This is a genomic window from Aeromonas sp. S12(2024) (assembly GCF_041402305.1).
Classification (GTDB): Bacteria; Pseudomonadota; Gammaproteobacteria; order Enterobacterales; family Aeromonadaceae; genus Aeromonas; species Aeromonas veronii.
In genome coordinates, this window is sequence record NZ_JBGLRB010000015.1 from 56539 (window position 1) to 111624 (window position 55086).

Annotated in this window: 56 protein-coding genes, 1 tRNA gene, 1 pseudogene and 1 riboswitch (1 of these 59 only partly in view); of the genes and pseudogenes, 20 read left to right on the plus strand and 38 right to left on the minus strand. The window is 58.4% G+C overall.

The window, feature by feature from the left end:
- Window positions 1–79 precede the first annotated feature (79 nt).
- The 4 genes from ACB035_RS14765 (at window position 80) to ACB035_RS14780 (ending at window position 3014) form a co-directional block, all read left to right on the plus strand.
- The gene (locus ACB035_RS14765; protein WP_005343908.1) at window positions 80–982 is read left to right on the plus strand and encodes an ROK family protein; all 903 of its coding nucleotides are present in this window, start codon (window positions 80–82) and stop codon (window positions 980–982) included.
- Between the two features lie 41 nt (window positions 983–1023).
- Window positions 1024–1749, plus strand: a complete 726-nt coding sequence (locus ACB035_RS14770; RefSeq protein WP_371167560.1) for a copper homeostasis protein CutC — start codon at window positions 1024–1026, stop codon at window positions 1747–1749.
- A gap of 150 nt (window positions 1750–1899) precedes the next feature.
- On the plus strand, window positions 1900–2511 hold the full coding sequence (locus tag ACB035_RS14775; RefSeq protein WP_005338405.1) for an FKBP-type peptidyl-prolyl cis-trans isomerase: 612 nt from the start codon (window positions 1900–1902) through the stop codon (window positions 2509–2511).
- Window positions 2512–2699: 188 nt separating this feature from the next.
- On the plus strand, window positions 2700–3014 hold the full coding sequence (locus ACB035_RS14780; protein ID WP_005338404.1) for a DUF2845 domain-containing protein: 315 nt from the start codon (window positions 2700–2702) through the stop codon (window positions 3012–3014).
- A 52-nt stretch (window positions 3015–3066) separates the two neighbouring features.
- Here the strand turns inward: ACB035_RS14780 and ACB035_RS14785 are convergent, their stop codons facing one another.
- Complete coding sequence (locus ACB035_RS14785; protein ID WP_005338403.1) at window positions 3067–3285, minus strand: DUF1107 family protein; 219 nt, start codon at window positions 3283–3285, stop codon at window positions 3067–3069.
- Between the two features lie 205 nt (window positions 3286–3490).
- Between ACB035_RS14785 and yfcD the strand changes: the two genes are divergently transcribed.
- Complete coding sequence (gene yfcD, locus ACB035_RS14790; RefSeq protein WP_149153370.1) at window positions 3491–3973, plus strand: NUDIX hydrolase YfcD; 483 nt, start codon at window positions 3491–3493, stop codon at window positions 3971–3973.
- A gap of 91 nt (window positions 3974–4064) precedes the next feature.
- Here the strand turns inward: yfcD and ACB035_RS14795 are convergent, their stop codons facing one another.
- On the minus strand, window positions 4065–4991 hold the full coding sequence (locus tag ACB035_RS14795; protein WP_040066706.1) for a phenylacetate--CoA ligase family protein: 927 nt from the start codon (window positions 4989–4991) through the stop codon (window positions 4065–4067).
- Between the two features lie 155 nt (window positions 4992–5146).
- On the opposite strand from ACB035_RS14795, the gene ACB035_RS14800 reads away from it, so the two are divergent.
- Together ACB035_RS14800 and ACB035_RS14805 are read left to right on the plus strand one after the other, a co-directional pair.
- Window positions 5147–5620, plus strand: coding sequence for a peroxiredoxin (locus tag ACB035_RS14800; RefSeq protein WP_236325368.1), 474 nt, complete (start codon window positions 5147–5149; stop codon window positions 5618–5620).
- A gap of 126 nt (window positions 5621–5746) precedes the next feature.
- Window positions 5747–6715 carry a calcium/sodium antiporter gene (locus ACB035_RS14805; protein ID WP_005343920.1) on the plus strand — a complete coding sequence of 323 codons (969 nt, stop codon included), beginning with the start codon at window positions 5747–5749 and terminating at the stop codon, window positions 6713–6715.
- Between the two features lie 84 nt (window positions 6716–6799).
- Here the strand turns inward: ACB035_RS14805 and ACB035_RS14810 are convergent, their stop codons facing one another.
- Window positions 6800–7966 (minus strand): type III PLP-dependent enzyme, encoded by a 1167-nt coding sequence (locus ACB035_RS14810; protein ID WP_043818871.1) that lies wholly within the window; start codon window positions 7964–7966, stop codon window positions 6800–6802.
- A 507-nt stretch (window positions 7967–8473) separates the two neighbouring features.
- Window positions 8474–8589: riboswitch (glycine riboswitch) on the plus strand.
- 106 nt (window positions 8590–8695) lie between these two features.
- Here ACB035_RS14810 and ACB035_RS14815 point away from each other — a divergent pair.
- Window positions 8696–10072, plus strand: a complete 1377-nt coding sequence (locus tag ACB035_RS14815) for a sodium:alanine symporter family protein (protein WP_005338391.1) — start codon at window positions 8696–8698, stop codon at window positions 10070–10072.
- Between the two features lie 114 nt (window positions 10073–10186).
- On the opposite strand, the gene ACB035_RS14820 is transcribed toward ACB035_RS14815, so the two are convergent.
- Window positions 10187–10903, minus strand: coding sequence for a protein ligase (locus tag ACB035_RS14820; protein ID WP_371167561.1), 717 nt, complete (start codon window positions 10901–10903; stop codon window positions 10187–10189).
- A 103-nt stretch (window positions 10904–11006) separates the two neighbouring features.
- A complete protein-coding gene (locus ACB035_RS14825; RefSeq protein ID WP_040066712.1) occupies window positions 11007–12404 on the minus strand; it encodes a nucleobase:cation symporter-2 family protein in 1398 nt (465 codons plus the stop codon).
- Between the two features lie 246 nt (window positions 12405–12650).
- Between ACB035_RS14825 and ACB035_RS14830 the strand changes: the two genes are divergently transcribed.
- Window positions 12651–13772, plus strand: a complete 1122-nt coding sequence (locus ACB035_RS14830; RefSeq protein WP_005338383.1) for a GGDEF domain-containing protein — start codon at window positions 12651–12653, stop codon at window positions 13770–13772.
- A gap of 33 nt (window positions 13773–13805) precedes the next feature.
- Here ACB035_RS14830 and ACB035_RS14835 read toward each other — a convergent pair whose 3' ends face one another.
- The gene (locus ACB035_RS14835; protein WP_005338382.1) at window positions 13806–14054 is read right to left on the minus strand and encodes a YciN family protein; all 249 of its coding nucleotides are present in this window, start codon (window positions 14052–14054) and stop codon (window positions 13806–13808) included.
- Between the two features lie 123 nt (window positions 14055–14177).
- On the minus strand, window positions 14178–15557 hold the full coding sequence (locus tag ACB035_RS14840) for an MATE family efflux transporter (protein ID WP_005343930.1): 1380 nt from the start codon (window positions 15555–15557) through the stop codon (window positions 14178–14180).
- 120 nt (window positions 15558–15677) lie between these two features.
- On the opposite strand from ACB035_RS14840, the gene ACB035_RS14845 reads away from it, so the two are divergent.
- Both ACB035_RS14845 and ACB035_RS14850 read left to right on the plus strand, forming a co-directional pair.
- Window positions 15678–16535 carry a helix-turn-helix transcriptional regulator gene (locus ACB035_RS14845; RefSeq protein ID WP_371167562.1) on the plus strand — a complete coding sequence of 286 codons (858 nt, stop codon included), beginning with the start codon at window positions 15678–15680 and terminating at the stop codon, window positions 16533–16535.
- 69 nt (window positions 16536–16604) lie between these two features.
- Window positions 16605–18299: an NAD-dependent malic enzyme gene (locus tag ACB035_RS14850; protein ID WP_005338379.1), complete on the plus strand. Its 1695-nt coding sequence runs from the start codon at window positions 16605–16607 to the stop codon at window positions 18297–18299.
- Between the two features lie 85 nt (window positions 18300–18384).
- Here the strand turns inward: ACB035_RS14850 and ACB035_RS14855 are convergent, their stop codons facing one another.
- From ACB035_RS14855 to ACB035_RS14870, 4 genes are all read right to left on the minus strand, one after another.
- Entirely contained in the window at window positions 18385–19422 is a 1038-nt protein-coding gene (locus ACB035_RS14855; protein ID WP_371167563.1) for an OmpA family protein, read from the minus strand.
- A gap of 232 nt (window positions 19423–19654) precedes the next feature.
- Entirely contained in the window at window positions 19655–20653 is a 999-nt protein-coding gene (ompA, locus tag ACB035_RS14860) for a porin OmpA (RefSeq protein ID WP_236369604.1), read from the minus strand.
- Window positions 20654–20961: 308 nt separating this feature from the next.
- Window positions 20962–21984, minus strand: a complete 1023-nt coding sequence (gene ompA, locus ACB035_RS14865; protein ID WP_371167564.1) for a porin OmpA — start codon at window positions 21982–21984, stop codon at window positions 20962–20964.
- A 308-nt stretch (window positions 21985–22292) separates the two neighbouring features.
- A complete protein-coding gene (locus ACB035_RS14870; RefSeq protein ID WP_371167565.1) occupies window positions 22293–22889 on the minus strand; it encodes a hypothetical protein in 597 nt (198 codons plus the stop codon).
- Window positions 22890–23147: 258 nt separating this feature from the next.
- Here ACB035_RS14870 and ACB035_RS14875 point away from each other — a divergent pair, with 258 nt between their 5' ends.
- Both ACB035_RS14875 and ACB035_RS14880 read left to right on the plus strand, forming a co-directional pair.
- Window positions 23148–23414: a DNA-binding transcriptional regulator gene (locus ACB035_RS14875; RefSeq protein ID WP_005338367.1), complete on the plus strand. Its 267-nt coding sequence runs from the start codon at window positions 23148–23150 to the stop codon at window positions 23412–23414.
- 201 nt (window positions 23415–23615) lie between these two features.
- A complete protein-coding gene (locus tag ACB035_RS14880; protein WP_005338365.1) occupies window positions 23616–24956 on the plus strand; it encodes an APC family permease in 1341 nt (446 codons plus the stop codon).
- A 71-nt stretch (window positions 24957–25027) separates the two neighbouring features.
- Here the strand turns inward: ACB035_RS14880 and ACB035_RS14885 are convergent, their stop codons facing one another.
- Both ACB035_RS14885 and ACB035_RS14890 read right to left on the minus strand, forming a co-directional pair.
- A complete protein-coding gene (locus ACB035_RS14885) occupies window positions 25028–25903 on the minus strand; it encodes a patatin-like phospholipase family protein (protein WP_100654262.1) in 876 nt (291 codons plus the stop codon).
- 46 nt (window positions 25904–25949) lie between these two features.
- Window positions 25950–27488 carry a diguanylate cyclase gene (locus ACB035_RS14890; protein ID WP_371167566.1) on the minus strand — a complete coding sequence of 513 codons (1539 nt, stop codon included), beginning with the start codon at window positions 27486–27488 and terminating at the stop codon, window positions 25950–25952.
- A gap of 197 nt (window positions 27489–27685) precedes the next feature.
- Between ACB035_RS14890 and ACB035_RS14895 the strand changes: the two genes are divergently transcribed.
- The 3 genes from ACB035_RS14895 to ACB035_RS14905 all read left to right on the plus strand — a co-directional run bounded on the left by ACB035_RS14895 (window position 27686) and on the right by ACB035_RS14905 (window position 34413).
- Complete coding sequence (locus ACB035_RS14895) at window positions 27686–28735, plus strand: efflux RND transporter periplasmic adaptor subunit (protein WP_075115732.1); 1050 nt, start codon at window positions 27686–27688, stop codon at window positions 28733–28735.
- Window positions 28735–31851 (plus strand): efflux RND transporter permease subunit, encoded by a 3117-nt coding sequence (locus tag ACB035_RS14900; RefSeq protein ID WP_371167567.1) that lies wholly within the window; start codon window positions 28735–28737, stop codon window positions 31849–31851. The genes ACB035_RS14895 and ACB035_RS14900 overlap by 1 nt, the downstream gene beginning before the upstream one ends.
- Window positions 31852–32049: 198 nt before the next feature.
- A complete protein-coding gene (locus ACB035_RS14905) occupies window positions 32050–34413 on the plus strand; it encodes a YgiQ family radical SAM protein (protein ID WP_371167568.1) in 2364 nt (787 codons plus the stop codon).
- A gap of 115 nt (window positions 34414–34528) precedes the next feature.
- On the opposite strand, the gene ACB035_RS14910 is transcribed toward ACB035_RS14905, so the two are convergent.
- From ACB035_RS14910 to ACB035_RS14935, 6 genes are all read right to left on the minus strand, one after another.
- Window positions 34529–35428, minus strand: a complete 900-nt coding sequence (locus tag ACB035_RS14910; protein ID WP_368173845.1) for an HNH endonuclease — start codon at window positions 35426–35428, stop codon at window positions 34529–34531.
- Window positions 35425–36111 (minus strand): AAA family ATPase, encoded by a 687-nt coding sequence (locus ACB035_RS14915; RefSeq protein WP_371167569.1) that lies wholly within the window; start codon window positions 36109–36111, stop codon window positions 35425–35427. The genes ACB035_RS14910 and ACB035_RS14915 overlap by 4 nt, the downstream gene beginning before the upstream one ends.
- A gap of 205 nt (window positions 36112–36316) precedes the next feature.
- The gene (locus ACB035_RS14920) at window positions 36317–37012 is read right to left on the minus strand and encodes a hypothetical protein (RefSeq protein WP_371167570.1); all 696 of its coding nucleotides are present in this window, start codon (window positions 37010–37012) and stop codon (window positions 36317–36319) included.
- 347 nt (window positions 37013–37359) lie between these two features.
- Window positions 37360–38859 (minus strand): histidine-type phosphatase, encoded by a 1500-nt coding sequence (locus ACB035_RS14925; RefSeq protein WP_368173843.1) that lies wholly within the window; start codon window positions 38857–38859, stop codon window positions 37360–37362.
- 290 nt (window positions 38860–39149) lie between these two features.
- Window positions 39150–39794 (minus strand): hypothetical protein, encoded by a 645-nt coding sequence (locus ACB035_RS14930; RefSeq protein WP_371167571.1) that lies wholly within the window; start codon window positions 39792–39794, stop codon window positions 39150–39152.
- A 355-nt stretch (window positions 39795–40149) separates the two neighbouring features.
- Complete coding sequence (locus tag ACB035_RS14935) at window positions 40150–40758, minus strand: short chain dehydrogenase (RefSeq protein WP_371167572.1); 609 nt, start codon at window positions 40756–40758, stop codon at window positions 40150–40152.
- Between the two features lie 105 nt (window positions 40759–40863).
- Here ACB035_RS14935 and ACB035_RS14940 point away from each other — a divergent pair, with 105 nt between their 5' ends.
- Together ACB035_RS14940 and ACB035_RS14945 are read left to right on the plus strand one after the other, a co-directional pair.
- Window positions 40864–41745, plus strand: a complete 882-nt coding sequence (locus ACB035_RS14940) for a LysR family transcriptional regulator (protein WP_371167573.1) — start codon at window positions 40864–40866, stop codon at window positions 41743–41745.
- Window positions 41746–41873: 128 nt separating this feature from the next.
- Entirely contained in the window at window positions 41874–42788 is a 915-nt protein-coding gene (locus ACB035_RS14945; RefSeq protein WP_371167574.1) for a Gfo/Idh/MocA family protein, read from the plus strand.
- A 98-nt stretch (window positions 42789–42886) separates the two neighbouring features.
- On the opposite strand, the gene ACB035_RS14950 is transcribed toward ACB035_RS14945, so the two are convergent.
- The 3 genes from ACB035_RS14950 to ACB035_RS14960 form a co-directional block, all read right to left on the minus strand.
- Window positions 42887–43237, minus strand: a complete 351-nt coding sequence (locus ACB035_RS14950) for a TusE/DsrC/DsvC family sulfur relay protein (RefSeq protein ID WP_019446869.1) — start codon at window positions 43235–43237, stop codon at window positions 42887–42889.
- A gap of 24 nt (window positions 43238–43261) precedes the next feature.
- Window positions 43262–45415 (minus strand): YccS family putative transporter, encoded by a 2154-nt coding sequence (gene yccS / locus ACB035_RS14955; protein WP_371167575.1) that lies wholly within the window; start codon window positions 45413–45415, stop codon window positions 43262–43264.
- A gap of 249 nt (window positions 45416–45664) precedes the next feature.
- Window positions 45665–46321, minus strand: a complete 657-nt coding sequence (locus ACB035_RS14960; RefSeq protein WP_005338308.1) for a Bax inhibitor-1/YccA family protein — start codon at window positions 46319–46321, stop codon at window positions 45665–45667.
- 208 nt (window positions 46322–46529) lie between these two features.
- On the opposite strand from ACB035_RS14960, the gene ACB035_RS14965 reads away from it, so the two are divergent.
- Window positions 46530–46617 (plus strand) — tRNA-Ser (locus ACB035_RS14965).
- 220 nt (window positions 46618–46837) lie between these two features.
- On the opposite strand, the gene ACB035_RS14970 is transcribed toward ACB035_RS14965, so the two are convergent.
- The 3 genes from ACB035_RS14970 to ACB035_RS14980 all read right to left on the minus strand — a co-directional run bounded on the left by ACB035_RS14970 (window position 46838) and on the right by ACB035_RS14980 (window position 48584).
- Window positions 46838–47746: a hypothetical protein gene (locus ACB035_RS14970; RefSeq protein WP_371167576.1), complete on the minus strand. Its 909-nt coding sequence runs from the start codon at window positions 47744–47746 to the stop codon at window positions 46838–46840.
- 116 nt (window positions 47747–47862) lie between these two features.
- Window positions 47863–48267, minus strand: coding sequence for a type IV toxin-antitoxin system YeeU family antitoxin (locus tag ACB035_RS14975; protein ID WP_371167577.1), 405 nt, complete (start codon window positions 48265–48267; stop codon window positions 47863–47865).
- Window positions 48268–48269: 2 nt separating this feature from the next.
- Window positions 48270–48584, minus strand: coding sequence for a hypothetical protein (locus ACB035_RS14980; RefSeq protein WP_371167578.1), 315 nt, complete (start codon window positions 48582–48584; stop codon window positions 48270–48272).
- Window positions 48585–48794: 210 nt separating this feature from the next.
- On the opposite strand from ACB035_RS14980, the pseudogene ACB035_RS14985 reads away from it, so the two are divergent.
- Window positions 48795–49743, plus strand: a pseudogene (locus ACB035_RS14985) (IS481 family transposase).
- Here ACB035_RS14985 and ACB035_RS14990 read toward each other — a convergent pair.
- The 13 genes from ACB035_RS14990 to ACB035_RS15050 form a co-directional block, all read right to left on the minus strand.
- The gene (locus ACB035_RS14990) at window positions 49740–50036 is read right to left on the minus strand and encodes a hypothetical protein (RefSeq protein ID WP_371167579.1); all 297 of its coding nucleotides are present in this window, start codon (window positions 50034–50036) and stop codon (window positions 49740–49742) included. The pseudogene ACB035_RS14985 and the gene ACB035_RS14990 overlap by 4 nt on opposite strands.
- A gap of 30 nt (window positions 50037–50066) precedes the next feature.
- Window positions 50067–50408 carry a hypothetical protein gene (locus ACB035_RS14995; protein WP_371167580.1) on the minus strand — a complete coding sequence of 114 codons (342 nt, stop codon included), beginning with the start codon at window positions 50406–50408 and terminating at the stop codon, window positions 50067–50069.
- Between the two features lies 1 nt (window position 50409).
- Window positions 50410–50952 (minus strand): hypothetical protein, encoded by a 543-nt coding sequence (locus ACB035_RS15000; protein ID WP_371167581.1) that lies wholly within the window; start codon window positions 50950–50952, stop codon window positions 50410–50412.
- A 28-nt stretch (window positions 50953–50980) separates the two neighbouring features.
- Window positions 50981–51307 carry a type IV toxin-antitoxin system YeeU family antitoxin gene (locus tag ACB035_RS15005; RefSeq protein ID WP_371167582.1) on the minus strand — a complete coding sequence of 109 codons (327 nt, stop codon included), beginning with the start codon at window positions 51305–51307 and terminating at the stop codon, window positions 50981–50983.
- The gene (locus ACB035_RS15010) at window positions 51304–51666 is read right to left on the minus strand and encodes a hypothetical protein (RefSeq protein ID WP_371167583.1); all 363 of its coding nucleotides are present in this window, start codon (window positions 51664–51666) and stop codon (window positions 51304–51306) included. Before ACB035_RS15010 ends, ACB035_RS15005 begins: the two co-directional genes overlap by 4 nt.
- Before the next feature lie 211 nt (window positions 51667–51877).
- Window positions 51878–52384, minus strand: coding sequence for a hypothetical protein (locus ACB035_RS15015; protein WP_371167584.1), 507 nt, complete (start codon window positions 52382–52384; stop codon window positions 51878–51880).
- Between the two features lie 118 nt (window positions 52385–52502).
- Window positions 52503–52841 carry a hypothetical protein gene (locus tag ACB035_RS15020; protein WP_371167585.1) on the minus strand — a complete coding sequence of 113 codons (339 nt, stop codon included), beginning with the start codon at window positions 52839–52841 and terminating at the stop codon, window positions 52503–52505.
- 24 nt (window positions 52842–52865) lie between these two features.
- Window positions 52866–53057 carry a hypothetical protein gene (locus tag ACB035_RS15025; RefSeq protein ID WP_371167586.1) on the minus strand — a complete coding sequence of 64 codons (192 nt, stop codon included), beginning with the start codon at window positions 53055–53057 and terminating at the stop codon, window positions 52866–52868.
- Window positions 53054–53551, minus strand: coding sequence for a DNA repair protein RadC (gene radC, locus ACB035_RS15030; RefSeq protein WP_265061627.1), 498 nt, complete (start codon window positions 53549–53551; stop codon window positions 53054–53056). The genes ACB035_RS15025 and radC overlap by 4 nt, the downstream gene beginning before the upstream one ends.
- Window positions 53552–53639: 88 nt before the next feature.
- Window positions 53640–53924, minus strand: a complete 285-nt coding sequence (locus ACB035_RS15035) for a hypothetical protein (protein WP_371167587.1) — start codon at window positions 53922–53924, stop codon at window positions 53640–53642.
- Window positions 53899–54327 carry a hypothetical protein gene (locus ACB035_RS15040; protein ID WP_371167588.1) on the minus strand — a complete coding sequence of 143 codons (429 nt, stop codon included), beginning with the start codon at window positions 54325–54327 and terminating at the stop codon, window positions 53899–53901. The genes ACB035_RS15035 and ACB035_RS15040 overlap by 26 nt, the downstream gene beginning before the upstream one ends.
- A 10-nt stretch (window positions 54328–54337) precedes the next feature.
- A complete protein-coding gene (locus tag ACB035_RS15045) occupies window positions 54338–54763 on the minus strand; it encodes a DUF2787 domain-containing protein (protein ID WP_076362365.1) in 426 nt (141 codons plus the stop codon).
- Between the two features lie 19 nt (window positions 54764–54782).
- A protein-coding gene (locus ACB035_RS15050; RefSeq protein WP_371167589.1) for a YkvA family protein crosses the window boundary here: on the minus strand, window positions 54783–55086 show its 3' portion. Its footprint extends 44 nt past the window's final position; only the last 304 of its 348 coding nucleotides appear in the window; the start codon falls outside the window, past its right edge; it ends in the stop codon at window positions 54783–54785.

The following is a 55086-nucleotide window of genomic DNA, read 5'->3' on the forward strand; positions in this document are numbered from 1 at the left end:
TTTATTTTTTTTGCGAATTAATACAATGTCCCCCTTGAAACAGAGTTGGATAAACACGGGCTGACAAGGGAGTGCTGGCATGTATTACGGCTTTGATATCGGTGGCACCAAGATCGCCTTTGCGGTCTATGACGGTGCATTGAACCTCTGCCACGAGGAGCGCATGAGCACCCCGGGCAACGATTACGAGGGGTTGCAGCAGCTGATCCGCTCCCGGGTCGAGCAGGCGGATGCCCGCTTCGGCGCACGGGGCTCGGTCGGTATCGGTTTTCCCGGTGTCATCAACAGCCAAGATCACAGCATAGTGGCGGCCAATCTGCCCTCCATCAATGGTCGCCATCTGGGCGCAGATCTGGCCGAACTGCTGGAGCGGCCGGTCAAAGTGGATAACGACGCCAACTGCTTCCTCTGGTCCGAAGTGCATCAAGGGGCAGCCGACGGCGCCGGCAGTGCGCTCGGCGTCACCATCGGCACCGGCATCGGCGGCGCTGTTTATCTGGCGGGCAAGCTTATTCAAGGGCGCAACTGGCTGGCGGGCGAGATTGGTCACTACCCCTTGCCCGCGACCATGCTGATGAAGTACCCCGAGTTGCCCCGTCCCCGTTGCGGTTGTGGCCGTCTGGTCTGTTTTGAAACCTATGCCTCCGGCACCGGTCTGGAGCGTCTCTATCACCATTTCCATGGCCAGCGCGCCACGGGTCACCAGATTGTGGGACGCTTCGAGGCCCATGAACCCCATGCGGTCGAGACGGTCGACTGCTGGCTGGAGATCATGGCCGCCGGGCTTGCCACCGCCATTTCGGTGATTGATCCCGAAGTGGTGGTGTTGGGGGGCGGCCTGAGCGGCCTGCCCGCCCTCTATGAACAGCTGCCGCTGCGTCTGCCCGGTCACTTGCTGCCCGGGGTCGCCCTGCCCGAGATCCGCCAGGCCCGCTTCGGCGGTGCCGGTGGTGTGCGCGGCGCAGCCTTGCTCAATCTATGAGATCAGATGTGGGGTCTGATCTCCCCGAAAAAGGAGTCCTCATGACCCGTCTTGAAATCTGTATCGACAACCTGGAATCCCTCTTCACCGCCCAGCAATCCGGGGCGGATCGCATCGAGCTCTGCTCTGCGCTGGGTCTGGGCGGCCTGACCCCCTCCTACGGTTTTATGCAGCAGGCGGCCCGCCATGCCACAGTGCCGGTTTATGCCATGATCCGCCCGCGCGCCGGGGATTTTTGTTTCAACGACGGCGAGTTCGAGATGATGCTGCAAGATATCGCGGCGGCCCGCTCTGCCGGTCTGCAAGGGGTTGTGGTCGGTTTGCTGGATGAGGAGGGGCGGGTGCCTGCCGCCAAGCTCAAACAGCTGGTGGATGCAGCAGGCCCGTTGGGGGTTACCTTCCATCGCGCCATCGACCTCTCCTCCGACTGGCGCCTCGATCTGGAGACCATAGTCGCGGCCGGTTGCGAGCGCATTCTGAGCTCGGGCCATGCGCCGACCGCGTTGGCTGGGTTGGAAACCCTGCAAGAAATGCAGCAGGCGCTGGCGGGGCGTGCCAGCCTTATGCCGGGGGCCGGGGTCAATGCCGACAATGTGCGTACCATCATCGAGTTCACCGGAGTGAGCGAAGTGCATATGTCCGGCATGGGCTGGCGCGGTGGCATGGTGCCGCACGGAGTGAATATGGGCACTTCGGATGATGGTCGGGTCAATATCACCGATGGCGCCAAGGTGGCTGCGGTCAGAGTCTTGCTGGATCGCGGTTAAGCAGATCGCCGCCGTTGGGCGGCGTTCATCCGCATCTTGTGTGAAGTTCCTCCCACTGACGGGGAAATCAGGGGCGCCCCCGGCAGCACCCCGGCCAAAAGTCTGATATTATCCCGCCTCTTTACTACATGGATCTGGAGCAACATCTCAATGTCCCAATACGACTCTATCGAACAGAAGGCCAGCTATGGCATCGGCCGCAACATGGGTGATCAGCTGGCGCAGCAAGCCTTCGCCGGTCTGGATATCCCGGCCCTGCAACAAGGTCTGGCAGATGCCCTGAATGGTCTGGAGTTCGCGGTCAGCCGTGACGATATCAATGATGCCTTCCAGGTGATCACTGCGCGTATGCAAGAAGAGCAGGAAGCCGCCGCCAAGGCCGCTGCTGCTGACGGCGAAGCCTTCCTGGCTGATAACGCCAAGCGCGCTGAAGTGAAGGTGACCGACTCCGGTCTGCAGTACGAAGTGCTGGTAGAAGGCAACGGTGCCGTTCCGGTAGCCGGTCAGTCCGTGCGTGTGCACTACCACGGAACCTTTACCCACGGTGGCGTATTCGACAGCTCCGTCGCTCGCGGCCAGCCGGCTGAATTCCCGGTGACCGGCGTGATCGCTGGCTGGGTTGAAGCGCTGCAGCTGATGCCGGTTGGTTCCAAGTGGAAGCTCTACATCCCCCACGATCTGGCCTACGGTGCCCGTGGCGCGGGCTCCATCCCGCCTTACTCTGCACTGGTATTTGAAGTCGAGCTGCTGGACATCCTGTGATCCTGCTGGCTTGATGCAAACGGCGACCCTCGGGTCGCCGTTTGTTTTTGGGCTATGTGATAGACAGCATTTGTCGCGACCAGCGGGCTGGAGAGCAGAAAAGGGCGGCACTTTTGCGCTTTTTACTGGTTTTTTCAGAAACGGGAACAGGCATACTGCGACTCATTAGAGAGGATAAGGAGAACCCGATGAGCAAGAAGATGAAGAAAGTAGCGGGGCTTGCTCTGTTGCTGCTGAGCATTCCGGCCAGTGCTGATGCCATGCGCTGCAAGAACGCCTTGATAACCGAGGGAGACACCACCGCCGAGATGCTGCTCAAGTGCGGTGAGCCGATGTTGCGTGAAGAGCTCAACCGCAACGAGGAGAACCAGTTTGGCAACATGGTGCAGGTCAAATATGGTGAACGCTGGACCTACAACTTCGGCAAGAACGAGTTCATGCGCTTCGTGACGGTGCGCAACGGCATCATTACCGATATCGAAAACGGCCCGCGCGGCCAGTAGCCGGCGGGCAAAGCATGGATGCACAACAGACAGTAGGGCAAGACCCTTTGACTCACATGTCCGGCAAGGGGTCGCGGTGACCAAGTTGTCTGACAGCCAGATTGATCTGGCGAGCCAGTCTTAGCCGCTGGCGGCAGGTCAGGCCATGGAGGCTGATCCTGCCCGCGTTGAATTCAAATGTCCCCAGCGACTCGATGGCAAAATAGCCTCGATGAAAGCTCTTGATGTAGCGAGCGATCTGCCGTGGGGATAACTGCTTGAATACCTTCATCACACGGTTCCCTGATTCCCTGGACAGGGCACACTATGGTGTCGGTCGATGACACTGATATGACGGTTTATAAAGATTTGCGTGAATCCTTACTCTGGCTGCGGGCATCATAAAAAGGGCCGTTCCGGCCGAAAAAGTAGTGCCATGACAACGAGCTGCACCGATATACTGTGGGCTTGAATGGAACAAACGAAAGGGCCTGTGCGTGGAATGGGTTGATGTGGTGGACGAGAATAACCGGGTGATTGGCGTGGCCGAGCGAGCCGAGGTGCGGCGGGAGAATCTCTGCCATCGTGCCAGCTATATTCTGGTGCTCGACGACGCGGATCGGATCCTGGTGCAGCGACGCACCCTCAGCAAGGATTTCTGCCCCGGCATGCTGGATGCCTGCGCCGGTGGCGTGGTCACCACCGGTGAGGAGATGGAGCGCTCCGCCCGGCGCGAGCTGGCCGAAGAGCTGGGGATTATGGATGTTCCACTGCAGGGCTTTGGCAGCTTTTATGCAGAAGGGGAAGGCTACCGGGTCTGGGGTGGCCTCTTCAGTTGCCGTTATCAGGGGCCGCTGCAGTTGCAGGCCGAAGAGGTGAGCGCGGTGCACTGGATGAGCCTGGCCGAGATTGCCGAGCGTGCCAGCGAATTTACCCCCGACTCCCTGCTGGCCATCGCCACCTGGCAGGCGAGACGCTAACGTCTCTCTTTAGATATTTTCTTTTCCAGTTCAGAGACAAGACGGGCAGCCTGATGGCTGCCCGTCTGCCTTTGTGCATTTACTTGGTCTGCTACACCAGCTTGAGGCGTTGGTTGGTGCGCCCGCAAGCGCTCGGTTTGGCGAGCCAGTGCCCTTGCCAGTCGGTGGCCAGACGCAGCAATGGATATTCCAGATCGAGCCGGGTCACCACCAGCTGGCCCGTTTCATCTCCACTCACGGGATTGCCGCTGGCGGGATCGATGATCTCGACGATGCAGCTCTCGTTGACGATAAAGCCCTGACCGGGCTGACTCTCGTAGGCCACCACCCCCACATCCTGCCACACAAGACAGTTGAGGGCCGCAATGCCGTGAATGGCGCGCAGCGGCGCGGTTTCAGGATGAGTGGCTTCGCACAATAGGGCGCGGCGCAGCGAGTCGCTCGGGATCTCCGCTGCCTCGGCCGCTTCCAGCAGGTCGAGCAGGGTCACCAGCGGGCCGACGTAGCCGGTGGGTTGATAGCGCAGCAGCGCCTCCAGCTGGCGCTGGGTATCGTGGGGCCCGCAGGGCACCACGGGAGCCCCCAGCTGGCGGGCGCCGTTATCGAAAATAAAGGCGGTGGGGCCAGCATGATAGTCATGGCCGTTGAGCATCACTTCCCCCGCCTTGAAGCCGGCGGCAAACAGCGCCCGGGCGGCGCCCCACCAGTCTGCCCCGGCATATTCGGGGATGGCCAGCTGGCCCGGACAGGAGAATACCCGCAGCGCCTGACTGGCCGGACGGCCGGTGAGACCGGCAAAGGGGGGGTGAGCTTGCTGAGCGGCAAAGAGCTCTTTGCTGTCGAGCAGTGGCAGGGTGGCCAGCTCTGCCAGATCCTCGAGGCGGCACTGGCGATAGGCGCTGGAGTAACCGGCGCAATATTGACTGACATGGGTAAGCTGATGATTGAGCTGGTCCAGTTGCTGCTGTTCGCGCATGGCGGGGGGACGAATTTCCAGACCATCGTAATAGTGTTGCATGGGGCCTCCTGGCGCCGTGAAACCAGCTCAAGAGTAGTCTGCCCAAGGGGAAAATGCCTGCCGCTATCCATGGTCAGGATCAGAGCCGCTGTTAGGCGGCATCGTCACTCTGGGATAAACTGGCGACTTCCCATCACGACTCAGGACGAGAAATCATGATTGCTGTAGGACACCCCCTGCCTGCGGGCGAATTTACCTTTATCACCGCCGAGGGCAAGCAGCTGCGGGATAGCCAGACGCTGTTCGCCGGTAAAAAAGTGGTGCTGTTTGCGGTACCCGGCGCCTTTACTCCCACCTGCTCCAATGCTCATCTGCCCGGTTATGTGGTGCTGGCCGAGCAGTTTATGGCCAAAGGGGTGGATGCCATCTGTTGCCTGTCGGTCAACGATGCTTTCGTGATGCGGGCCTGGCAGACGGCCCAGAATGCAGAGGCGATCACCATGCTGGCGGATGGCGATGGCAGCTGGACCCGGGCGCTGGGCCTGGCCAAGGATACCGGCGCCTTTGGCGGCATCCGCGCCCAGCGCTTTGCGTTGATCGCCAACGATGGTGTTGTAGAGCAGCTGTTTGTGGAGGCGCCGGGCAAGTTTGAGGTCTCCGATGCCGCGAGCCTGCTGGCTGCACTGTGAAATGTTAATCACGGTTTGATTTCCCCTTGAAATGGGAGGTGGCACAGCTACACTGGCGCCATTTTCCCATGGTGCCTGCCCGTTTGGGCTGGCGCTTCGTTGCAGATAACAAGAGATGAAGATCCTATGACCCTGGCTTTTGTTGCCCTGATTGCCGGACTGGCGCTGCTGGTCTGGAGTGCAGACAAGTTTGTCGATGGCGCTGCCGCCACCGCCCGTTATGCGGGGATGCCGCCGCTGCTGATCGGCATGGTGATCATCGGTTTTGGTACCTCGGCCCCGGAAATGGTGGTCTCGGCACTGGCGGCGTCACAGGGCAATCCCGGGTTGGCGCTTGGCAATGCCTATGGCTCCAACATCACCAATATCGCGCTGATCCTGGGTCTGACGGCACTGATCAGCCCTATCGCGGTGGCCTCTCAGGTTGTGCGCAAGGAGATCCCGATCCTGCTCGGTATTACCCTGCTCTCCGGCGCCCTGCTGATCGATGGTCATCTGGGCCGGATGGATGCGGTCATTCTGGGGGCCGTCTTCGTTGCCCTGATGGGCTGGTCCATCTGGGCTGGCATGAATGGCAAGGGAGATGCGCTGGATACCGAGACCGCCGAGGATATCGAGAGCGAGGGGATGTCCCTCAAGAGCGCTATCTTCTGGCTGGTGGTCGGGCTGGTGCTGCTGATCGGTGCTTCCCGTCTGCTGGTCTGGGGGGCGGTGACCATCGCTCAGGCACTTGGTATCAGCGATCTGGTGATTGGTCTCACCATAGTCGCGGTAGGGACCTCTCTGCCGGAGCTGGCCTCTTCGCTTATCGCCATTCGCAAGAACGAGCATGATCTGGCCCTTGGCAACGTGCTCGGCTCCAACCTGTTCAACACCCTGGCGGTGGTGGGGATTGCGGCGGGCATCCACCCGCTCGATGTGGCGCCGGAGGTGCTCACCCGTGACTGGAGCATCATGATGGGGCTGACCCTGCTGCTGCTGGTGATGTGTCTGGGCCGCAAGGGGCAGGGCCGCATCAACCGGTTGGAGGGGGGCGTGCTGCTGACCTGCTTCGTCGCCTACACTGGCTGGCTGCTGACCAGTCAGTTTATTTGATTGGGGTTGGTGAAATGAGAGAGGGGGAAGCGCAAGCTTCCCCCTCTTGTTTTTGCCCAGTGAATCTGTTGGCGAGCGGTGTGCTCAGGCTACTGCCACCAGCTTCTGCCCCTTCTGGCTGCTGTCCAGAATGAGGATGCTGGCCTTGGGGAAGAAGTTGAAGGTGGAGGCGGAGGCCCAGGTGTAGGCGCCCATCACCTTGCCAACCACCAACTCGCCGATAGCCAGATCCGGCAACATGATGCCATCGCGGATCACATCCACGCTGTCGCAGGTGGGGCCGGAGAGCACCGAGTTGTGCTGCTCGCCACTGGCATAAGGCGTGCTCACCGGATAGGTGACGTGGTCATAGAGCTGGCCGTTGTAGCTGCCGTAGAGACCGTCATCCAGGTAGTACCAGATCTTGTCGCCACGGTGGGCCTTGCCCATCACGCTTGAAACCGAAGTCATGGCCGGCGCGCTGATAAAGCGGCCCGGTTCGGCAATCTTCTGCACGGTAGCGGGCAGCTTGGCCAGCGCTTCGCGGATCGGGGCGCAGAAGCCGTCGATATCAAACTCGCCCCCCTCATAATCGACCGGGAAACCGCCGCCGATATCCAGCACCCAGGGCTTGAGCCCGAGCGCCCAAGCCTGCTCCATGATCTCGCGGCAGGCGTCGATGGCCTGCACATGGCGACGAGCGTGGGGTACTTGGGAGCCGACGTGGAACGACAGCCCCATCACCTTGATCCCCTTGGCGTGGGCCAGTTGCAGCAGCGGCAGCGCCTGCTCCGGAGTGCAGCCGAACTTTTTGGAGAGATCGACCTTGGTCTCGGGGTTGGGGAAGCTGACCCGCAACAGCAGTTTCACTTCGTCCTTGTAGGGAATGAACTTTTCCAGCTCCAGCGGGTTGTCGTAGACAAACACGGTGCAGCCGAACTCCAGCGCGTAACGGATATCGCTGTCGCGCTTGATGGGATGGGTATGAATGCAACGTCCCGGGCGAACCCCCTGACTGCGCACCAGATCCACTTCGCCATTGGTGGCCAGATCGAAACAGGCCCCCTCTTCCTTCAAGACAGAGACCACCGCCTCATGGGGCAGGGGTTTGAGTGCATAGTGCAATCGTACATCGGGCAGGGCGGCGGCCAGGGCCCGATACTGTTTGCGGACGGCTGCCTTGTCGAGCAGCAGCAGGGGGGAGCCGAATTGTTCAACCAGCTGACGGTAATCTTGTGCGACCACATCTTTTGCAACCAGGGTCTCGTTCATTCTCTTTTGGTCATCCTTAGGGGGCGTGATATGCCCAAGCCATATGCGATTGAACCGGCGACGGCCGGGTCAGGCGAGCGGTCCGGTGGGACCAACCGAATACAGTGCATAAATTGATGGCAAAGTGCTTGGTTATGCAGCGGATTATCGGCTTATTGATTCTGTGTGCAAGCATTTTGATTGGATATGTCGGCAAGATTTTCTTGGCGAAACGAGAGGGATCACTGTTCTCTATCCGCCATTTTTCCCGTTTGGGCCACATTTGATCCGTGAGAGCCTAACTTGTTGATAGTTAACTAACATTTAACATTCTTGCTGCGGTTCTGGTGGTCACTAAAAAAATATAAATGGGGGCGGCCAAGTGCGAGACAGCTCACATTTTTTGGATTAACATGCCGACTTCCTAATCCAAACTAGTTCGGATGAAGGTAGCAGGAGAGCGATGGGCAACCATCCACCGAAGAAGTGAATCTTTCAGGTACCGGGCAACCGGTGTGGACTGCTACTGGACGATACTCTGGAGAGACCCGTTAAATCGGGCGCCGAAGGAGCAAGGCACCACGACTACCCGCAAGGGCAGGCTGGCGCCGGAAACTCTCAGGCAAAAGGACAGAGGGGATGGGATGGTTGTACCTGGGCTTGGCCCGCATCCGATCGCCTCTGGGGATCGCGACACCTATGGGAAGATCATCCTTCTCCTCCTTAATTTCTGTTTCTTAAGGAGGATGCATGTCATCAATTCAATCGGCGTTAACCGCCATCGATAGTTTTATCTGGGGGCCGCCCCTGCTGATCCTGCTGGTCGGGACTGGTATCTATCTCACCCTGCGTCTGGGTCTGCTTCAGGTCGTGCGCTTGCCGCTCGCTCTGCGGCTGGTTTTTGGTCGCGATCAGGGGCAGGGCAAGCAGGGAGATGTCTCCAGCTTCGGCGCCCTCTGTACCGCACTCTCTGCCACCATCGGCACCGGCAATATCGTCGGGGTGGCCACCGCCATCAAGCTGGGGGGCCCGGGTGCCTTGTTCTGGATGTGGATGGCGGCGCTGTTCGGCATGGCCACCAAGTACGCCGAGTGTCTGCTGGCGGTTAAATATCGCGAGCAGGATGCCAACGGCCAGATGGCTGGCGGCCCCATGTACTATCTGGAGAAGGGGCTTGGCTCCAAGCCGCTCGCCAAGCTGTTTGCCTTGTTTGGCATCGGCGTAGCTTTCTTCGGGATCGGTACCTTCCCGCAGGTCAATGCTATCTCAGACGCCATGAGCCTCTCCTTCTCGGTGCCCCGTGAAGCGACCGCCGTGGTGCTGACCCTGATCGTGGCGCTGGTGACTCTGGGGGGGATCAAGTCCATCTCCAGCGTGTCGAGCAAGGTGGTGCCCTTCATGGCCATCTTCTACATCGTCGCCTGTCTGGGCGTGCTGGTGAATAACGCCAGCGCCCTGCCCGATGCCGTCATGCTGGTTATCGAGAGTGCCTTCACCGGCCATGCGGCGACCGGCGGCTTCGTCGGTGCCAGCATCATGTTGGCCATTCAGTCCGGGGTGGCGCGCGGGGTCTTCTCCAACGAGTCAGGGCTGGGCTCTGCCCCCATCGCGGCGGCGGCAGCCAAGACCGATTCCTGCGTGGAGCAGGGGCTGGTCTCCATGACAGGTACCTTCATCGACACCATCATTATCTGCACCATGACCGGCCTGACCCTGGTGGTCACCGGCGTGTGGAGCGGTGATGCAAGCGGCGCGGCCATGACCAGTCTGGCCTTTGCACAGGGGCTGGATGCCCATGTCGGTCAGTATCTGGTGAGCATTGGCCTGCTGTTCTTCGCCTTTACCACCATCCTTGGCTGGAACTACTACGGCGAGCGCTGCACCGAGTACCTGTTTGGGGTGAAGGCAATCAAGCCCTATCGTCTGGTCTATCTGGCGCTGGTAGCGAGCGGTGCTTTCCTCCATCTGGACATGATTTGGCTGCTGGCCGATATCGTTAACGGCCTGATGGCGGTGCCCAACCTCATCGGCCTGATTGGCCTGCGCCATGTGGTGATCGCCGAGACCCGCGCCTACTTTAGCCGGGATCTGGATAGCGAAGCCGAGCCGGAGCCGCAGACGGCTTGAGCGCCTCAGCTCGTTTCACGCTTCCCTTGAAAAGAACAAGCCACGACTTCGGTCGTGGCTTTTTTGTGCGCTGTGTCTAAGGATAGGTACTTTCCCTCTCCCTTAGGGATAAGGTCAGGATGAGGGGGATATCCCCTCGTTCAGCAGGCTATCCAGACGTGCTCGCACTTTCTCTACCAGTGCCTGATCGCTACCGCGCCAATCGATGCAGCTTGCCAGCGTGGTGGAGGTTCCCGCCATAAAACGCAGCTCGCCGCCCGCCAGCTCGTAGAAGCGGCTCGCCATCCTGGTCCCCTCATCCACATCACCGGCCACCAGCAGCATGGCTTGTGCCAGCACGGCCCCCTGGTGATCCTGCCCCGGCGCCAGCCAGCGCTGGGCAGTACCGGTGATCTTGCGTCCCCCGATCACCAGATTGTACTGACCATCGCAAAAGGATCCGGGCACGAAGTCATAGCTTCCCTCCAGGCCGTACTCCGCCAACAGGGTCAGCAGCGGCGCCCCCAGCAGCCGGTAGTAGTGGGCGAGATCTGTGGTGGTGCGGGGCAGCAGCAGGGATAGGTTGAGGATCCCCGCCCCGTGGGGCACGGCGGTGCCGCCGCTGTCGCGCACATGCACTGGCCAGCCTTCAGCTGCAAGTTGCTGGCAGGCGGCTTCGTAATGGGGGAGGCGGGTATCCTTGCGGGTGACAATCAGACATTGGGGCGCCTGCCAGAGGTGAGCGCGGGGCTGACCGTCATGGGCACAGTCGCGCAGCCAGTGCTGCTCTTGTGCCAGTATCTGTGCGGGTGAAGCGGTATCGGGGAGGGGGGAGAGCAGGCGATAGGGCATGGCGGCATCCTCAAAAAAGGCTGCCCAGCACACTACCCGTGGCGACTGGCAAGGTAAAGCCCCGCAAGTGCGGGGCTTGGGTTGGCTATCGGTGGACGATGTCTCAGGAGTGACGCGCTTCGCGCTTTGGTAGCAGCAGGTTGAGCACGATGGCGGTAATGCCACCGGTGGCGACGCCGTAGGAGAGTACGCTCTTGGCCAGCTCCGGCAGGTGTTGCAGCACTTCCGGCACCTGCGCGACCCCCAGCCCCATGGCCAGCGACACTGCCAGGATCATCAGGGCGCGGCGATCCAGCTCCTCGCGGGCAATGATGCGCACGCCAGCGGCGGCGATGGTGCCGAACATCACGATAGTGGCGCCCCCCAGCACGGGCTCGGGGATCTGCTGTACCAGGCTGGCGACCGCCGGGAACAGGCCAAGCAGGGCCAGCATGGCGGCGATAAAGAGACCGACGTGACGGCTGGCGACGCCGGTCAGCTGAATGACGCCGTTATTCTGGGCGAAGGTGGACATGGGGAAGGTGGAGAACACCGCCGCCAGCATGGAGTTGGCGCCATCAGCCAGCACGCCGCCTTTGATCCGCTCCATATAGACAGGCCCTTCCAGTGGCTCGCCGGAGATATCCGAGGTGGCGGTCATGTCGCCGATCGCTTCGAGCGCCGTCACCACGAAGATGATGGCGAGCGGCACGAACAGCTGCCAGTCAAAGCCGAGACCGTAGTGAAGCGGGATGGGCACCATCACCAGCGGGCCGTCGAAGGTGGGGGCGCTCACTTTGCCCAACAGCAGGGCCACGGCATAGCCCGCCAGCATGGCGATCATGATGGCTGAGAGACGCAGCCAGGGATTGCGACTGCGCTGCAGCAACACGATAAGGCCGAGTACCAGCAGGGAGAGGAAGAGGTTGGTGTGACTGGCGAAGCTGCCATCAGAGAGGGCTGCATAGCCGCCGCCCATGCTGATCAGACCCACTTTGATCAGGGTCAGACCGATCAGCAGCACCACGATGCCGGTGACCAGCGGGGTGATGATCCGTTTCACCAGATGGAGGAAGCGGCTCATCACCACGATAGTGAGTGCGGCAACCATCATGGTGCCAAACAATGTGCCCAACAGATCCTCGGTGGGCATGGCCGCCTGTTTGAGGGCGAGACCGGAGGCGATGATGGGGCCGAGGAAGTTGAAGCTGGTACCTTGCACCGAGAGCAGGCCGGAACCGATGGGGCCGAAGCGGCGGGTTTGAATGAAGGAGGCGATGCCGGACATGACCAGCGACATGGAGACGATATAACGGGTGTCGGCGGCAGGGAGGCCGAGGGCATTGGCGATAATCAGGGGCGGGGTAATGATGGCGACAAACATGGCGAGCATATGCTGCAGGGCGGCGAACAGCGTCTGGGGCAGAGGCGGGACATCCTCTATGCCATAGACCAGTTCGCTATGGGCTCGCCTGGGTGGATGTGCCTCTCGATTGGCGCGTGTGACAGCAGCCTGTTCCATAAGTACCTCGAATTGTGTGGGGAGGGGGAGAAAATTGGGCGCTATTGTAGTGATTGAAATGAGGCTGACCAGCGCTAATTATGCAAAAAAAGGTTTATTTTTTGATGGGTTGAAACGTTTGCGCGCTGCGATTATCATCTGTCGGTTTGTGTGACCGACCTCTCCTTTTTATTCTCCCCGCTAATGACATTTTTACCACTTTGTAGGTGTAGAATGAGCCCTCAGTATTCATCGTGGAGACTCTGGATGCTCAAGTTGTCAGAGTTCTGGAGTGCGAGGGTTCACTCCGAAGACTTTACTCGTACTCGCATGGGCTTTATGACGGTGCGTTTGCGCCTGCTGACCTGCTTGCTGATGCTCGGATTGCCCGCTTGGGCCGTGGTGGATTGGTTGACCTTGCCCGCCGTTCATTTCGAGCAGCTATTCCAGGCCAGGATCTTCTGCACCCTGGCGCTCTCGCCACTTATTCCGCTCTCGTACCTCATCCACTTCAAGCGGGAACGGATGAAGCTGGCCCTTGGCTACCTGATGGCCGTGATGATGCTCTTCTCCCTCTTCTGCCTGAACAGCTTTGGCGCGGGACAGGAGTTGCAGGCGGGCTATGCTGCCTTTCCCTATCTGCTGATCACCCTGTTTGCCATCTTCCCCATCCCCCTCTCCCTCGGCTTGCAACTGGCTGGTGTGGTGCTGGTGACCATGCTGCTGGGTCACTGGCTGCTGGTGGGCCAGAGCATCTGGAGTCAGGCCACCCTGAATCAGGTGTGGGTGCTCGGCATGTTTACCATGGCCAGCTGCTGGGTGCAGTGCGGTCAACTCAACATGCTGCTGCGGCTCTATCGGGAATCGACCACCGATGAGCTGACCGGCATGATGAACCGCCGCTTGCTGATGAAGCAGCTGGAGCAGGCCAGAATCCGGCTGCAACTCAAGAAGAAGCCCTTTGCGGTGATGCTGCTGGATCTCGATCGCTTCAAGCGGATCAACGATATCTACGGCCATCTGGCGGGGGATGCGGTGCTCAAGGAGGTGGCTACCACCCTGGGCGAGCAGCTGGAGCCTGACATGGTGCTGGGGCGTTATGGTGGTGAAGAGTTTGCCATCCTGATGCACAACTGCGCCGATCCGGCGCTGGCCAGCAAAATGGCCGAGCGGCTGCGCATTGCCGTCGAGGCGCGGCTGGTGAAGAGTCCCACCTCGGACGAATTGCTGGAAGTGACGGTGAGTATCGGGATTGCCATGGCTCGTGCCGATGACACCATCGATATTCTGATCAACCGTGCCGACGAGTGTCTCTATCAGGCCAAGATGGCGGGACGCAACTGCGTGGTGGTCGAGGGGCAGAACCGCGCAAAAACAGATGCCGCCTGAGGGCGGCATCCTGTTGGCAATGAGCTGGCGAGATCAGGCCAGCTTGTACTTGCCGGAGAGCTGCTGGGCCAGCAGCTTGAACATGTTGAAGACCGCCATGGTCTTGCCGGTCGGGGTGCCGTCCTCGGCCAGGAAATACTCCCCCTTGAACACCAGAATATCTCCCTTCTGCTCCACCGAATCGGCGCGCATACCGTGGATGAAGTCTTCATGCTCTTTGATGATCTTGTTGGCCATCTCAAGCAGGGCCGTCTCGGTGATCAGCTCTTTCTGTGGTTGCATGCTCGTCTCCTTAAACGACTACTGGACAGGGAGATCTTGGATCCCTGCCTCTGATTGAAGAGGCGCCCAGCATACTGCAAACAGGGTTTTTCTGTCATTGATATGACCCCGATTTGTGGCTGTTTATCCGATCACCAGATTCTTCAACCAGCAGCGCTGGCGAATACGGCGCTGCACCAGCAGCACCTTGCTAAGCTCCTCCAGCAGCACCACCGCCACCACCCAGGAGAGGGGCCAGCCGAGCAGCGTGACCGCCACCCAGGCGAGCGGGATGCCGATGCACCACATGCCGACGATGTCGATAAAGATGCTGTAGTTCACATCACCGCCAGAGCGCAGCACCCCGATGATCCCCACCATGTTGAACACCTTGAGCAGCATCCCGAGGCACATGATGCCGAGCACCTGTCCCGCTTCCGTCATCAGCTCGGGGGGCAGGTTGCCGACCCACTGCAGCAGGTTGGCTTGCAGCAGCCAGACGATGATCCCCACCAGTAGCGCGCCAATCGGTGCCAGCAGCAGGAACAGCTGGGAGTGCTGCCAGGCAATCTCGTACTCCTCGGCCCCGAGCCGGTGACCGAGCAGGGTGGAGCAGGCCACCGCCAGTCCGAAGAAGAGGGAGATAAGGATGCTCTCCAGGGTGCCGAGGGTGGTCATGATGGCCAGCGAATCGGTGCCAAGATGGGCGTAAAGAAAGCCGTAAATCAGCATGCCGAATGCCCAGAGGCCGTCGTGGAACAGCAGCGGCAGGGCGATCAGGGTAAAGCGCACTACCTCCTTGCGCTTGAAGGCGGCCAGCCAGTCTGGTGCGCGCGGGATCAGGCGCGCCTCATAACGCTTTACGTAGAGCAGCAGCAGGGCTGTCTGCAGCAGCCGGGAAATGGTGGTGCCCCAGGCTGAGCCGGCTACGCCCATTGCCTCGAAGCCGAAGTGACCGAAGATGAGGGCGTAGTTGAGGATGACGTTGGCGATGATGGCGATAATGCCGATGCGGGTTGGCGCGGCGGCATTGCCGACCGAGCGCAGGGCTGATTCCAGCGGCACCACGATGGCGGTACAGAGGATGGTAGCGCCGGTGATCATCAAGAATTGATCCGCCAGCTCGCGCAGTGCCGGATCCTGACTGGCAAAGCCGAGTACGCTGCCCGGTGATAACACATAGATGAAGGCAAAGGGCAGGGTGACCAGCAGGGCGCCCACTATGGCCAGCGCCAGGGAGCGACGCACCCCGGCCATCTCCCCGCGCCCGAAGTATTGTGCTGCCAATACCGAGACCCCGCCCGCGAGGCCCGCTATCACCAGCAGATTGAAGAAGAAGACCCGGTTACCCAAGCCGACCGCCGCCACAGCCGTGGTGCCAAGCTGGCTCACCATCATGATATCGATGAGGCCGAGCAGGGAGAACATCATGGATTGCAGCGAGACAGGCAGGGCCAGCCGCCACAATCGGGTCATGAACTCGCGATCGGTGGTTTGTTTTAAAATCGCTTGCCAATAATTCATAGTTGTTAACCGGGTATGAGAAAAGCAAGGTTTGTCAGGGGTATGATAGGGGCTGATGAGGCTCTTCTCACTGTGAGTAGCTCTCGGTTTTCTTGTGTAAAACTATCCTGTTGAGGTGTTATGCCATTTGCCAGCGAGTGTCTGGAGATAGCGCCAGCCTGTGAAGAGCGAATGTTGGGACGTGAAGGGCTGCCGCTGCTCGGCGAGGCAGGGATCTTCCTGACCGGCCTCTCCCGGGTGCGGGATCACTACCTGATCCGCCGCAATCGCCCCGAGTTTCACATCCTGATGGTGAGTCACGATGAGGGGGGCGCGCTGCTCACCGACGAGGGGGAGCAAGCCATTCCGGCCGGGTCGCTGATTTTCCTGCCCGCCGCCGTGCCCGGTGGGCTCAAGCTGATTGGCGAAAGCTGGCAGATCAGCTGGATTTTGCTCGATGACGTGCCGCGCTGGCAGCATCTGCACCGCCTTGGCCACCGTATCTGGCAAGGGGATGGCGGCGATCAGCTCTACCATCTGCTCAGCCTGATGCAGGGGGAGGGGGTTCGCTCCCCGCTTCAACCTCAACTGCTCAGCCTGTTGCTGGCGCTGCTGGAGCGCACCCTGCAAGGGGAGGTGCGCGGCACCCCTGAACTCAGGTTGCAGGCACTGTTTCGCCGGGTGGAGGCGCGCCTGGACGAACCCTGGAGTGTCGCCCTGCTGGCCCGGCAGATAGCCTGCTCGGTGCCCCATCTGCATCGCCTCTGTCAGCAAGCGTTCGGTATGGGGCCGATGGCGAGGGTGACCGAGCTCAGAATGAACAAGGCGCGCCAGCTGCTGCTCTATACCAACTGGCCACTTGGCGAGCTGGCGGCCCGGGTCGGTTACAGCGATGGAGCCAACTTTGCCAACCGCTTTCGTCGTCTGACTGGTCAGACCCCCGGCGCCTTTCGTCGACTGGGTCGCAAACCTTTTGCAACGGATGTGCAAACTCTTTGAAATTAATGAGACAAGCCCCTAGGATCGGCGGGTCCCTGCGTCTAGCTAACCGTTTAGGTACCAAGATCCATGTTTGAAGATAATAACCAGAAACGTCCTCTCTACATTCCCTACGCCGGTCCCGCCCTGCTGGAGACCCCCTTGCTCAACAAGGGCAGCGCTTTCACCAGTGAAGAGCGCAGCAACTTCAACCTCGAAGGTCTGTTGCCCCAGAATATCGAGACCATCGAAGAGCAGGCCGAGCGCGCCTATCGCCAGTTCATGGCGTTTGGCAACGACATGGACAAGCACATCTATCTGCGCAACATCCAGGATACCAACGAGACGCTCTTCTACCGTCTGCTGCACAACCACCTGACCGAGATGCTGCCCATCATCTATACCCCGACTGTCGGTAAGGCGTGTGAGGAGTTCTCCAACATCTATCGCCGCGCCCGTGGCCTGTTTATCTCCTATCCGGACAAGGACAGGATCGATGACATGCTGCAAAACGCCACCAAGCAGAACGTCAAGGTGATCGTAGTGACCGATGGCGAACGGATCCTGGGTCTGGGTGATCAGGGGATCGGCGGCATGGGCATTCCCATCGGCAAGCTCTCCCTCTACACCGCCTGTGGTGGCATCTCGCCCGCCTACTGCCTGCCGGTGGTGCTGGATGTCGGCACCAACAACCAACAACTGCTCAATGACCCCTTCTATATGGGGTGGCGCAATCCGCGTATCTCGGGGGATGAGTACGCCGAGTTTGTCGATGCCTTCATTCAGGCGGTCAAGCGCCGCTGGCCCGACATCCTGCTGCAGTTCGAGGACTTCGCCCAGAACAACGCCATGCCACTGCTCAACCGCTACAAGAACGAGCTCTGCTGCTTCAACGACGACATTCAGGGTACTGCTGCCGTGACCCTGGGCAGCCTCATCGCCGCCTGCAAGGCCTCCGGTGCCAAGCTCTCCGAGAAGCGGGTTGCCTTCCTCGGCGCAGGCAGCGCCGGTTGCGGCATCGCCGAGCAGATCGTGGCGCAGATGAAGGCCGAAGGGCTGACCGATGCCCAGGCCCGCAGCCGGGTCTTTATGGTGGACCGCTTCGGTCTCATCACCGACAAGATCCCCAACCAGCTCGACTTCCAGCGCCGTCTCTCCCAACCGGTGGAGCGCATTGCTGACTGGCCGGTGGGGGACAATATCTCCCTGCTGGAGGTGATGGAGCACGGTCGCCCGGACATCCTGATCGGGGTCTCCGGTCAGCCGGGGCTGTTTACCGAAGAGGTGGTCAAGACCATGCACAAGCACTGTGCCCGTCCCATCATCTTCCCGCTCTCCAACCCCACCTCCCGGGTCGAGGCGACGCCGGCTGACCTTATCCGCTGGACTGACGGTCAGGCGCTGGTGGCCACCGGCAGCCCGTTCGCACCGGTGGAGCACAAGGGCAAGCGCTACGTCATCGCCCAGTGCAACAACTCCTTCATCTTCCCGGGGATCGGCCTTGGCGTCATCGCCTCCGGCGCCACCCGGGTAACCGACGCCATGCTGATGTCGGCCAGCCGCGCGCTGGCGGAGTGCTCGCCGCTGGTGAAAGGGGAGGAGGGATCTCTGCTGCCGGATCTGGCGGATATCCATCAGGTCTCCCGCTACATCGCCAAGATGGTGGCCAAGACCGCCATGCTGCAGGGCAAGGCGGTGCAGACCCCGGACGAGGTGATCGATCAGGCCATCGACGCCAACTTCTGGCATCCGGAATATCGCCGCTACCGTCGCACCTCGTTCTGATTTCTGCGGGAAGATGCAAAGCAAAAGGGATGCCTCGGCATCCCTTTTTACTGCACGTCTGACATGGTTATCGCCTCAAGATCAACTACTCGCTGCCGCCCTGTACGCCGGTGACACGCACCTCTACCCGGCGATCCGGACCAAGGCAGTCGATGAGCGCCGCCTTCGCCTTGATGGCATCACACTGGTTGCCGGTGACCGGATTGCTCGCACCATTTCCCTGGATGCTCACCTTGTCGGCAGGCAATCCCTTGCTGATCAGAAAGTCGGCAACGGTTTGGGCCCGAGCTTCTGACAACCTCTGATTGTTGGCATCCGAGCCGATACGGTCGGTATAACCCATCACGGCTGCACTGCCATCCTTGGGCTGCACGTCGACGATCTGCTGGTAGAGATCGTCCAGCGCACTCATCCCCTCCTGTTTGAGGTCCGCTTTGCCAAAGGCGAACAACACATCGGAACTGAGGTTGAAGGTCTGATCCACCACCTCCGGTTCGGCCGGTGGCGGGGGAACCACGACCGGGGCGGGCGTGGGGGCTGCTTCTTTGGGTTGGCTGCGGTTCGGGTGGATCACCAGTTCCAGCGTGGCGGTGCTGATGTCGCTGACCCAGCGCTGGGTGCCGCTGTTGGCTTTGCCGTTATCCGGATCATCGCCAACGCGCACTATGTAACGGTAGCGTGCCTGCAGATCGACCCAGTCATGGAGCCGGGCCGTCACTCCCAGACCCGCCAGCGGCGCCAGGTTGTCGTCCCCGCCATTGACCGACTCGACGTGATAGATATAGCCACCGCCCTCGGCAAAGAGCGAGAACATCTCGCTGAGCGGCAGGCGGCCAATGACTGACAGCGTGGCTCCCTTGCTGTTGAAGTCATGGCCGCTGATATCCCAGTCACCGGTGGAGAGATAGCCAATCTCGGCCCCCAGATTTTCCGTGAAGTTGTAGCCGCCAAATAGGGAGAGCGCAGTCGCATCCTTGCTGACATCCTGACTGAAATCATTCAGATTGTGGGCAATGGCCCAGCCACCGCCAACCCCGGCATACCAGTCGTGAACCGGTTCCGCTTGTGCGCCTGTGCTCGCCAATGCCAATGCAATCCACACAGGTTTTACTCTTATGTTCATCGCGTATCCTCGTCGATGTTTGGTGTAGTGGGGTTGCCTGCTGGTCAAACCCCACACTTATGTATAGGTGACGGGCTGTTTTTAACCACCAAAGAGGTATGGGGGGCGAAACGCCGTGAACTAGGGCGCGAGACGGGAAGAGGAAGGGGGCGATAGAGGGTTACAAAGTGGGTGAAATAAGCGGCAAGAAAAAGGAGGCCAGGTGGCCTCCTTGTTATGTCGGACTGCAGGGTTACTGTTGCACTTGCTGCACGCCGGTGACGCGTACTTCTACACGGCGATCCGGTGCCAGGCAGGAGATCAGCTGAGCCTTGCCCTTGACGCTGTTGCACTGGGTACCGGTGACCGGATTGGCTTCACCGCGACCTTCGATGGCAACTTTGCCGGCCGGAAGACCTTTGCCAACCAGGAAGTCGGCCACGGTACGGGCACGCGCTTCGGAGAGTTTCAGGTTGTAGGCATCAGAGCCGATACGGTCGGTGTAACCGACGACCACGGCGCTGCCATCTTTCGGCTGAACATCAACGATCTGCTGATACAGCGTATTCAGCGCTGCGACACCTTCTGGCTTGAGGGTGGATTTGCCAAAGGCAAACAGCACGTCAGAGCTCAGGGCGAAGTTCTTGTCGACCAGTACCGGCTCGGGAACCGGCTCAGGCGCAGGGGCGGCAACCGGGGCAACATAAGAGGTGCGGTTCGGGTGCATCACCAGCTCCAGGGTCGCGATGCTCATGTCGCTCTCCCAGGTTTTCTGCTCGTCACCCAGATTCCACAGATAGCGGTAGCGTGCTTGCACATCGATAAGGTCGGAAAGCTTGGCAGTCAGACCCAGCCCCGCCAGCGGTGCAGTGCCATTGTCGCTGTTGCCATTGCCGTTGACGTGATTGAAGTAGGCACCGCCTTCAGCAAACACCGAGAAGATGTCGCCCAGCGGCAGGCGGGCGATACCGGAGAGGGTTGCACCCTGGGTTTTGAAATCGGCACCGTCAACGCCCGCTTTACCGGCGTAGAGGTAGCCCAGTTCAGCTGCGTAGTAGTCGTTGAAGTTGTAACCGCCGAACAGGCTCAGCGCAGTGGCATCTTTGTCAGTGTCTTTGCCAAAATCATCCAGACCGTGGGCATAAGCCCAACCTGCACCAACACCGGTGTACCAGTCATCGGCAGCCTGAGCTGTGGTGCCTGCGGCGGCGAGCGCCAGTGCAATCAGGGTAGGAGCCATTTTGAGTTTCATCGGTTTATCCTCGTTGTGTTAGCCCATGTCGGGCAATGCACTTGTTTTTATTGCTGCGAAAAATCGCCAGCAAAGTGGATAGCGAAGGCTTTGGACTCTCATGATGCATTGGCGTCATGGACAACAGACCGGACAAGAAGCGCTTTTTAGTGCTTATCCAATACCTTACAGGCGCAACTACTTTATGCTTTCGAGACGGGGCAGGCAAGGGCAGGGAGGCGGGAGTGAGGGATTCAATCGAGAACTAGGAAAACAAAAAGGGATGCCGCAGCATCCCTTTTTTTTCGCACTATCTGAACGAGGTCAGATTATTGCTGAACTTCTTGTACGCCAGATACGCGAACTTCTACGCGACGGTCCGGAGCCAGGCAGGAGATCAGTTGAGCTTTAGCAGTTACGCTGTTGCACTTGGTGCCGGTAACCGGGTTGGCTTCGCCACGACCTTCGATGGCAACTTTGCTTGCAGCCATACCTTTGCTCACCAGGAAGTTGGCAACGGTACGGGCACGGGCTTCAGACAGCTTCTGGTTGTAAGCGTCGGAACCGATACGGTCGGTGTAACCAACAACAACAGCGTTGCCATCTTTCGGCTGGAACTCAACGATTTGCTGATACAGACCGTTCAGGGCTGCAACGCCTTCCGGCTTCAGGGTGTCTTTGCCGAAGGCAAACAGCACGTCTGAGTTCAGGGCGAAGTTCTTCTCTACCACTTGCGGAGCAGGAGCCGGAGCTTCTTCAACTACCGGAGCAGCTACCGGAGCTACGTAGGAAGTACGGAACGGGTGGTATACCGCTTCCAGAGTAGCGATGCTCTGGTTGGCTTTGTAACGCTCACCGTTGGCGTGCAGGTCAGCCACGTCCCACATGTAGCGGTAGCGAGCTTGCAGATCCAGCGCGTCATTTACCTTGTAAGTCACACCAGCACCGGCCAGCGGGGAAACTTTAGTGTCGCTGGTGCCCAGACCATCGGTGTGACCCCAGTAGGCGCCGCCTTCAGCGAACAGGGAGAAGTCGTTGCCAACTGGCATACGGGCGATACCGGACAGGGTGGCACCCTGGTTTTCGTAACGCAGACCTTCGGTGTTGCCACGACCGGCATACTGGTAACCGAATTCGGTACCGAAGTTTTCGGTGAAGTTGTAACCAACGAAGGCGTTGGCTGCAGCTGCATCTTCAGTACCAGCGTAACCGCCGCCATCGATCTTGTTCAGACCATTGAAGTGAGCAGCACCGACACCGGCACCGAAGTAGATGTCGTCAGCGGCGTGAGCAGCGGTAGCACCCAGAGCAGCCATGGCGATGGCGATCATGGAAGGAGCCATTTTCATCATAAAAAAATCCTCGTTGAGATCGCACGTTATTCACGTGCTTCACACTTTGTAATTTATGTAAGCTGCAGGCTCCGCCGTACGGCTGGCGTCGAGTCTGGCAGATGACCCGGCAGAACCGGGTTGCACACTCTCCTGGTGTGTCGAGTGCGCTGGCATGGCACGCAATGCGTGAGAAACCACTGCCAGGCAACTGATGTCATTCCGATGACGAGGCGCACTCTATGCCGATTTTAAAACATGATCAAGCTCACAAATGAGCCTTGTGGCAAATTGTGTCGTGACCTTAAATGGCTGTTTATCCAGATTAATTAGTGATCCAGATAGGCCCTGTGCAGTTTCTTCTCCAGCTTCATATAAGCCTGAACCCAGTCGCTATGCGGGTTGGCCGGATTCGCTCTGGCGGCAAAGACCGCGAGGTAGTCAGCCTGGGTAGCGCTCTGCAGCAGGGGGGTAAATGTCATCAAGAAATGTCGGGCCAGATAGGGGTCAAGGGGCCAGATGTTGAGGATGGCGCGAGCCACAGGCTGAACCGCAGCTGAACAGATGAAGTGGCGATGTCCCGCCTCCAGCCAGTTGGCCATCTCGCACATGCCCGATTCGGGTACCAGACCACCATCACCCGGGGTGGTTGCCAGAGCAATTGCCTGACCATTTACCGTGATGAGCTGCTCATTGTTATGCAGGGTGCCGTCATGGCTGCGCAAGGCCAGGTCCGGGCACGCCTGTTCAAGATACAGGCTGCAGCTCTCCGGCAGGGCGGCCAGCAGTTCGCTGGCGTGGCTGGACATCAAGGCCGGAAGCCAGAATGCTTCGGCGCGATATTGTTCACCCTGCAGGCGCTGTTGTGCCAGTTCTTCTGTGCTGGATACGGGGTGCAGGCGAGAGATAATGCCGGGAAACGCCATACTTATTCCTCTTAATGGGTATCCGGCGGATTATACGAGTTATTGGGGGGGCCACAATAAAGGTTTCTTTTCGAGACTGTTTACCTGAGGCGGCTGAGCGATTACCATCCCCCCTTGAAGGCAAGGGTTGTCGCCGAAAGGCGCTCATAAGATAGAGGCTCGACCATAACGAGTCCGAACAAAACTGATACACTTGACTACGAGTCGTCGCGAAAAATAAAAGGCGGAGTAAATCCGCCAAACGGAGTATGGAACATTATGAATTCAAATATCGTCACTGTTGGCAAGAAGATCCGTCAGATCCGTGAAGCGGTCGGTTTGAGCCGTCCGAAGTTTGCAGATTTGCTGGGTGTTCCTCCCACCACGCTGAAAAACTACGAGCTGGGTTACCGTGAAGTTGGGGGCGCCTTCCTGGTTGCCCTGGCGCACCACCCTGATCTGCACAAGTTCACCCTCTGGCTGCTGGCAGACAAGAAAGTCGCCGAAATCGGCCAGATTGGCCCGGATGACCTCGCCAAGGCGTGATCATCGATGTGAATAGAAATGCCGCCTTCGGGCGGTATTTTTTTTGGGTTGTCGATCGATATTTTGATCTAACACGCTTTGAATTACCCATGTAGGCCAACGAGAATAAGCGGCCCCGAAAAGTGGGCCCCCTGGTGGTATCTGGCCACCTGAACACTATTACATTCAGGATGATATGAGCAATCGGTATGGAGTATGGGTATGAGCAGTAATGAGTTGGATAAACGCTATGGCCTGATGACTGCCATTGCGATGGTGGTCGGCGTGGTGATCGGCTCCGGAGTCTTCTTCAAGGCCGATGATGTACTGCGTCTGACTGGCGGTAATCTGGCCATTGCGCTGCTGGCATGGGCGCTGGGAGCATTTTCGATGATCTTCGGCGCGCTGGTGTTTGCCGAGTTTGCCCAGCGGATCGAAAAGTCCAACGGTATCGTCGATTATGCCGAAGCGGCATACGGCAAAATGTTTGGTTATCTGGTGGGGTGGTTCAAAGGCGTACTCTATTACGCCCCTCTTTCCGCCATCCTTGCCTGGGTCGCCGCTCTGTACACCATGATCTTGCTCGGCAGTGATAATCCGACCAACTCTGGTGCGACCTGGATACTGGCGGCTGTCTATATGACGGTCACCTACCTGATCAACTTCTACACCCCGGTCCTGGCGGGCAAGCTGCAAGTGGGCTCTACCCTGATCAAGTTGATCCCGCTGATCCTGGTTGCCATTGTGGGCACCATTTCAGGCTTGCTCAATGGTGTCACCGTGACCAACTTTGTGCAGGCAATGGATGGGATAGGAAGCACCGGAGGCACGCTGGCTACGGCCGTGGTTGCCACCGCCTTCGCTTATGAGGGGTGGATTGCCGCCGTGACCATCAACAGCGAAATTCGCGATTCCAAGAAGAATCTGCCCAGAGCGCTGGTGATTGGCACCCTGATAGTCTTTGTGGTCTATGTCACCTATTTTCTGGGGATCGCCAGCGTCTTGCCGACGGACGAGATAGTGGCGCAAGGGGATAACGCGGTAAATCTCGCGACAACCAGCCTGTTTGGCGGGACTGCCTCGACCATTTTGACCGTGTTTGTGATTATCTCCTGCCTCGGCACCCTCAATGGTCTGGTGTTGGCGACCATGCGCATTCCCTACTCGCTGGCGATCCGCAATCAGGGGCCTGCCCCCAAGTGGATGAGCCGTATCGAACCGCATCACCACATGCCAATCAACTCGGCCCTCGCGGCAGCGTTGTTGTCGGTGATCTACTCAGTGTTGTGGTACTGCAGCATCAACGAGACATTCGGTCGTTACATCGCCCTGGACGAGATGCCGATCGTGCTGATTTATGGCCTCTATCTGTTCCTCTATGTCTGGTACATGCGCACCTTTACCGAGTTGGGCTGGATAAAGCGGTTCGTGATCCCGACCTGCGCCACCCTGGGCGCGCTCATCATTCTGTATGGCGGTATCACCAATCCCAGTCTGGGACTCTATCTGCTGGTCTCTGTGGGGGTGATTCTGCTCGGGCTGCTCTTCTACCGTAAGGAGTGACCGGGTAAGTGAGTTGAAAAAAAAGCGCCGAATGGCGCTTTTTTCATGTGTAAACCACGGCATGTCGACAACTAACTGCCCAGCAACCCGAGGCGGCCCAGTTCATCCTTGAGCTGATCGAGATTGCGCTCGACACAGGCTTCCCCCTCGTTAATGGCATCGCTGGCGCGATGAAAATCCATGATGGAGAAGCTGCCAAGGCGCGGGCAGAGCTGGATCTCCGGCGGGTCACCGGCCATCCGGGCGCGGGTGATCCGCTCCTGCATGATGTTGATGGAGCCACTCATCACGCTCCACAGACCGGGGGTGGCTGGCGCGGACTCACCGCGATTGAGCCACTGGCTGAGCAGGCCGCCGCTGCCGGGTTGATCCGGCTCGTCGGTCCAGGGTTGGTGCATATCGGTGTTGAGGTTGACCGCAATCACCACCTCGGCCCCCATGGCGCGGGCCAGCGAGATGGGCACCGGATTGACCACGGCGCCATCGACCAGCCAGCGGTCGTTGATCCGGGTCGGGGTGAGGATCCCCGGCATGCCGCAGGAGGCGCGCACCGACTGGCGCAGCGGGCCCTGTTGCAGCCAGATCTCGCGGCCGGTATCGAGTTCGGTGGCGATGCAGGCGAAGGGGATGGGCAGGCTCTCGAGATCGGGATCCCCCAGATGGCTGGCGGCAAGGCCAAATACCTTTTCGCCGCGAAACAGACCGCCGGAGAGGGCCGGGTCGAGCAGGCTGACCACCTGCAGGCGGGTAAAGCCGCGCACCCAGGTTTCCAGCCGATCCAGTTCACCGGCGGCATAGGCGGCACCGACAAAGCTGCCGATGGAGCAGCCAGCGATCAAATCCGGTTTGATGCCGAGACGTTCAAGGGCGCGGATGACGCCGATATGGGCCCATCCTCTGGCGGCGCCGCTCCCGAGAGCGAGCCCTACGCGGGGTTTACGTGGCACGACAGTCCTCCAAAAAAGGGGTTGAGGGGTCAGCTTACTCCGAGAGTCAGGAGGCGTCACCCTGCCATCTTTCGCTGCGGTTGCGACCGTTGGCCTTGGCCTGATAGAGCGCCACATCGGCGCGGCGTACCGCTTCGTGCAGGGGAAGGTTCTCCTGGTGGGGCAGATAGCCGAGGCTGATGGTGACCTCCAGCCCGGGGTCGATGGCGGCCCAGTCGTGATCCGCCACCGCCTTTCTCAGCCGCTCCGCCAGCTCGCCGAGCTGCGTTGCATCAGCGCGGCCAATCAGCAGCAGAAACTCTTCGCCCCCCCAGCGGATCAGGCGATCAGTGGGTCTAAGCTGCTGCTGGCAGATCTGCACCAGCCGGATCAACACGATATCGCCGACGGCATGGCCAAAGTTGTCATTGACCCGTTTGAAGTGATCCGCATCGAACATCAGGATCCCCGCTTGCAGCCGGGCCAGATCGCCCGCCTGTTCCAGCAGCACCAGATAGTGGCGGTTGAAGGCGCCGGTGAGGGCATCGTGGCAGGAGAGGTAATTGAGCCGCTGGTTGAGGCGGTGGGATCTCAGGTTGGAGAGGGCGGCCAGCAGCATAAAGAGGATGGCGAGCAGGGTCGGCGTGGACTGGCAGAGCATGGCCCACACCAGCGGCAGCAGGGTGACGTTGTGCACCAGTCGCAACGGGGTATCGGGGATTGCCATGGTCAGCTGCAATGCCCCTTGCCGCCACTGGTATTCGTCGGTCGGCTCGGGGTCTTGCGGCACCACGGGTTGGCGCGCGCTGCTGGCCAGCACCTGATGGTACTGATTGAGCAGCAGATACTCACCCAGTGCTGGTGCCAGTTGATTGAGCTGCGATTGCAAGCGTGAAAGCAGGATGTCCATGCTGATCATCCCTACCAGCGAGCCGTCCTTGTAGAGAGGCTGGGACATGGTGACCATGGTGCCCAGTCCGGCAAAATCTTCGTAGGGGCGGGAGAGAATGGTGTCCCGGCTTGGGTTGGGTGACATCAGCGCATCCTGCCAGTAGTGCTTGTCATAGATGCTGCGGGCAAAACGAAACTGGCTGGAGGGGATCCAGGGATAGAGGTAGATAAAGTTGTCCACCCCGGTGAAGTAGGCCCAGGCGATCTCGCTGCCCAGGCGCTGGCTTGCGGTGGCCAGCAAGGGAGAGAGGCTCAGGGCCAAATGAAGTTGCGCCTCCCGCGCACTGCCGGGGGGCGGCAGTGGGCCGTCACCGGTGAGGTTGCCCGCCAGTCCGGCCGGTAAATCCCCGGGGAGTTTGTCGAGGGCCAGGCCCTCTGGCAGCGCCTCGATATGGCGATAGAGCTGGCGGGTGAGCACCGACTGGGGGTCGCTGCGCAGTCGCTCTTCGGCCTGACCGCGCATCGCCTCCAGAAACACTTCGGTCTGCTTGAACCGATCCCGCAGGTAGATGGCGCTGTTGAGGGTATCGCTCTGGTAGAGGCGTTCTATCTGTTTCAGGCTTTGCCGCAAGGTCAGACCAATCAGCAGGATGACCACGGCAAACAGGAGCCAGGTCAGGCGTGTGAGAAAGCGGTGGTCAGACATTTTGGGCATAGGCAGTCAGTCGGGTTGCGAAGGAAATTGTCGTTAGTGTATGCGATGTGGCGTGAAAACAAACGGCGCGACCTGAAACAGAGTGAGCTTATCCCGCTCTTGTTACGTTTTGTCACATTTATACATAGTCACGGCATAGTCTGGGGCTAAAATGGCCCCAATCTGGATTTACCCTCTCACTCTTCATGGACTGTTCGATGAAAATGCGTATCTGGCTCGGCTTGGGCCTTCTTCTAATCGTGGTTGCCGGCGTCTGGGCGCTGCGTCACAGCGAACCCGCCGCCAAAGCACCGACCAGACAGGTCAATATCCGCACTCAAACCGTCAAGCAGAGTCTGGCCGAGCCGACCCTCAAGCTGGTGGGCAAGCTGGCCGCCAATCGCTCCGTTATCATCAGCCCCGAAGTGACCGGTCGCATCGTCAAGATTGCGGTGCAGTCGGGTCAGAGCGTGGCGAAGGGGGAGACCCTGATCGTGCTCGATGCGGGCAAGCAGCAGGCGGAGCTGGCCGAGCAGAGCGCCAGTCTGCGCGACGAGAACCGCAAGCTGAGTGATATGCGCAAGCTGGTGGCCCGTGGCGCCGTGACCCAATCCGAGCTGGAGGGGCAGGAGGCCACCGTGGCCCAGGTGCAGGCACGCCTCGATGCCGCCCGCTACGAGCTCTCCCTGCGTACCTTGCAGGCGCCCTTTGCCGGTACCGTGAGTCTGATTGACCTGAGCGAAGGGGCGCTGGTCAACAGCGGCGATACCCTGCTGCATCTCGATGAACTCGACAAACTGCGCCTCGATCTGGCGGTGCCGGAGCGTTACCTCTCCCTGCTGCGCCCGGGCATGGCGGTCACCGCCACCAGTACCGCCTGGCCGGATCAGCACTTCAGCGGCACCCTCACCACCCTCGACAGCCGCGTCTCCAACGATACCCAGAACATCAAGGCGCGGGTGATGATCCCCAATGGCAACGGCCAGTTGCGCCCGGGCATGCTGCTCAATGTGGAGCTGGCACTGCCCGCCCAGCAGCTCACCCTGATCCCCGCCCAGTCGGTGGAGTACGCCGGTGAGCAGCGCTTTGTTTACCGTCTTGAGGCCGATGGCCGGGTCAAGCGGGTGCCTGTGGTGCTCGGCGAGACCGAAGGGGAGACCGTCTGGGTCACCGAGGGGCTCAAGGTCGGCGATCGCATCGTGGTCGAGGGGCTGGTCAATCTGCGTGATGGGGTGCAGGTGCGCGATCTGGCCGAGGTGAACGGCTGATGTGGCTCTCCGATATCTCAGTTCGCCGCCCGCTGGTGGCGGTGGTGCTCAGCGCCCTGCTCACCGTGTTTGGTCTGGTCGCCTTCAGCAAATTGACGGTGCGGGAGATGCCGGATGTGCAGATCCCGTCGGTCTCCATCACCACCACCTATGAGGGGGCCGCCCCCTCGGTGATGGAGAGTCAGGTCACCAAGCCCATCGAGGATCAGCTCTCCGGCATCAGCGGCATCAAGAACATCAACTCCATGACCCGCAAGGGGCGCTCGATGATCACCGTCGAGTTCAAGCTCGGCTGGAACATGGTGGAGGGGATTTCCGATGTGCGCGATGCCCTCTCCCGCGCGCGGCCACGGCTGCCCGATGATGTGGACGAGCCGCTAGTGACCAAGGACAGCGGCAACGGCGATGTGGCGATCTGGCTCAACTTCAGCAGCAGCCAGATGGATCGCACCGCCATGACCGACTACGCCAACCGGGTGCTGGTCGACCCCCTGAGTCTGGTGGATGGGGTGAGCGAAGTGGCGCTCTCCGGCGATCTCACCCAGGTGATGTATGTGCGGCTGCGGCCTGCGGATATGGCGGCCCGTGGCATCACGGTGAGCGATGTGGAAGAGGCCCTCAAGCGGGAGAACATCGAACTGCCGGGTGGGGAGATCCGCAACAACTCCATGACCATGGCGGTGCAGATCGCCCGTCTCTACCACACAGCGGAAGATTTCCAGCAGCTGCAAGTCACCACAGCCGCCAACGGCCAGAGCGTCTATCTGGCCGATATCGCCGATGTGGAGGTAGGGGCCAAGAACGAAGACAGCGCCTATCAGCGCAACGGCAAAGAGAGTCTGGGTATCGGCATCGTCGCCCAGTCCACCGCCAACCCGCTGGCGGTGGCGCAGGGGATCGAGAAGAAACTCGGCGAGATGCAGCGCTTCCTGCCTGAGGGGGCCAAGCTCGAGGTGGATTACGACTCCACCATCTTTATCAAGCAGGCCATCGACGAGGTGTACGAGACCCTGGCCATCTGCGCCGTGCTGGTGGTGGCGGTGCTCTATCTGTTCCTCGGGCAGGGGCGCACCACGCTCATTCCAGCCATTACGGTGCCGGTGTCGCTCATCTCTGCCTTTATCGGCGCCTGGTATTTCGGCTTTTCCATCAACCTCATCACCCTGCTGGCGCTGATCCTCGCCATCGGCCTGGTGGTGGATGACGCCATCGTGGTGGTGGAGAACATCCACCACCATCTGCAGCGGGGTGAACCGCCGCTGCTGGCCGCCTGGCACGGCACCCGCGAGGTGGGCTTTGCGGTCATCGCCACCACCGCCGTGCTGGTGATGGTGTTTGTCCCCATCGCCTTTATGGATGGCATGGTGGGGCGGCTCTTTACCGAGTTTGCGATATTGCTCTCCTTGGCGGTTCTCTGCTCCTCGCTGGTGGCGCTGACCCTGACCCCGGCCATGGGCTCCTGGCTGATGCGCCCGCTGGATAAACCGAATCGGCTCACCGCCGGGCTCGATCGCGGACTGGGCTGGCTGGAGGGGCACTATCGCCACCTGCTGGCGTGGGTGCTGCGTCGCTCCCGCTGGACGCCGCTGGTGCTGTTGTTCTGTCTGGGCGGTATCGGTGCCCTCTTTACCCAGCTGCCGACCAGCCTTACCCCGACCGAGGATCGCGGCGTTATCTATGTCTTCGTCAAGGGGGCGGAGGGGACCAGCATCGAGCGGATGAAGCGCAACATGCAGCAGGTGGAGTCCGCCATCATGCCGATGCTGGGCAAAGGGGTGGTGCAGGCGCTGAGCTTCAGCACCCCTGCCTTTGGCCGTGGCGGCGATCAGACCGGTATGGTGATCATCCAGCTCACCGACTGGGCCGAGCGCGACGTCACCGCCACCGAGTTCTCCCGCTCGCTGGGTGCCAAGCTCTCCGGCATTCCCGATGTGATGATCCGCACCTTCCAGCCCGGTTTCCGCGGCGGCTCCACCGCGCCGGTGCAGTTCGTGCTGCAGGGTAACGACTATGCCGAGCTCTACCAGCAAGGGTTGGCGCTGCAACAGGCGGCGCAGGGCAGCGGCCTGATGCTGAGCCCGGATCTCGACTACGCCGAGAAGACCCCCGAGCTGCAGGTGACCATCAATCGCGACAGCGCCAGCCAGCTTGGCATTCCGGTCTCCACCGTGGCCAACAGCTTGCAGACCCTGCTGGGCGGGGCGAGCAAGACCACCTATGTGGACAGGGGCGAGGAGTATGACGTCTACCTGCGCGGTAATCAGACCGAGTTTAACGGCATCTCGGATCTTGGCCGCATCTACCTGAAGGCGGCCAACGGCGAGATGGTCAGTCTCTCGACCCTGGCGACCGTCAAACAGGTGGCGACCGCCAACCGCCTCAACCACTACCAGCGGCAAAAGGCGATCACCCTGACTGCCGACGTGCATCCTGACCACACCCTGGGTGAGGCCCTCGATTTCCTCGATGGCTGGGCCAACGCCAACCTGCCCACCGGCATGACGGTGGATTACGCCGGTGATTCCAAGGATTACCGCGACAATCAGGGGGAGATGGTGCTGGTCTTTGGCCTCGCCCTGCTGGTGGTCTATCTGGTGCTGGTGGCCCAGTTCGAGAGCACCCTGACCCCGGCGGTGGTGATGGTGACGGTGCCACTCGGTATATTCGGTGGCCTGCTCGGCCTCTGGCTGACGGGGCAGGAGATGAGCATCTACAGCCAGATCGGGATGATCATGCTGATCGGTATGGTGACCAAGAACGGCATCCTCATCGTCGAGTTCATCAACCAGCTGCGCCAGCGGGGGGAAGGATTCGAGGAGGCGATCATCGCAGGCTCGGTGCGCCGCTTGCGCCCCATCCTGATGACCTCGCTCACCGCCATTATCGGCGCTGTGCCGCTGATGCTCTCCATGGGGGCGGGCTACGAGAGCCGGATGGCGGTGGGGACAGTGGTCTTCTTCGGGCTGTCGCTGGCAACCCTGGTCACCCTGCTGGTGGTGCCCGCCATCTACCATCTGATCGCCCGCCACGCTGGCATGACAGGGGCGAGGGATCAACAGGTAGACGAAGCGCTGGCCGCCAAAGGAGCAGGGGAGTCGCACCCTCCGGCGCTCTGACCAGTATCCTGATCAGAACCCTGATCAGAACCCAAGCGGGGGCCGGTTATCAGCCTCTATCATCACAAGGGCGCCTGCGGGCGCCCTTGCTATTGCGGGCGGTGGCCTATTCCGCGGGATCTATAGGGACAAAAAGCCATCGCTCCCCTTGGCCGCAACCGGTATAATGCGCGACCCGAATTTTTCCAGGTGTTCAAAATGCAGCCGGTACCCAACCTTTTCTCCTATCCCCGCTATTGGGCCGAGTGCTACGGCACGGCGCCCTTCCTGCCCATGTCCCGCAAAGAGATGGACAAGCTGGGTTGGGACAGCTGCGACGTCATTCTGGTGACGGGGGATGCCTACGTGGATCACCCGAGCTTCGGCATGGCGGTCATCGGCCGCATGCTGGAGGCGCAGGGCTTTCGGGTCGGCATCATCGCCCAGCCGGACTGGTCATCGAAGGATGACTTCATGCGTCTGGGCAAACCGAACCTCTTCTTCGGGGTGACCGCGGGCAACATGGACTCCATGATCAACCGCTACACCTCCGATAAAAAGCTGCGCCACGACGACGCCTACACCCCGGGGGATGTGGGTGGCAAGCGGCCGGATCGCGCGACCCTGGTCTATACCCAGCGCTGCAAGGAGGCGTTCAAAGAGGTGCCGGTGGTCATCGGCGGCATCGAAGCTTCCTTACGCCGCATCGCCCACTACGACTACTGGTCCGAGACCATCCGCCGCTCCATCCTGCTCGATGCCAAGGCCGATATCCTGATTTACGGCAACGCCGAGCGGCCGCTGGTCGAAGTGGCCCACCGCATCGCGGCGGGGGAGAGCATCGACACCATGCAGGATATTCGCGGCACCGCCGTCATCCGCAAGGAGCCGCTGCCGGGCTGGAAAGGGGTGGATTCGAGCAAGCTCGACCAGATTGGCCGCATTGATCCCATCATGAACCCCTATATGGAAGGGGCCCCATGCTCTGACGACGCCAGCGAAGCGGCACCTGCCGCGCAGGAAGCCCAGCCCGTGCTGGTGCAGCCGCCCAAACCCAAGCCGTGGGAAAAAACCTATGTGAAGCTGCCGGCGTTCGAGCGGGTGAAAGAGGACAAGGTGCTCTACGCCCACGCCTCGCGCATTCTGCACCACGAGACCAACCCCGGCTGTGCCCGCGCCCTGTCGCAGGCTCACGGCGATCGCATCGTCTGGGTCAACCCGCCCGCCTTCCCGCTGGAAACCGAGGAGATGGACGGCGTATTCGGCCTGCCCTACCAGCGGGTGCCGCACCCGGCCTATGGCAACGAGAAGATCCCCGCCTTCGAGATGATCAAGACCTCGGTCAACATCATGCGCGGCTGCTTTGGTGGCTGCTCCTTCTGCTCCATCACCGAGCACGAAGGGCGCATCATACAGAGCCGCTCGGAAGAGTCGATCTTGAAAGAAATCGAAGATATCCGCGACAAGGTGCCGGGCTTTACCGGCGTCATCTCGGATCTGGGCGGCCCTACCGCCAACATGTACAAGCTGCGCTGCAAGAGCCCCAAGGCCGAGCAGACCTGCCGTCGTGCCTCCTGTGTCTGGCCCACCATCTGCCCGCACATGGACACCGACCACAGCCCGACCATCAACCTCTATCGCAAGGCGCGCGACCTCAAGGGGATCAAGAAGATCCTCATCGCCTCCGGCGTGCGTTACGACATCGCGGTGGAAGATCCCCGCTATATCAAGGAGCTGGCCAAGTACCACGTCGGCGGCTACCTCAAGATCGCGCCGGAACACACCGAGGAGGGGCCGCTCTCCAAGATGATGAAGCCGGGCATGGGCAGCTACTACCAGTTCAAGGAGCTGTTCGACAAATACTCCAAAGAGGCGGGCAAGCAGCAGTACCTGATCCCCTACTTCATCTCCGCCCACCCGGGCACCACCGATGAAGACATGGTCAATCTGGCGCTCTGGGTCAAAGAGAACCGCTTCAAGCTCGATCAGGTACAGAACTTCTATCCGTCGCCGCTCGCCAACGCCACCACCATGTATTACACGGAGAAAAACCCGTTAAACAAGGTGAGCCGCGCCGGTGGCGATGTGTTTGTCGCCAAGGGCGAGCGCCGTCGCCGCCTGCACAAGGCGCTGCTGCGCTACCACGACCCCGCAGGCTGGCCGATGATCCGCGAAGCCCTGCTCGCCATGGGCAAGGGCCACCTGATTGGCAATGGCCCGGGGTGTCTGGTGCCGCCGGAAGGGCGCAACGAGCGCGCCGCCACTGGCAAGGGGTTGAAACCGGCCCTGACCCGTCATAGCAACATCAATCACCAGCGCGGCAATGGCGCAGGCAACAAGCCGACGGGCGGCAAGCCAGTGGGTTCCCAGCTGCACAAAGGCGCGGCTAATGGCAAACCGGCCACACAGGGCGAAGGCAAGAGTGCGGGCCAGAATGCGGGTAAAAGCAAACCGACTGGCAAACCCGCCCATAAGGGTAAAACCCCGACCCGCGCAGGATCTGCCAAGCCAGGTGCTAAACCCGCAGCTCAAGGCGGCAAGCCTGCGGCCAAAGGAAATGGTGCCAAGCGACCGGCTCGGTAATATTTATTTCCTGATTGGAAAGCGATAGAAAATAAAAAGGCGACCGGATGGTCGCCTTTTTAAAATATGTAAATAATTTTTGATGTTATTTATATAATGAATTTTTAATATTAACTTACCGTAGTTGATAGTCTTTAAAGAATTCATTTGACTTGGCTATGCATTGATACATAACTTTTTTCCAATGGTTTGGAAATTGACTAGAATTTATCAATGGTTGAAGATTGGCCTCAATAAAAGCATTTTTCATGTATATTGGATCTATTTGGGGGTTTATTTTCAGTATCATTTTTTTAAATGATTTTTTCTGATCAATTAATTCACTAAGATGTTTACCCGCTTCCAATTGATATCTATTAGTAAGTCCCAAATTTTTAAAATGATTGATTGCTCTATACTTGTCCTCCTGCCGCCAATATATAGGGCATTCTACATAGTAATTTAGCGCACCTTCATTCTCATCAATATAATTAGCAAAAACCCATTGTTCTTTAAAGAAAATATCTTTGTCTAAATATGGATGAATCGTTTGTTCTTCTTCCTTTTGAGCATATTTTTGTCCTTTTTCCCCCATGTTACAATCGCGGCATGAAGGGACTAAATTGAGAGGCATAACTGAAAATTCAGGAAAATGAGCCTTTGGTAGGAAGTGATCTAGATTTCTAGTATATCCAATATCACCACAAAATGGACATCTTTCACCAGATGAGACAAGTAGCTCATCATAGTATATTCTAGCAGGCTTATTTTTATTTCTTAAGTTGTTTTCATAAAGATTAATTAATTTTGACTTTGTCAAATTCCCAACAACGAGAGTAGTATCAGTTAGCGGCTCTATTTTAGGATATTTAAAAAGTACTCCATTCCCCCCCAGTTCTCGGTAGATATTTTCTAGAGCTATAAGAATAGGGAGCTGGTTTTTAAAATCTGACTGTACATTGACTTGCTCCATGCCTTCGGCACACTTAAGCAGCATATCTTGAAACGAAATTTCATGAGGGACTATTTTTTTCATTTATTTTTATTAGCCTCCCTATTCAATACCATTGCTTTTAAAACAGTTCTTCCTTCCAAGCCAATCTGGTTATTATACTTAGTTAGGATATCCTCGTATGACATTCCTGTGTCGACAGATTTTGCTAATAAAAAATGGTATCCAGAATTAATTATTTCTAGGGAGAAAACTTCACGTGTTAAAACCCCTAAGTTCTCGCCAAACGTTTCAATATCTGGGCGTTCAACACTTATAGCTTCTCTAGAGCGTATAACCTTCCAAACATTAGACTTGGGTACTTCTTGCAAGACAACTGGTGAGTGTGTAGCTATTATCGCGACTCCATTTGTTGTATATAAAAGGTCGCTTAAGGTTCTTAAAAATGCTGATAGTAGTGGGGGGTGTAGGTGCCCTTCTGGTTCATCAAGTAACACCAGAGATTTTTCACCGACAGTGTCAATGAGTCTAGTTATAGTAAATAATACAATTGCATGACCAGAACTCATTCTGGACAAATAGCGATATATATTCTTATAAAACAAATCCCTAAAGTTATTACTATCGACTTGGAGATTGACATGCATTTGTTTAAGTTCTAAATACTTATCACATAGAACACTCAACCCCATATTGGAAAAATTTTGGTCGCTACTTAGTTTGTTAATAGAGTTGATCCAAAGGTCTTTTTTCTTTTCAGCGCTCAAGCAGCCTATCAATGCCGTAACAAACTCTAAACGAAGATCATCAAGTGTGTTTAACTGTTGATTGTTTTCTTTATTTTTTAAACCTATATAAAAATATCTGGTTCCTTTAGCTGGGTCTGGTTGTTCTTTTGGTGGTGTAAAAGGGTCAAAAGCACTAAAGGAGACAGAAACAAGAGATCTAAAATATCCATTTGGTATTTTGGGTTCAGTAATTAGACCTTTTTTTTTCAGTAAAGTAAAGAGAGTTATTAGTGGGGTCAGTTATAGCCTCAATCATGCCATTTAATATGGTTGTTTTACCACAGCCATTACGGCCAATTAATGCGTGAATATTTGTGCTCGGAATAGCGTCAACTTTAACTGTGAAAGTTATTCGCAAATCACATAGCCCATTAACGCCACTACGAATAAAGTTAAAGTGAAAGTCCGATAATGCTACTAATCCTTTCAAAACTCTGGCAAATTGACCGTGAATATCTGAAAGGGACACACCACGTAATAAAGATATGTTTAATACTCGCTCATTTTCAAGTTCAGGTAATCTTCCTGGTAGAAATACAATATCCTGTAAAGAGCTCAAAATATTATCTTTAATAGTCGCATCTAATCGACCTAAATTCTCATAAAAATCCAGATCAACTCCAAGCGAAAAATATTCATCTGTGAGGCTAGAAAAATTACTTTCTAGTGTGGAGTGTGTGCTAATTTGTTCTGTCTGACCTTTGAATGCAATTTTAATATTCCCAATGTCATGCTCGGCCCCTGTTTGATCAAACACAGTTAGATAAAACATAGTGACAAAGGAAAAATCATTCCAATAATCAATCCGAAGATAGGCGGTATTAAAAACAGGTGTTGGTTTGTGCTGACCACGATCAATAACAATGAAATTTAAACTCATAATTCACCATAGAATACGGAGAAATCTGGGACACCCACCTTTGTGAGCAATGAGCAATGCTACCGCCCATGGATTACAGCTTCCAATATGCTCCCTTGACCCGTGCTGGCTGTAACCCATCGCAGCTCAACAGGTTCTGGATGGCTATGGTAAGCCAAACGAAACTGCCGAGGCGAGCCTTTAAGTGACATAACCATCAGAAATTAATCATTTTTTGCGCTTGATCAGCAAATGGAACCGGACGGCGGCTTTATCGCCATATCCCGCTTTGGCAAGCAGGGAAGGGGAGTGAATTGGGGCGACCTGCTGGTCGCCCCTTGTGATTGCCATATCCGGCGTGCGAAGGGTTAGCCGTTATAGCCGTAGCAGCGCTTGAGCTCCCCGAAGTCGTAGTAGTGGCTGCCGCTACGGTAGGGCTGGCAGCCCGTTTTAAAGGCGATCTCCTTTTCGTTGTAGAGCATCTTGACCAGCACCTGTCGCTGCCCGTTCTGGTAGATATCCCACTGAATATTGGCGGTATAGGGGGAGACCCAGCCGCCGCGCCACTCGTTGTTCTGCTGGCTGAACAGCTGATCCGGGCTGGCCCCCTGACGGCTCCCTTCCAGCTTCATCAGGGCGGCGAGGGGGATAATGGCTTCGGCATGGGCAAAGCGCAGGGTAGCCCGTCGGCTCTGCTCGCCCTCCACCACCTGACGCTGCACCTCGCCAAACAGGCCGTCGAGCAGCGGCTGGGCAATGGCGTAGGGGGCATTCTGGTTGGCAAAGCTCGGCCCCTTCTCGTAGAAATCTTCCGCATCGGAGAGGTAGGAGAACCAGGCAGACTCTTCCGGGGTGAGGAACTGCTCCAGCGCCCAGGGTTCGCTGCCCTGTGCCTGCGCTTCGCGGATCATGCCGGGGCCGATGATAAAGAGGTTGTAGAGCATCAGGGCGGCATCCACTTCGTCGCGCACATAGGTCATGCCGCCATCCTCCGGGTTGACGGCGACAAACTCGACGCCGCCCGCCAGATAGTCGACAAAGCCCTTGCTGTAGATACGCTCCAGCATGCTGCGGGCCATCTCTTTGGTTTTGCTCAGGTTTTTAAGCTGATCCAGCGCCCTTGCCAGTTCGGGGGCCGGAGCGATTCCGGCATCTTCGTCGCCGATAAAGCGCTGGTAGCTCTCATAGGCGGGCAGGTAGCGGGCGTAATCCCCCTCGGGCGTGGTCTTGTGGAAGTAGAGCTCGAACTTGTTGACCAGCTTTTTGTCGATCTTCGAGGGGTCATCCTGCGTGAGGTAGCACTGCGCCGAGTCGCTGACATAGTTCACGTCGCGCCTGAGGCTCTCCATAAAGTAGAAGGCGCTTTCGTTGGCCCTGTCCTTGCCCGAGGTGACCACCTTGATGCAGTGGGGCTCGCTGCTGTTGAGCAGGGTCGGCAGCCGCGCCGCCAGTCGGGTGGCGAGATTGGCGTGCTCCTCCTTGCCCAGCGCCGAGAGCAGGCCATAGCCCAGTTTCTGGTTGGCGGCCGTCACCAGATCGACCTTGCCTCCCAGCCCCTGCCCGAGGGGGGTGAGCGCCCCCTGACGCTGCGCCTCTTCCCATACCAGCTTGGTCAGCACGTCATATTTCGGGCTGGAGAGGGAGCGCGAGCCGTGGCGCGCCACCATCTCGGTAAAGACCGGGCTGAACCCCTGAGGCGCTGGCTCGTAGCTCTCCGCCTGCTGCTGCGGGCTGTAGACCGCTTTGGTGCTGTATTGGTAGGCGGTTTTGTCCTGGCTGTCGGCAGACGATTCGTTCTCTGACTGGCAGCCGCCAAGCAAGACCAGCGAGACGGCCAAAGCCACATAAGAAGAGCGCGGGAAAGTCATGATGTTCCTTATCTATCCATATGAAAAATAAGTGAAAAACTCTATGACTTGAAAATGACCGCGGGATGTCAGCCAGATGACAGGCTGATGACTTCTGATAAAGCAGTAAGCAAGGGGAGGGGAGAGAGGATGGTTATAGGGAGGGCAATAGAGGCTCAACCAACCACTGCGCCGGTCACGGCAGAGTGGTCAGTGAGCACTGTTGGGATGGGGGCTTATTGTCTTACCTCCTGCCCCGCCATCTTGATCCAAAGGGGGGGGGCAATTAAAGGTTGCCAATTAAGGGTTGCTCAATACCACGCCAATAAGGCATCGAACATGCGGGTATGGGTCACTTGCAGGTTTGCCGCCTTGGTAGAAATGGCTGCGCTATAGAGCTGGACGCCGGGTTCGTTATGACTCTGCACCAGATAGTTTTTATGGCGACAGGTCCCGTAGAGGGAGAGGCTTTTTCTCGCGCAGTGGCCGAGAAACAGTACCCCACCAAGGCCGATCATCAGGTCGCAGATATCCAGCAGATTGATATCGATCTGATTGACGGCGTGCAGGGCAAATTGTGCCTCGGCCTGCTGCGCGAATTCATAGAGCGACACGGCAAACATGGCGCCGCAGAGCAGCAGTTTGAGGCGGGCGAGGCTGGTGAGTTTGGTCTGCATCACGTCCGGCGAGACAAAATAGAGATTCTCCAGATGCCGTCTCTGCTCTTTGATAAGGATCCCGCGCACATTGATATCAACCTCGACCTGGGTTGATTCGCGATAGACCAATCCCTGCTTTTCCCACTCGTCCGCCAGCATGGCAACCAGCACCGGATAGACGACAATGGCCAGGCCGCAATAGATCGGCAGCGCATGATATCCGCTGGATATCAGCCCAACTGACAATATTGCGAATATATAGGGCGACAAGGCTTTGAGTGCAATTGATGATTTCATCGTTATACATCCATAAATAACGCGTTTTATAAGTGCCGATAGCGCACAGGCAATAGTGGCCGCGCCAATAAGCTGCGGCCAAACAGGGCGTTGGTCAGCGGTAATTCATTCCGGCGAATAGCCTGAAATAGTCCCTTTGCTCGGCAACAGGAACAAGAGCGCCATAGTAAGCCAAACGAGGCCACTCTGACAGTGACTCGGATGACATAAATCTGTGTACCGCCGTCGAAATGAAATCATATTCTGTCGCTACTCCGGTTCCTCTATGCAAAAAGCCCCGAGAGCAGAGCTTTCGGGGAAGAGGAAAAACATCGACAAGGAATTACAAAGGCATTGGGTTCAGGCCTGAACAGGATCAGGCATCGACATAGAGCACCTGGCCGCTAATAAAGCCATCGACGGAGCGCTCAAACGCCTTGCCGACCAGGGCGCCGGGTACCGGCTGGAAGCCCGGCATCATCTCGCCATATACGTCCCAGGCCTCTTCCAGTACGGTCGGGTTGACCACATTGATGCGGATGCCGCGGGGCAGCTCGTGGGCCACGCACTGGACAAAGGTATCGATGGCGCCGCTGGTGGTGGCATCGGCAATGGCCAGCGGGATCGGCTTGATATTGAGGATGCCGGAGATCAGGGTGATGGAGCCCCCCTGATTGATGTAGTTGAGGCCGATATTGACCAGATTGATCTGCCCCATCAGCTTGCTCTGGATGGTGGTTTGCCACTGCTCGTCGCTCATCTCGCCAAAGGGGGCGTATTCGCAATAGCCGGCGGTATTGACCACCGCATCGAAGGATCCCACGTTTTGGTAGAGCCGCTCGATGGACTCTCTGCTGGTGATATCCACCTGAAAATCACATCCCTCGCCGGAGCGGCTGGCGGTAATGACCTTGTGCTTGCCCAGACCACTGAGGGCGGCTTGCCCCATTTTCCCCTGAGCACCAATCAGAATGACAGTTTTCATCGTTAACCTCGCTTTGCTGGAAGAGCTGCAAGGTTAGAGAGCCACTGATACAATGTAAATCATGGGTGATTTGTATGTGATACAACTTAAATTGGTGAGGTGAGGGTGGAGAAGATCGATATCAGGCAGATGCGGGTGCTGGTGCTGCTGGTCAGATACAAGAGTGTGTCGCGGGTGGCCGAGCTGCTGGAGATCTCCCAGCAGGGAGTGAGCAGCCATCTGAAAAAGCTGCGCGATCTCTTTCCTGCCGAGCTGTTTATCCGCCAGAGCGCCGGATTGCAGCCGACCGACTACGCCTGCGAGCTGGCCGACAAGTTCGAGCAGATCCTGGCCGATATCGACGGGGTCTTTGTGGCCGCCCCCTTCGATCCCGCCAGCAGCCAGCGCACCTTCAGGGTGATGGCGAACGAATATGCCCAGCTCGCCATTATCCCAAGGCTGGCGAGCGCCCTGCGCAGTCAGGCGCCCTCCATCCGGCTCGATGTGGTGGACTTTCAGGCCGAGCTGCATCTGGACGCGCTGGCCAGTGGCGAGGTCGATCTGGTGATTGGCTTTGATGCTTATCTCGACCCGGGGTTGCTGCGCGCCACCCTGCGTCCGGATCACTACTGCTGCGTGCTGCGCCGCGACTCCCGATATCTTCCGGACAACGCCCCGCAAGATCTGGCGGCCATCCCCTTTGTGCAGTTTGCCAATAGCGTCGGCAATTTCGAAGGGCAGATGAGCCCGCAGCAGGTTGCCAGCGCGGCGGTGGCGACGCTCCCCTGTTACACCTCGCTGCAAGCCTTTATGTCGGTCAATGACGTGGCGGCCTGCATCCCGTCGGCCATCGCCGCCCTCGGGGATTTTCGCACCGTGGAGCTGGCCGGGGCGCCGCAGCCGTTCGAGGTGGTGGTCGGCAGACACCGCAAAAGTCAGGGCAATCTCGCCATCGAGTGGCTGGCCGAGGTGATCAAGTCGGTCAGCGATCTTGCCATGCCCGGATAACGCCGCCGTTTGCCGAGAGCTGCACACGCCAGCCAGCGTGCAAACGGCAGGCTGGATCTGCGGGACAAATCCTGCGATGGTGCGGGCAGTTATCCGCTTGTCCCGTTATCGAGTGAAAAGGAGTTGAGATGCGCATTGCCATGATTGGTCTGGGGGATATCGCCCAAAAAGCCTATCTGCCGCTGCTGGCGAGCGATGAGCGGGTTACCCCGCTGCTCTGTACCCGCAATCCATCGGTGCTGGAGAAGCTCGCCCGCCAGTATCGGGTCGCCGAGTGCTTTACCGATGTGGCGGCCATGCTGGCCAGCCGCCCCGACGCCGTGATGATCCACGCCGCCACCGCCGTTCACCGCGAGCTGGCCGAGCAGTGCCTGCGTGCAGGTATCCCCACCTTTGTCGACAAGCCCCTTTGCGACAATCTGGCCGAGGCAGAGGCGCTGGCCAACCTCGCCATCGCGCAAGATTGCGCCCTCTTTACCGGCTTTAACCGCCGCTATCTGCCCGCCATGGCCGAGGCGCGCGCCCAGCCGCTCACCGAGCTGAATTGGCAGAAACACCGCTTCGCCCTGCCGGGCAAGGCGCGGGATTTTATGTTCGACGACTTTATCCATGTGCTCGACAGCCTCTGCTTCTATGGCGGCGTGCCGGACGGCGACTTTCATGCGGTATTGCGACCGGATACGAAGGACCACCGCCTGTTGGCCGGGGTTAGCGTCAGCTGGCAGAGCGGCGATCGCGCCATCAGCGGCAGCATGAACCGCAGTGCCGGGATCACCGAGGAGCGCATCGATGCCTACGGCGACAATCTTTCCCTGCACCTTGAGAACTGCACTCGCGGCAGCATCGCCCGCGACAAACAGGCGCAGATGCTTAGCCCCAACGACTGGCAGCCGGTGCTGGCCCAGCGCGGCTTTGCTGCCATGCTGGCGCACTGGTATCAGCAGATTGAATTGGGCAAGGCGGATAGCGAGCTGATCGCCTCCTACCTGCACGGCCACCGGCTGGCGGAGCAGTTGGTGGCGCTGGCTGACAAGCGGGAGTAAGGCTGGCTGGAAGTCTCAGAGATATGAATACGAGGTGCGCGAAGATAGTGCACCAAAAACAACGGGGGGCCGCAGTTGCGGCCCCCGTTGTTATGGGATCAGATGCACTTCACCGGCTTGGGCAGGCCGCCAATCTTGGTCGCCTGCTTGGCGGGCCCTTCCGGGAACAGCTTGTAGAGGTAGCGGCTGTTGCCCTTCTCGGGGCCGTACTGCTTCTCCATCGCCTTGACCAGCGCACGGATGGCAGGGGAGGTGTTGAACTCCAGATAGAAGGCGCGCACAAAGCGCACCACTTCCCAGTGCGGCTCCTCAAGCGTGATCCCCTCCTGCGCAGCCAGCACCAGCGCCAGCTCCTCGCTCCAGTCGTTGCTGTTGAGCAGGTAGCCCTTGGCATCGGTCTCGATGAGTTGGCCGTTGAATTCCAGCTGATGTTTTTCGGACGCAGACATGGGGGCTCCTCGCTAATGGGGCTATCAGGATTGGGCGGGCATGGTAGCGCCTTGATCCCCGGTGAGCAACCGACTCTCGTTGGCCAGATGCAGCAGCTGATCCGCCAGCTCGCTGATCAGGTTGAGCTGCTGGGTCAGCATCAGCTGCTCCTCGCTGCTGTCCGTGCAAAGAATGGGGCATTGACCACCGATGGAGCTGGAGGGGTTGCCCGCCAGATGACCGGCGGCCTGCTCCAGGGTGTGGCAGATGTGGTGGCGCACCTCATCCAGCCCGCTGATGGCCTCCAGCTTGTCGCGATGGGCTCCCAGCGCCGAGATGTAGGAGAGCAGGGCGTGGTTGCGCCAGGTGAGGGTAAAGCAGAGATCGAGGAAGCGGCGGCGCTTTTGCGGCTCCACCAGCATGCTCTGCCAGGCGGTGGCCAGCTCGCTGTCCGCCAGATGGGCGCTCTTGCGCGCCACCCGATAGTCGATGGACTCGTCCCGCTGCTGCTTGAGGCTTGCCAGCACCGCCGAGAGGTAGCGGGCGTTGGCCGAGAGCGAGTTGGCGATAAGGGTCGGCAGCCGCTTGTACTGCCAGTCCGGCCAGAGCCAGGCTACCAGCCCGTAAGAGATGAGGCAGCCGAGCAGGGTATCGAGCAGCCGCGGCCCGAGGATCGCAAAGCCGATGCCATCGAGCAGGTTGAACGCCATCAGCACGTAGAGGGTGATAAAGCAGACCGCGGCGCTGTAGTTGTTGCGCACCTGGGTAAAGAAGAGGAAGGCGGCCAGCCCCATCACCACCAGCTGAATGTGCAGCTCGGGGAACAGCCAGAGCACCGGAATGCCCACCAGAATACCGGCGAAGGTGCCGAGCATCCGCTGCACCAGTCGGCGGCGGGTGGCGCTGTAGCTGGGCTGGCAGACAAACAGCACGGTCAGCAAAATCCAGTAGCCCTTTTCCAGATCAAAGGCTTGCAGTATGCCGTAGCCGATCACCAGCCCCAAGGATAGGCGCAGCGCATGGCGAAACACCATTGAGTGCAAGGTGAGGTGCTGCTTGAGCTGGGTCAGCAGCGGCAGGCGGGGCGGCTTGGCCAGCGCGGGCAGCTCCTGCTCCGGCTGCTCGGGGTTTTGCAGCACTTCGGCGCTGCCGAGCAGCTGGTTGATGCTGGCCAGATTGCGGCGCAGGAACTTCATCGGCGTCAGCAGGGTTTTCGGGTAGTGCTGCTTGAGATTGGTGAACTCCAGCTGATCGCCAAGGGCCTCCAGCGTCCAGTGAATGCGCTTGTTATGGGCGTAGGGCTTGTGCACCAGAATGGCGTAACCGAGCCGCTGGCACGCCTCGGAGAGTTGCAGGAATACCTCCTGAAACCCTTCCAGTACGATGCCCTGCTTGAGCTCCGCTTCCAGCCGGCTGTAGGGATAGTGGCTGGAGGTGGCGCGCTCGTGAATTTCCAGCGCCAGCAGATAGAGGCGCAGCAGGCTGGCCAGCTCGGGGCTTGCCGGATGGCGCCGGCTCAGGCGGGCGTTGAGGGCCGATTTGGTGAGGGTCAACGCGCTCACCAGATTGATGTTGAGCTGGGCCAGATTGTGGCGAATGGCCTGGGCGCCGTGCTCGTCCGCCGGGAAGAAGCGGGATTTTTCCAGCAGGTAGCGACCAAGGGCGAAGTAGCTCTGGGCCAGCTGCTCGTGCAGGGTCTTGTAGGGCAGCAGCCAGAGCCAGATAAACGAGACCAGCCCGTACCAGAGGGCGCCAGCGCCGAGGGCCAGCGGCTGGTAGAAGAGATCCGGCGCCTTGGCGGCACCCAGCATGGTGTAGATGGCGATCAGCAGCGAGCCGAAGCTGATGGTGGCATAGCGGGCACCGAGCGCCCCCACCATCACAAAGATAAAGGTGGAGCTGGCGAGCCCGATGGCAAACAGCCAGGGAGTGGGGTAGAGATACTGCACACAGAGGGACGCGAACATGAAGCAGATGAGCGTCATGGCGAGGTTTTTGAGCCGTCCCCACAGGCTGTCGTCGGTTTCGGCGATGGCGCCCGCCACGACCCCTAGGGAGAGCAGCACGGTGAGCTGGATATTGCCGGTGGCCAGGGTGAAGGCGAGCAGACCGAGAATGGCCAGCAGCACCTTGAGTGCGAAGTAGATGTGACTATCGGTCAGCAGTCGGCGTAACAAACCGGAGAATTCCATGGGCATGCTAGGCACCACCCTTGAGCGAAGCAAAATCGATGTGACTATCAATCAGCAGTCGGCGCAGCAGGCCAGAGAGATCCATCGGCATGAGACAGGTGAAACCCTTGATCGAAACGAGAGCGAGATAGTAACCCGCCAAGCGCGAAGTGGCCCTGATCCAAATCAGGGCCACTTCGCTTCATATCCTTGATTTACAACTTATCCTGACAAAAATCGACGCCAATAAAAACCCCGCCGAAGCGGGGTTTCTGATTAGTTGCGGTTGCCGCCAAGCAGGCTCAGCAAGCTCAGGAAGATGTTGTAGATGGAGACATACAGGGTGACGGTGGCGGAGATGTAGTTGGTCTCGCCGCCGCGCACGATCTGCTGGGTAGTCAGCAGGATGGCACCGGAGGAGAAGAGCATGAACATGGCGGACAGAGCCAGGCTCAGGGCGCTCATCTGCAGGAAGATGTTGGCAATCATGGCCACCAGCAGTACCCAGAAACCGACGAACAGCATGCCGCCGATGAAAGAGAGGTCACGCTTGGTGGTCAGGGCATAGGCCGACAGACCGAAGAAGGTGAGCGCGGTGCCGCCAAGGGCGGTCATCACGATCTCGCCACCACCATTGTTCATGTACATGTTGATGATGGGGCCCAAGCTATAGCCCAGCAGACCGGTCAGGGCGAAGGTGAAGACCAGCCCCATGCCGTTGTTGCGATTCTTCTCGGTCAGGAACATCAGACCGTAGACGCCGATCAGGAACACGGCCCAGTGCAGCGGCGGCATGTTCATCACGGTAGCGACCCCCGCCACCACGGCAGAGAAGCCCAGAGTGAGGGAGAGCAGCATATAGGTATTACGCAGCACCTTGTTGGTATCGCGTACGGCACTTTGGGTGCCAGTGTAGATAGAACGGGTATCCATCTTGGGTGTCCTCTTGATGTCCGGGTGAGACGGCGAGCAGCCGCCTCGTGATCGCTGTTTGTTACTGCATGTTTACGCATTGTATGTAGAACAAATAGGGATGACGAGGAACAATTTCAAGCCACCTGCCATTTTGCTCCCGCACACTATCCCACAGGAAATATGTATTGCATATGAACAAGGGCTTAGCGTAGTATGCACGCCGTTCGGAGGGGTGGCAGAGCGGCTGAATGCACCGGTCTTGAAAACCGGCGATGGGCGACCATCCGTGGGTTCAAATCCCACCTCCTCCGCCATCTATATAGTCCAACCGATTGATTCGGTTGGGATTTTTTGTGTCTGTGATTTTTGGTATGCCAGTGAGTATGCCATTAGATGTTGGCTGCCTTTCTCCTCTATCGCATTCCTTTGGACAAGTATCGGCCCCACTTTCCGGTGGCTGCCCCTTGTGCTACTACCCGTAAAACGTAGCGCGTTACGAATGCCAGCGTTGCGTCGTATGCTTCATTGCATTGCCTATTCATATTTCGGATAGACAATGTGGCCAATAATCGAGCAGATCAAGCGAGAGTCACTGACATAAAACGTTTCTAGGTGGTCTGCGTTCTGTTCTCCAATAAAAAACACCCATGCTTTATCTTTCCTACCACCCCTTCTAGCCTGTTTGGCCTCTTCCTTTGCTGCATCTAACTCGTTAAGTAACATGGTTTTTTTGGCTTGTGACCAAGATTTCCACTCGACATGGAGCTGATAGTTTTTCGAGGGTTTCCGGTCTTCCCATTCTCCTGCTAGGGGGATAATTAACCGCTCCTCGCTCTGGGTGATCGGTAGCCACAACAACTCGGAATAAAAGATCTTCTTATCGGGGTACTTCTGAATTGGGCTACCTAACCTCTTGAACGCCGTCAGGTAATTGTCGGCTTCAATCCCAGGGATCTCCAAAGAGATGTTACGGTCGTGGGGGAAGTTGATGAACGCACGACAGATAGGGCGAATGCTTTGAGCTTTGCGTCTGGAAGTGCGTTGGGAGCCATTACCATGACCAGCAGCTACGGTTGGTGAATGTACCGAGGTTGAACCGTTTATTCCGTTTCCTTGATTAGTCGCTGTCCCTGGCCGTTTATCTATTAGCACTAGCCCTGAAGGTGACAACCCTGGCGATGAGTCCAATTGTTGACGCACGCTTTGTGTCTGTCCTTGGCTGATCACTTCCCGTTCAGCATCTGCATCACAATGGATGAGATGTTCCTTTCCCGGCATTTTGTTGAATGAGGGCCTCTTTTTGTTCTCTTTTTTCCAGGATGAGGGGTACATATCGATGCCGCATCCCCAGCACTCGTAACCATCCTTATCGACATGCTCCAACATCCAGAGGGTCTCAGCCTCTATGATCTCACCGGTGCGTTTATCACGAGCAGATTCCATCGTTCTTATCCTTAGGCTTACCACGAAATTAATTGCTCCCATTACGACATGGGACGGATGAGATTGTCCACCAATACGACTCGATAGGAGCTTTCTATGGGAGCAGGAATGCCAAGTTAGAGAATGAACTCATGCCGATCTGCTGTGCCTTGGGTATGGTAAATCGCCAGGTAGACATAACCATGGCTTCCCAAGGTGTCAGCTTCACAGGTGAAACCGTCGTGTTGGACAGTGATACGTTGCTGGCATCGGGCATCCAGCTCACCGGTCAGCAGCTTGGCTTCCAGTTCCTTGATGATGGTTGGGAAAGCGGCTTCCAGCTGGTCTATTGCCACCTCTGCCCATTCGCCAACCAGTGAGGCCCGATCTGACAGAAAGTGCAGTCGGTGGTGCTCCTGGATAAGACGAGCACCAAAGCGCGGGGTGACGGTATGGGGTAAACCCCACTGCGCAAAAATCCGCGTGGGCTGGTCTGGGGCTGCGGGTTGTTGGTCATTGGTGTTGGTAGCTGTCGCGGTCATGATTAGCGATACCTCAGTTGAATGTCGATGATGGTGCCGGGCACGTTGTGGCGCTGGCGCAATCTGGTCAGATACTCCGAGAGTTCAGTCAGGCTGGCCAGTCGCCCCCGGTAGAGCCGGGAGAGATTGATGTAGTCAGGGTGACTCACGGTGATGGTTACCTGATGCCCTGGCTGCCAGCGGCCAAAAAGGTGGGCTTTGGCCTCTTTGATGGTGGTGATGCCGGGAGCGGGTAACGTCTGCCGGTTGCGCAGGTGCAGCTTGTTGAGCTCGGGGGCATAGCGATGCACCTCGAGTCCGGTGATAAGACGGGTCATGTTCGGTGACTCCAATGATGCAAAGGGCCAGCCTGTGAGGGCTGGCCCTTTATGCAGTGTGTAAATGAGCTGGGCTTGGGTGGTCGTGTCTGTTTGCCGGGCCGCAGTGACAGGCGCAGTGGCTAGTTGTGATCTCTCTGTAGGTTGTTCACTCGGGGCATTCCCGCAAAATTGGAGGCGCCAACCAAACCAATCATCCGAGGTGCCCGAGTGAACAACCATAAAAATGCCCGATTAACCCTTTTCGGTCGACAGCTTCTTATCCGGCGTATCCTTGAACAAGGCCTGCGCGTCGAAGAAGCGGCTCACGCCGCCGGGGTAAGTACCCGCACCGCTTACAAGTGGCTCACGCGATATCGCCAGGAGGGGCCTGATGGGCTGCACAATCGCTCTTCTCGACCCGCATCCTGTCCCCACGCCATCGATGACCAGCGGCAACAGGTGATTATCGCACTGCGCAAGCAACGACAGACCTATCGGCACATCAGCCAAGCGTTGGGCATCGGACACAGTTCCGTCGCCCGAATCCTGCAACGAATGGGACTGAATCGACTGGCGAACCTGGCACCAGCCCCTCCAGTACAACGCTATGAACATGAGAAACCGGGTGACTTGCTGCATTTGGACATCAAAAAGTTGGGGCGTTTCCGTCGCCCCGGCCATCGTGTCACCGGTGACCGCAGCCAAGACTCTCCGGGGGCGGGATGGGAGTATGCGCATGTGGCGGTGGATGACCACTCCCGTGTGGCATTCAGCGCCCTGCATCCTGATGAAACGGGGCGCAGTGCCTGCCTGGCGTTGTTACAGGCACTTCGCTACTACGCCGGGCTCGGTATTCGTTTCAGTCGGCTACTTACTGACAATGGCGCCTGCTATCGGTCGAAACGCTTCCAGAAGCTGTGTCGTCGGTTGGGGCTCAAGCACCTACGCACCAAGCCTTACACACCACAAACCAATGGCAAAGCAGAGCGCTTCATTCAGACAGCCCTGCGTGAATGGGCGTACGCCCGGAGCTATGAGTCGTCAGAGCAACGGGCAGAACACTTGACCCCGTGGCTGCATGAGTACAACTGGCATCGTCCTCATGCCAGTCTGAACTACCGGCCCCCCTATCAGTCGTCTTCCGTCTGTGAACAACCTGGTGGGTTTACACAGCTAGTCGTTGTAAAACAGGATGTAGTTCACACCGGCCTGCTGGGCGGCAGTGAGCAAGGGTTGCAGTGCTGGCGGGATGGCATCGAGCTCCATAGCCAGGTTCAGGGTGAACTCATAGGCGGAATCATCCTTCACACCGACATGTTCATGGGAGGCCATTTGCTTGACCCATTGCCATTCTGGCACCAGGTCTGCGTCATCGTAGTCGCCGATGATGGAACTCATGGCGACATCCAGCATCTGCATCACCGAATGGCCTGCCAGTGGGTTCGTTGTTGCAGGTAGAAGGTTAGTCATTGAGCGGTTCCTTGTTGTCTGGGTAGTGCGTTACAGCTGATTGATAACCGGCTTGCAATTGAGACGGCCCAGCAGATGCAGCGAACCGTACTGGGCTACCAGTCGGTCTATGGCCATTTGGGCACAGGCCGCTCTGCTGGGCTTATTCTCAGGGATTGCGTAACGCGCAGTGAGCCAGCCACCGAGCAACGCGATGCGATAGCCGCTCGGGATATGTGTGAGCGAGGTGCCGATGCCCCTCCCGTGAATAAGGAAAGGCACAGCCTGGCCGCCGATGTCGATATCGATGCGTTGCCCCTTGAGCTCAAAGGTAGTGAGCTCGCCGGTTTGCGGATGTTTGCCGGGCACCTTGATGGTGATGTGTTTGGCCATTTCACACCTCCAGTTTGGCTTCAAAATGGTGGGTCACAACGCCCGCTTCCGGGCCGATGCTGATAAAGGCCGGGGCCTGCGGGTGGTACTGATACAGCCGCGCCAATTCAGCGCGAAACGCCTCAACGCTTGGCGCAATCACATGGTTGGTATCCCCTTCGGCGTAGGTAAAGGTCTCGAGCTTCTCGGTCTGAATCCAGATGCCAAAGTACCAGGCGTCTTCCTCGGTATCGTATTGCTGCCAACCTTGAGCCAGTAGCGTGCGGTCGTAGTAGTAACGGTCAGCCTGGTGGCTGCCCCGGTCGATGCGGCAACCGGTCACGGTGAGCTCCAGCGGGATACGCCCTGCCTTCAGAGCCTTCTTGACCCGGCGCAATGTGTGCCGTGCCTTGGCCTTCTCTTTGCGCGGGTCGTAGGGGTTCAGCTTGCTGCTCACGTAGTTGAGGATCCCCTCGGCATTGGCGGCGGTATTGTGCGTCAGCGTGTGCAGCAGGGCGGTGACTTCACGGCGGGCCAGTGTGCCCACGTGATAGAACTTGTTCATGATATTTATCCTTGAAACAAACACCCCGCTAGTTAGCGGGGTGGTAGATGTCGAGGTAGAGGTAGCCGTAGCTGCGCCTCGGACTGGCTTCACACACCCAGCCCTTGTGTTCAAGGCGAAACACCTCGTCCATGTCGGTGCATATCTGGTATGCCTTGGCCATCTTGGTTAACTCACGCAGGAAGTGCGGCAGCACTGTGTCGCACTCGGCCCGCCACGCCTCGTCTGGCTCGCCGTACATACCGGCACGGTCGCCCAGGAAATCAACATAACCACGTTGCAAAATGGCTCGAGCCCCCAGCTTGGGCAGGTTCGGGGTGCCCAGTCCCCATGTCATGTGCTCGAGGATGCTCATGTGTGGCTGCTCCAGTTTGGGTTGTCGTTGGTGCCGTGGTTGACGTAGGCACCCACAATGGTGCGTCGCCACTCCCCAACGGGATAGCCAAGGTCGTTGCACTCACGCTCCCACCACGCAAAGTTAATCTCGCGGGGCAGGTTGTCCACCATGTCCAGTGGACTCACGAACAGCGTGGTCTTGTGCATCGTTGGCACGGGCTTGATCTTGTCGGGGCCAGTACGCTTGCCGGTCTCGTCATAGTCGTGTGCCCACTTCGGGAAGGTGAGCTGATAGGCAATGAGCCGATGCAAATCGCCATGTGCGCTCATTGCCTGAGCGACTGCGACCTGAGTGAAGCTATCGTTGAATTCGATCATGGGTGTTTCTCTCTTTCTGCAGGTGAACGGTAAGCCGCTGCCAGCAGCGCAAACTGTTCAACCAGGTAACTGATGCTGATGCCCAGTTCATCGCTCACTGCATCCCCGAGACGCTGATGCAGGTGTGCCATGTCATCGGCGATACGCTGGGCTATATGGGCTGTACCGTCCGGTGGTAAACTTGTCACTGTCAGGGGGATGGAGAGAGCTATCACATCTCTCCCCAGGGGGCTTGCTCCCACAGTGACAGCCGGGTCAGCACGTCTTGCGCCAGCGCCTGTTGCAACTGCTGCATTACCTTCACTAGCCGGGGGGCTAGCTCGGGGCTCCCGCTCCATTCGCTCGATTGGTACAGGGCGCAGCAGGTGAATTTGTACAGCGCCACCAGTTCGGCATCGGTGAGTGGTGCCTGGTGGTAACGGTGAGCAGGTTTAAGCGGTCCCAGTTTGGTTGAACCACGCTGGCGTGGTTCCTTCTGGTCCTGCTGACGCCCAAGCTGATAGCGATGCCAGACCGCCCGCCGATTGGCGAGCATCATCAGCCTAACCAGCCGGTCTACCCGCCACGTCCAGGTACTGGTGACATCCATTGGTGAGTTCCACCAGAGGGAGCGCAGCAGCTCAAGGGTGTAGTGCGGTGGCATGGGGGCATTGCAAAAACGGTGTAACTGTACGGCAAAGGCAAGGTAATCCTTGCGATCGATCATGAAGGCAGACATGGGGTGACTCCTTGAAATGAACAAGGCCACCTTCGGTGAGGTGGCCCTGTGGGTTGTGTCGGGATATCCGGATCATGGTGTTGGCTCTAATGATCCGGGTGAGCGAGCGGCCTGTATGTTATTGCTGCGCCTGTTCTGCGCCGGGGAGAGCTGCATAGAACAAGATGGCGTAGAGCGCACAATCAATGCAGTTGACGGCATCGTGATGCGGGTAATAGGGCGGTGCATCTCGGGAGCGTTCGAAGTAGCCGCCAAAGCAACTGAGGCACTCGCGTATCTCAACGGTAGAACCGTACAGCAAGGTCTCTTCAAACTGCTTGGCATAACTCCGGTCATCACGAGCCTTGGTGATGGCCTTCTCCAGCAACGTCAGCGCATCTTCGTTGCAGGCGGTAGCCAGACGATGGCGCAGCTTCTCGAGGGTTTCCTCTAAGGTATAGGGATTGGGTAATCGCATGGCGTTTGTCCCTTCTTAGCGCGACTAATGGCGTAGCTGATGCAGCAGCGCATCGATAGCCTCGATACAGTCAGCTTGGGTGAGCAGGTAGCCTTTAGGCAGGTGAGCCACGATGGCGGGCTCTGCCTGCATCTCGATGTTGTCTGCAAGCCAGCAGCGCAACTCGAGGAGGATATCGAGGGGGGTGAGGTGGTATTTACCTGGGGGCTGGTTCATAGCTGACCTCTTTCGGCCATCGAAACTACGCCTTCGACACCAACCACCAGATGGTCGAGTAGTCGCACATCGACCAGGGCCAAAGCCTCTTTGAGGGCCTGGGTGAATACCCGGTCAGAGTGGCTAGGTTCCGGGTCACCGCTGGGGTGATTGTGCACCGCGATGATGGCCCCACTGTTGAGTAGCAAGGCCCGCTTGACCACTTCCCGAGGGTAGATGCTGGCACTGTCGAGGGTGCCGCGAAACAGCTCCTCAAAAGCCAGTACGCGATGTTGGGAGTCGAGGAACAGTGCCCCAAACACTTCGTGCTCCCGCTCTTGCAGCAGGGTTTGCAGCCGCTCGGCAGCCTCGGTGGTGCTGGTAATGGCGGAACCTTTGGCCAGGCGCTTCCTGGCAATCTGATTGGCAATACGCAGCAGGTCTTGCTCGGTCACGGGGTTGGTGACGACATACGAGCCGGGGCATTCCCCGGCTTTGAGCTTGTGATAACGCATGGTGGTCTCCTGAAAAAGAAAGACCCCGGCAGCGCTAGGCATACCGGGGCTAAATGCAGAGGTGTTGTTGGTTCACTTTGAGGGTAGTTCAGTTGCCCGTGGCAGCGGGGTCACATTTCACCGGTATCAGCAATCCGGGGACCAGCACGGTGAGCGGGATAGCCAGCGCAATGCTTAGCCGTTCCGCCAGTTGGTAGGCGGGACCAATGGTGTCGTAGTCAGCTATCCAGGTCGCTAGAGCAAGACCGCTGGCCTCTACCGCTCGTAGGTAGACGCTGTAGCCCTGTACGGGTAGGCCACTGTCACGCACCACCAGCGTCTCGCCATCTAGATTAATCGCTTCAAGCTCAACGGCAATCGGTTGTTTGGGCATCTTGTGCCTCCTCTTGGGGTAAGGGGTCACTCTCCACACGATAACCGTGATGAGTGCAGGTACGCTGCAGGTCGCTCAGAAAGCTTCCCAGCACGCGGGGCTGCTCAGAGTGCGGGACGGGCCCTGCTTGGCAGCGCCAGAAACACTGGCGCTTGGGGTCCACACAGATTTCATCCACGGGCTGGCTCATGGTGCGCCAGTCCTCGGCATTGGTGAGGGAGAGCAGTTGCCACTGCCCCCCAGACCAGCGCAGGTGCAGGGTAACGGTGCGGGTATGTGGGCTATTAGGGGTCAGGTGCAGCAACCAGCGCTCACCCTGGCAGATGGGCTGCAGTTTGGCCTTGGTCGCAACCAGTCCCAGCCACTGGCGTGAATAGTGAGTTAGCGGCAGTTCGTTAGTCATCACACACCTCCTACTCCCCACTGACTTCAACGGTGAAGTACGCCATCCGGCAGTAGGCAACAAAGTTGGTCTGCCACAGGGTGAATAACTCATGGGCCTCTGAGCGCTGGACAGGCCCCCATCCTTGCAAATAGTGTTCGTCATCCAGGAAGTTGAAATCGAGTTCTTTGCAAAGCTCTGCATCCTGGCCCAGTCCCTGATAGCTGAAGTCGGTGACGTAATCGAACAGCCAGCCATCAAGACCACGTATCAGACGGATCTCAACGGGGTGAGCCCCTCCTTGCTCGGGGCTGTAGGTGGGACTGCGAAAGTTGAAGGTGAGCTGGGTCAGGCGCTCGAGGTTGAGGCCGAGATGGGCGACCTCCTGACTGAGTAACGTGAGCAGCGCTTGGGCAACGGGCAGGGCAAAGCCGTCCCGGAAAAAGGGAATAGTCATGGAGTTCTCCTTGAAGGGGTTAAGCGTCGCCGAACAGCTCGCGCATTTTTCTGGCTGCACGGGCACGGATCTGGGCGTCAATAAAGGCGGTAATGCTGGCGAGTGCGGCACTCAGCACCGCAATGTCATCAGCGAGCCCCATCGGTAGCACATCCGGAATGGCATCGATGGGCGAGATAAAGTAGGCCAGCGCACTGTAGATCAGCAGCTTGGCCCAGAGCGGCACATCCTCTTTCTGGCTGGTGTAGTAGAGCAACAGACAGGTCTCGATAAAGGGCCGACCGGCACGTTTGGCAAAGGCCCAGAGTTTGTGCCAAAAGCCA

Excerpts from the sequence above, each read along its gene's own strand:
- ACB035_RS14765 (WP_005343908.1), top strand. The coding sequence starts at position 80 with ATGTATTACGGCTTTGATATCGGTGGCACCAAGATCGCCTTTGCGGTC.
- ACB035_RS14770 (WP_371167560.1), top strand. The coding sequence starts at position 1,024 with ATGACCCGTCTTGAAATCTGTATCGACAACCTGGAATCCCTCTTCACC.
- ACB035_RS14775 (WP_005338405.1), top strand. The coding sequence starts at position 1,900 with ATGTCCCAATACGACTCTATCGAACAGAAGGCCAGCTATGGCATCGGC.
- ACB035_RS14780 (WP_005338404.1), top strand. The coding sequence starts at position 2,700 with ATGAGCAAGAAGATGAAGAAAGTAGCGGGGCTTGCTCTGTTGCTGCTG.
- ACB035_RS14785 (WP_005338403.1), bottom strand. The coding sequence starts at position 3,285 with ATGAAGGTATTCAAGCAGTTATCCCCACGGCAGATCGCTCGCTACATC.
- ACB035_RS14795 (WP_040066706.1), bottom strand. The coding sequence starts at position 4,991 with ATGCAACACTATTACGATGGTCTGGAAATTCGTCCCCCCGCCATGCGC.
- ACB035_RS14800 (WP_236325368.1), top strand. The coding sequence starts at position 5,147 with ATGATTGCTGTAGGACACCCCCTGCCTGCGGGCGAATTTACCTTTATC.
- ACB035_RS14805 (WP_005343920.1), top strand. The coding sequence starts at position 5,747 with ATGACCCTGGCTTTTGTTGCCCTGATTGCCGGACTGGCGCTGCTGGTC.
- ACB035_RS14810 (WP_043818871.1), bottom strand. The coding sequence starts at position 7,966 with ATGAACGAGACCCTGGTTGCAAAAGATGTGGTCGCACAAGATTACCGT.
- ACB035_RS14815 (WP_005338391.1), top strand. The coding sequence starts at position 8,696 with ATGTCATCAATTCAATCGGCGTTAACCGCCATCGATAGTTTTATCTGG.
- ACB035_RS14820 (WP_371167561.1), bottom strand. The coding sequence starts at position 10,903 with ATGCCCTATCGCCTGCTCTCCCCCCTCCCCGATACCGCTTCACCCGCA.
- ACB035_RS14825 (WP_040066712.1), bottom strand. The coding sequence starts at position 12,404 with ATGGAACAGGCTGCTGTCACACGCGCCAATCGAGAGGCACATCCACCC.
- ACB035_RS14830 (WP_005338383.1), top strand. The coding sequence starts at position 12,651 with ATGCTCAAGTTGTCAGAGTTCTGGAGTGCGAGGGTTCACTCCGAAGAC.
- ACB035_RS14835 (WP_005338382.1), bottom strand. The coding sequence starts at position 14,054 with ATGCAACCACAGAAAGAGCTGATCACCGAGACGGCCCTGCTTGAGATG.
- ACB035_RS14840 (WP_005343930.1), bottom strand. The coding sequence starts at position 15,557 with ATGAATTATTGGCAAGCGATTTTAAAACAAACCACCGATCGCGAGTTC.
- ACB035_RS14845 (WP_371167562.1), top strand. The coding sequence starts at position 15,678 with ATGCCATTTGCCAGCGAGTGTCTGGAGATAGCGCCAGCCTGTGAAGAG.
- ACB035_RS14850 (WP_005338379.1), top strand. The coding sequence starts at position 16,605 with ATGTTTGAAGATAATAACCAGAAACGTCCTCTCTACATTCCCTACGCC.
- ACB035_RS14855 (WP_371167563.1), bottom strand. The coding sequence starts at position 19,422 with ATGAACATAAGAGTAAAACCTGTGTGGATTGCATTGGCATTGGCGAGC.
- ompA (WP_236369604.1), bottom strand. The coding sequence starts at position 20,653 with ATGAAACTCAAAATGGCTCCTACCCTGATTGCACTGGCGCTCGCCGCC.
- ompA (WP_371167564.1), bottom strand. The coding sequence starts at position 21,984 with ATGATGAAAATGGCTCCTTCCATGATCGCCATCGCCATGGCTGCTCTG.
- ACB035_RS14870 (WP_371167565.1), bottom strand. The coding sequence starts at position 22,889 with ATGGCGTTTCCCGGCATTATCTCTCGCCTGCACCCCGTATCCAGCACA.
- ACB035_RS14875 (WP_005338367.1), top strand. The coding sequence starts at position 23,148 with ATGAATTCAAATATCGTCACTGTTGGCAAGAAGATCCGTCAGATCCGT.
- ACB035_RS14880 (WP_005338365.1), top strand. The coding sequence starts at position 23,616 with ATGAGCAGTAATGAGTTGGATAAACGCTATGGCCTGATGACTGCCATT.
- ACB035_RS14890 (WP_371167566.1), bottom strand. The coding sequence starts at position 27,488 with ATGCCCAAAATGTCTGACCACCGCTTTCTCACACGCCTGACCTGGCTC.
- ACB035_RS14895 (WP_075115732.1), top strand. The coding sequence starts at position 27,686 with ATGAAAATGCGTATCTGGCTCGGCTTGGGCCTTCTTCTAATCGTGGTT.
- ACB035_RS14900 (WP_371167567.1), top strand. The coding sequence starts at position 28,735 with ATGTGGCTCTCCGATATCTCAGTTCGCCGCCCGCTGGTGGCGGTGGTG.
- ACB035_RS14905 (WP_371167568.1), top strand. The coding sequence starts at position 32,050 with ATGCAGCCGGTACCCAACCTTTTCTCCTATCCCCGCTATTGGGCCGAG.
- ACB035_RS14910 (WP_368173845.1), bottom strand. The coding sequence starts at position 35,428 with ATGAAAAAAATAGTCCCTCATGAAATTTCGTTTCAAGATATGCTGCTT.
- ACB035_RS14920 (WP_371167570.1), bottom strand. The coding sequence starts at position 37,012 with ATGAGTTTAAATTTCATTGTTATTGATCGTGGTCAGCACAAACCAACA.
- ACB035_RS14925 (WP_368173843.1), bottom strand. The coding sequence starts at position 38,859 with ATGACTTTCCCGCGCTCTTCTTATGTGGCTTTGGCCGTCTCGCTGGTC.
- ACB035_RS14930 (WP_371167571.1), bottom strand. The coding sequence starts at position 39,794 with ATGAAATCATCAATTGCACTCAAAGCCTTGTCGCCCTATATATTCGCA.
- ACB035_RS14935 (WP_371167572.1), bottom strand. The coding sequence starts at position 40,758 with ATGAAAACTGTCATTCTGATTGGTGCTCAGGGGAAAATGGGGCAAGCC.
- ACB035_RS14945 (WP_371167574.1), top strand. The coding sequence starts at position 41,874 with ATGCGCATTGCCATGATTGGTCTGGGGGATATCGCCCAAAAAGCCTAT.
- ACB035_RS14950 (WP_019446869.1), bottom strand. The coding sequence starts at position 43,237 with ATGTCTGCGTCCGAAAAACATCAGCTGGAATTCAACGGCCAACTCATC.
- yccS (WP_371167575.1), bottom strand. The coding sequence starts at position 45,415 with ATGCCCATGGAATTCTCCGGTTTGTTACGCCGACTGCTGACCGATAGT.
- ACB035_RS14960 (WP_005338308.1), bottom strand. The coding sequence starts at position 46,321 with ATGGATACCCGTTCTATCTACACTGGCACCCAAAGTGCCGTACGCGAT.
- ACB035_RS14970 (WP_371167576.1), bottom strand. The coding sequence starts at position 47,746 with ATGGAATCTGCTCGTGATAAACGCACCGGTGAGATCATAGAGGCTGAG.
- ACB035_RS14975 (WP_371167577.1), bottom strand. The coding sequence starts at position 48,267 with ATGACCGCGACAGCTACCAACACCAATGACCAACAACCCGCAGCCCCA.
- ACB035_RS14980 (WP_371167578.1), bottom strand. The coding sequence starts at position 48,584 with ATGACCCGTCTTATCACCGGACTCGAGGTGCATCGCTATGCCCCCGAG.
- ACB035_RS14990 (WP_371167579.1), bottom strand. The coding sequence starts at position 50,036 with ATGACTAACCTTCTACCTGCAACAACGAACCCACTGGCAGGCCATTCG.
- ACB035_RS14995 (WP_371167580.1), bottom strand. The coding sequence starts at position 50,408 with ATGGCCAAACACATCACCATCAAGGTGCCCGGCAAACATCCGCAAACC.
- ACB035_RS15000 (WP_371167581.1), bottom strand. The coding sequence starts at position 50,952 with ATGAACAAGTTCTATCACGTGGGCACACTGGCCCGCCGTGAAGTCACC.
- ACB035_RS15005 (WP_371167582.1), bottom strand. The coding sequence starts at position 51,307 with ATGAGCATCCTCGAGCACATGACATGGGGACTGGGCACCCCGAACCTG.
- ACB035_RS15010 (WP_371167583.1), bottom strand. The coding sequence starts at position 51,666 with ATGATCGAATTCAACGATAGCTTCACTCAGGTCGCAGTCGCTCAGGCA.
- ACB035_RS15015 (WP_371167584.1), bottom strand. The coding sequence starts at position 52,384 with ATGTCTGCCTTCATGATCGATCGCAAGGATTACCTTGCCTTTGCCGTA.
- ACB035_RS15020 (WP_371167585.1), bottom strand. The coding sequence starts at position 52,841 with ATGCGATTACCCAATCCCTATACCTTAGAGGAAACCCTCGAGAAGCTG.
- ACB035_RS15025 (WP_371167586.1), bottom strand. The coding sequence starts at position 53,057 with ATGAACCAGCCCCCAGGTAAATACCACCTCACCCCCCTCGATATCCTC.
- radC (WP_265061627.1), bottom strand. The coding sequence starts at position 53,551 with ATGCGTTATCACAAGCTCAAAGCCGGGGAATGCCCCGGCTCGTATGTC.
- ACB035_RS15035 (WP_371167587.1), bottom strand. The coding sequence starts at position 53,924 with ATGCCCAAACAACCGATTGCCGTTGAGCTTGAAGCGATTAATCTAGAT.
- ACB035_RS15040 (WP_371167588.1), bottom strand. The coding sequence starts at position 54,327 with ATGACTAACGAACTGCCGCTAACTCACTATTCACGCCAGTGGCTGGGA.
- ACB035_RS15045 (WP_076362365.1), bottom strand. The coding sequence starts at position 54,763 with ATGACTATTCCCTTTTTCCGGGACGGCTTTGCCCTGCCCGTTGCCCAA.